The following is a 56674-nucleotide window of genomic DNA, read 5'->3' on the forward strand; positions in this document are numbered from 1 at the left end:
CGGCCAGGCCGGTGTGAGATGTCCCTTTCTGGGGCCTTAGCTCAGCTGGGAGAGCACCTGCTTTGCAAGCAGGGGGTCGTCGGTTCGATCCCGACAGGCTCCACCAGGGAGATTAAGAAACAAGCTCCGGGTCTGTAGCTCAGGTGGTTAGAGCGCACCCCTGATAAGGGTGAGGTCGGTGGTTCGAGTCCTCCCAGACCCACCATTCTCTGAATGACGCATACATTCGATCTTTATACGCATCAGCACTGTGGCTGGTACGTGTTCTTTTAAAACTTGTGACGTAGCGAGCGTTTGAGATGTTCTATCAGACGTGTCGTGAGGCTAAGGCGAGAGACGCAAGTCTCTTTATTGATTGAGTCGTTATATTCGTATCCGGGCTTTGTACCCCCGGGTCATATGTAACCCAAGGCAACTTGCGGTTATATGGTCAAGCGAATAAGCGCACACGGTGGATGCCTTGGCGGTCAGAGGCGATGAAGGACGTGGCAGCCTGCGAAAAGTATCGGGGAGCTGGCAACAAGCTTTGATCCGGTAATGTCCGAATGGGGAAACCCACCCGCTTGCGGGTATCCTGCAGTGAATACATAGCTGCTGGAAGCGAACCTGGTGAACTGAAATATCTAAGTAACCAGAGGAAAAGAAATCAACCGAGATTCCGTAAGTAGCGACGAGCGAACGCGGACTAGCCCTTAAGCTGATTTGGTTCTAGGAAAACGCTCTGGAAAGAGCGGCCATAGAAGGTGATAGCCCTGTATCTGAAAGGGCCATTTCAGTGAAGACGAGTAGGGCGGGGCACGTGAAACCCTGTCTGAACATGGGGGGACCATCCTCCAAGGCTAAATACTACTGACCGACCGATAGTGAACCAGTACCGTGAGGGAAAGGCGAAAAGAACCCCGGAGAGGGGAGTGAAATAGAACCTGAAACCGTGTGCGTACAAGCAGTAGGAGCTCCGCAAGGAGTGACTGCGTACCTTTTGTATAATGGGTCAGCGACTTACTGTTCGTGGCAAGCTTAACCGTATAGGGGAGGCGAAGGGAAACCGAGTCTGATAAGGGCGCATAGTCGCGGGCAGTAGACCCGAAACCGGGTGATCTAGTCATGCCCAGGGTGAAGGTGCGGTAACACGCACTGGAGGCCCGAACCCACTCCCGTTGCAAAGGTAGGGGATGAGGTGTGATTAGGAGTGAAAAGCTAATCGAACCCGGAGATAGCTGGTTCTCCTCGAAAGCTATTTAGGTAGCGCCTCATATGTATCCTCTCGGGGGTAGAGCACTGTTATGGCTAGGGGGTCATCGCGACTTACCAAACCATTGCAAACTCCGAATACCGAGACGGACTGTATGGGAGACACACGGCGGGTGCTAACGTCCGTCGTGAAAAGGGAAACAACCCAGACCCACAGCTAAGGTCCCAAATTTTGTGCTAAGTGGAAAACCATGTGGAAAGGCACAGACAGCCAGGAGGTTGGCTTAGAAGCAGCCACCCTTTAAAGAAAGCGTAATAGCTCACTGGTCGAGTCGGTCTGCGGGGAAGATTTAACGGGGCTAAGCACAGAACCGAAGCTTGGGGTGCATACTTCGTATGCGCGGTAGAGGAGCGTTCCGTAAGCCGTTGAAGGTGGATTGAGAAGTCTGCTGGAGGTATCGGAAGTGCGAATGCTGACATGAGTAACGATAATGCGGGTGAAAAACCCGCACGCCGAAAGCCCAAGGTTTCCTTGCGCAACGTTAATCGGCGCAGGGTGAGTCGGCCCCTAAGGCGAGGACGAAAGTCGTAGTCGATGGGAAGCAGGTTAATATTCCTGCACCTCGCGTAAGTGCGATGGAGGGACGGAGAAGGTTAGGTGTACCAGGCGTTGGTTGTCCTGGGGAAAGGCGGTAGGTTTGGATCTTTGGCAAATCCGGGATCCTCTAAGACCGAGCACCGAGACGAGCCTTTATGGCAAAGTCACTGATACCACGCTTCCAGGAAAAGCTCCTAAGCTTCAGCTTACGCAGACCGTACCGTAAACCGACACAGGTGGGTAGGATGAGAATTCTCAGGCGCTTGAGAGAACTCGGGTGAAGGAACTAGGCAACATGGCACCGTAACTTCGGGAGAAGGTGCACCCTTTTTGGTGGCTCGTGCGAGCTATAGCTGAAGAGGGTCGCAGTAACCAGGCCGCTGCGACTGTTTATCAAAAACACAGCACTCTGCAAACACGAAAGTGGACGTATAGGGTGTGACGCCTGCCCGGTGCTGGAAGGTTAATTGATGGGGTCAGCCGCAAGGCGAAGCTCTTGATCGAAGCCCCAGTAAACGGCGGCCGTAACTATAACGGTCCTAAGGTAGCGAAATTCCTTGTCGGGTAAGTTCCGACCTGCACGAATGGCGTAACGACAGCGGCGCTGTCTCCACCCGAGACTCAGTGAAATTGAAATCGCTGTGAAGATGCAGCGTTCCCGTGGCAAGACGGAAAGACCCCGTGAACCTTTACTATAGCTTTACACTGAACGTTGAGTTCGTCTGTGTAGGATAGGTGGGAGGCTATGAAACCATGGCGCTAGCTGTGGTGGAGCCATCCTTGAAATACCACCCTGTCGTGCTTGACGTTCTAACCTGGGCCCATTATCTGGGTCGGGGACCGTGTATGGTGGGTAGTTTGACTGGGGCGGTCTCCTCCTAAAGAGTAACGGAGGAGCTCGAAGGTACGCTCAGCGCGGTCGGACATCGCGCACTGTGTGCAAAGGCATAAGCGTGCTTGACTGCAAGATCGACGGATCAAGCAGGTAGGAAACTAGGACTTAGTGATCCGGTGGTTCTGTATGGAAGGGCCATCGCTCAACGGATAAAAGGTACTCCGGGGATAACAGGCTGATACCGCCCAAGAGTTCATATCGACGGCGGTGTTTGGCACCTCGATGTCGGCTCATCACATCCTGGGGCTGTAGTCGGTCCCAAGGGTATGGCTGTTCGCCATTTAAAGTGGTACGCGAGCTGGGTTCAGAACGTCGTGAGACAGTTCGGTCCCTATCTGCCATGGGCGTTGGAGATTTGAGAGGGGCTGCTCCTAGTACGAGAGGACCGGAGTGGACGAACCTCTGGTGTTCCGGTTGTCACGCCAGTGGCATTGCCGGGTAGCTATGTTCGGAAGCGATAACCGCTGAAAGCATCTAAGCGGGAAGCGCGCCTCAAGATGAGATCTCCCGGGGCACAAGCCCCCTGAAGGAACCATGTAGACTACGTGGTTGATAGGTCAGGTGTGTAAGTACAGCAATGTATTGAGCTAACTGATACTAATGATCCGTGCGGCTTGACCATATAACCTCAAGTTGCCTTGGCTTTACGACAACGTCGTAAGAGCATCCAAGTGCACGCTACGTCACAAGAACTATGCGAGGCTGGCGCCTTGTCCCACAGGGACGAGTGCGACGCTCCAAAAGCCTCCCTGGTGAAATTAGCGCTGTGGAACCACCCGATCCCATCCCGAACTCGGAAGTGAAACGCAGCTGCGCCGATGGTAGTGTGGCTCAAGCCATGCGAGAGTAGGTCATCGCCAGGGTTTACACCCAAAACCCCGCTGCTGACGCAGCGGGGTTTTTCTTATTAAGTGAAGGCATTGCTTTTCTGGATACCTTCCGCCCATGGGCAAGATCGCGAAGCTGGCGCTGCAAGCGCTGCTGCAACCGTCTCCCTGGTGAAATTAGCGCTGTGGAACCACCCGATCCCATCCCGAACTCGGAAGTGAAACGCAGCTGCGCCGATGGTAGTGTGGCTCAAGCCATGCGAGAGTAGGTCATCGCCAGGGTTTACACCCAAAACCCCGCTGCTGACGCAGCGGGGTTTTTCTTTGGGCGCAGGAAACGTGGGTAGTGCCGGCCGCTGGCCGGCAACCCGATGGCGTTACATCGCCCGCTAGATCCACGCCCTGCGTGGATGCCGTCCACGAGGAAGCATGGCGCCAACCAAGGTTGGCCGCTACGAATCGATTGCCGGCCAGCGGCCGGCACTACCGGCAGATCCACACCAGCCGTGGATCTGCCGCCGACGGTACGCAAAAGAAAAGCGGCGCCCCGTGGGGCGCCGCTCTGCTCTCAAGAGTGCTCAGTCGAGCATGGCCCGACTTTACTTGGCCGAAGCCTTGTCCTTCATCATCGCGTCGCGGGCCGCCTTGAACGGGTTGCCTGCATACCAGTTCGGCCAACGATCACCACCGGCCAGTTCCTTGCCCACGCCGTACATCAGCTGCAGGTCTTCGACGGTGCCATCCAGCTTCCAGGTGGCGGCGTCGAACTCGTCCTTCGGGCCATGGTAGCGGTTGGCGCCGTAGTCCGCCGCGGCCTTGCGGCCCGCTTCCACGCCACCCTCGCGCAGGTCCTCGCCGCCATCGGCGTACAGGGCTGGCACACCGGCCTTGGCGAAGTTGAAGTGATCCGAGCGGAAGTAGAAGCCGCTTTGCACCGAGGTCTCACCGTGCAGCGTACGGTCCTGGGCGGCGGCCAACGGCTTGAGGATGTCCTCCAGCTCCGAGCTGCCGAACCCGGTGACGGTCACGTCCTTGGCACGGCCAGCCACCGACATGGCATCGATGTTGATCACGCCGGCGATCTTGTCCAGCGGGAAGGTCGGGTGGGCGACGTAGTACTTCGAACCCAGCAGGCCGGATTCTTCCAGGGTCACGGCCAGGAACACCACCGAACGCTCCGGCTTCGGGTCCTGGTGGGCCATGGCTTCGGCCACTTCGAGAATACCGGCGACGCCGGTCGCATTATCGACGGCGCCGTTGTAGATGTTGTCGCCGGTCTCGCCCTCATGCTTGCCCAGGTGATCCCAGTGCGCCATGTACAGCACCGCCTCGTCAGCGCGCTTGCTACCCGGCAGCACACCCACCACGTTGCGCGACTGCTTCTGTGCGATCTGGCTCTTCAGGTCGACCGCAGCGGTGGCCTTCAGCGGCACCGGCTTGAAACCGCGCTTGCTGGCGTCCTTGTAGGCCTGCGCCAGGTCCAGGCCGGCACCGGCGAACAGTGCCTTGGCCGCGTCGGCGCTCAGCCAGCCCTGCACCGGAATGCGCGCTTCCGGGTCATCCTTGGCCGGCAGGTCGTACTGCGGGCCCGCCCAGGAGTTCTTCACCACGTCCCAGCCGTAGGAGGCGCCGGCGGTGTCGTGCACGATCAGTGCAGCAGCGGCGCCCTTGCGCGCGGCTTCCTCGAACTTGTAGGTCCAGCGGCCGTAGTAGGTCATGCGCTTGCCGTCGAACAGCTTCTCGTCCTCGACGTGGAAGCCCGGGTCGTTGACGAACATGACGACCGTCTTGCCTTTCCAGTCCTGGCCGGCGTAATCGTTCCACTTCTGCTCCGGCGCATCGACGCCATAGCCGACGAACACCAGGTCGCTGGCATCGACCTTTACCTCGGCCTGGCCGGTGCGGGTACCCACCACCATGTCGGTGCCGAACTTCAGCTCGGTGGTCTTGCCGCCCTGGGTGATCTTCAGCACGGTCGATTCGTCGGCCGTGGTCTCGGTCATCGGCACATCCTGGAACCAGCTGTCGCCGTTGCCGGGCTGCAGGCCGATGCGCTGCATCTGGTCGCGGATGTAGTTGACCGTCAGCTCTTCGCCCTTGCTGCCCGGCGCGCGGCCTTCGAACTCATCCGAGGCCAGCGTCTTGACCATCTCGGCGAAGTCGCCGGCATTGATCTCCGGGGAGAACGAATGGGCGGCCGGCTTCGCCGCAGCGGTGTCGGTGGCCGGCGCGGCGGCGGGCGTGTTTTCGCCTTTGCAGGCACTGAGCGCGGCCGCGGCGGCCAGGCACAGGAGGAGTTTGCGGGGCATCGTCGATTCCTGGAGAACAAAGGGCGGCCGCACCTGATGCGCGACCGGTAACAGTGAGTATTACCGAACCGGCAGGTCCGGCGGGTTCAGTCCGCCGGGGCGGTATCGGTGTCGAACGGGATTGGCTCGGCACCGGTCACCGGGCCGATGCGAGCGGAGCGATGCACGTACAGCACCACTTCGCGTTCGAACTGCAGGGGGCCGGTGACCACCGCATTCGGGCCGATGATCACGCGCGGCTTGCGGCTGGCGGTCAGCGAGACACTGAAGTTCGGCTTGCGCACATGCACACCGCCGCTGACCTGCGAACCGATACCGACGGTGATGTCACCATTGACGGTCTCCACGTCCTTGCCGACGCGGCTCTCGACCAGGCCGATGCCGCCGTTGACGGTCTCGACGCCGCCTTCGATCTGGCTGCCGCGATCGGTGAAGATGCTGCCGTTGACGGTGCTGACGCCGCCACTGGCGATCACTTCACGACCCAGGCGCACACCACCGTTGACCGTTTCGATCTTGCCGGTGCGCGCGCGGTCGGCGACCTTCACCCCGCCGTTGACGGTGTCGATGCTGCCGGTCTCGACGCCCTCGCCGACGCGGATGCCGCCGTTGACGGTGTCCAGCTTGCCGTAGCGTTGCCCGGGTTCGGCGCTGATGCTGCCGTTGACCTTGCTGATGTTCTCCTGCGCACAGACCGGCCCGGTGGCCAGCAGTACGCCCAACAGCAGCGGAATGGAAAGAGTTTTCATGGCGACCTCGATGGATGTGCGGCTGGCAGGCCGCGTGCGGAGATGTCACCATTCCCCGGTAGCCCCCGCAACTGCCTGAAGTCACTGGAAAGCCCTTGCGCGACAACGCCTTCCCATCACGCCGACATCACATCGCCGCTGCCCGCGGCGGTCGCTGCCTGCTGCTGGGGCTGGCGTTTGCGCTGGCCCTGCCGCTGCCCAGCGGTGCGCAGACCACCCGCGAGACCGAGCGCAAGCTGCAGAAACTGCGTACCGAACTGAAGGGCGTGGCGCAGGAGCGACGGCAGATCGAGGGCCAGCGCGGGCAGGCGTCGCGGCAGCTGCGCGAGGCCGACGAGAAGGTAGCCCGCACCGGTCGTGCACTTGCGCAGACGGAAGCCGCGCTGCGCGAGCAGGGCCGCGCCCTCGCCGAAGCCGAGCAGCGCCGCAGCACGCTGCAGGGCAACCTGGCCCAGCAGCACCGCGAACTGGCCGGGCTGTTGCGCGCGGCGTATCAGCTGGGCAACCACGCACCGCTGAAGCTGCTGCTGTCGCAGGACACGGTGGCCGATGCCAACCGCGCCCTGGCCTACCATCGCTACCTGCAGCGCGAGCGTGCGCAGCGGATCACCACGCTGACCGCCGACCTGAAGGAACTGGAAGCGCTGCAGGCGCAGATCGCCGAGCGCAAGCAGAAGCTGCAGGGGACGCAGCAGGACCAGAAACAGCAGGCAGCCGCCCTGGAAGCGGACCGCCGCGATCGCGCAAAGACCGTTGCCTCGCTGGAAGAGCGCTTCAAGGACCAGCGCGAGAAGGAACAGGCATTGGGCCAGGACGCCAAAGCACTGGAAACGCTGCTGGCCAACCTGCGTGCCGCTGCCGCGCGGGCCGAAGCCGAGCGGCGCGCCGCTGCACGCCGGGCCGCCGCCGAGAAAGCCGCTGCCGAGCGCGCCGCACGCCAGGCCGCCGCGCAGGGCCGTCCACCGCCGCCCACCAAGGTTCCACCTGCGGTGGCGTCGGCACCGGCGCCGAAGGTCGGCGGTCTGGGGTGGCCGTTGTCCGGCAACCTGCTGGCCCGCTATGGCGGCAAGCTGCCCGATGGGCGCACCAGCAGCGGTGTGCTGATCGGCGCGCCAGCCGGCAGCACGGTCACGGCCGTGGCCGATGGCACCGTGGTGTTCTCCGACTGGATGACCGGCTACGGCATGATCCTGATCGTCGACCACGGCAACGGCTACATGAGCCTTTACGCGCATAACGACACCCTGCTGAAGGATGCTGGCGCGCGGGTCAGCCGCGGCGATGCCGTGGCCAAGGTCGGCAATTCCGGCGGCCAGGGCGTCACCGCGCTGTACTTCGAGCTGCGCCGTGGCGGGCAGCCGGTCAACCCGGACAGCTGGCTGCAGCGGCGCTGAATCCTGGCCCGCCGGATGCGGGCCGGATTCAACGGGAATTTAGCTGTGCTTCGCGCATAATCGGTGCATGTGCCTTGGGCACCATGCCACCGTCGACAGGAGTGATCCATGCGCGCAGCCCGTACCGCCACCCTCTTGCTGGCCCTGTTGCCAGCGCTGTCCTGGGCACAGCAGACCGCGCCCGCCCCAAGCCAGGAAACCAGCGGGCAGGCAGCGAACAGCGAGGAGGCGGTGACCTCGAAGGTGCCGCTGGAGGAAATCCGCCGTTTCGTGGCCGTGTACAACGCGGTGCGCGCCGCCTATGTCGACCCGGTCGATGACAAGAAGCTGATGCAGTCAGCCGTGCGTGGCCTGCTGCTCGACCTTGATCCGCACAGCACCTACTTCAACAAGGAAGACGCGCAGGCCTTCGACGAGCAGGCCAACGGTGCCTACGAGGGCATCGGCGTGGAGCTGCAGCAGCAGCCGGACAACGCCAGCATGAAGGTGATCGCGCCGATCGACGACACGCCGGCAGCCAAGGCCGGCATCCTTGCCGGCGATTTGATCATCGCCATCGACGGCAAGCCGATCAGCGCGATCGATGCGAGTGAACCGCTGCGCGGCCCGGCCGGCAGCAAGGTGGTGCTGACCATCGTGCGTGACGGCAAGCCGAAGCCGTTCGATGTCAGCCTGACCCGCCAGACCATCCGCGTGACCAGCGTGCGCAGCCGCCTGCTCGAGCCGGGCTATGGCTATATCCGCCTGAGCACCTTCCAGGCCGATACCGGCTCGGACTTCCAGAAGCACGTGCAGCAGCTGCAGAAGCAGTCCGGTGGCCAGCTCAAGGGCCTGGTGCTGGATCTGCGCAGCAACCCGGGTGGCCTGCTGACGGCCGCCGTGCAGGTCGCCGACGATCTGCTCGACAAGGGCAACATCGTCAGCACCCGTGGCCGCATCAGCATCAGCGATGCCCGGTTCGACGCGACCCCGGGCGACCTGCTGAAGGGCGCACCGGTGGTGGTACTGGCCGATGCCGGTTCGGCCAGCGCCTCGGAAGTGCTGGCCGGCGCGCTGCGCGACAACAGGCGCGCCCGCGTGGTGGGCAGCCGCACCTTCGGCAAGGGCTCGGTGCAGACCGTGCTGCCGCTGGACAACGGCGATTCGGTGAAGCTGACCACCGCGCGCTACTACACGCCCAGCGGCAAGTCGATCCAGGCCACCGGCATCGTGCCGGATGTTGAGTTGAAGCCCGCCGCCACTCCGGCGGAGGATGCCCTGCCGGCCAGTCTGAGCGATTACAGCGAAGCGACACTGCCGGGCCATCTGCGCGGCGATGACGAAGGCACCGAGGGCTACCACGCCGGTGCGGTGCTGCCGGGCGACGGCCCGATCAACGACGCGCTGGCCGAGCTGAAGAACCCCGGTTCGGTGGCCGCACGGTTGAAGGCCGAGGCCGCGAAGGCGGATGCCGCCAAGGCCGCGAAGGCCGCTGCGGTGAAGCCCGAAGCCAAGCCGGAGGCGAAGGTCGAACCGAAGGCAGACAGCACGCCGGAAGCCAAGCCCGCTCCTGTGCCGGCCAAGCCTTGATTCCTGGTCTACGAACGAGCGGGTGAGCGTGGAGCCGGCCAGCGGCCGGCTCTACCTGGATCAGAAGCCGTGCCGCTTGCGCAGGCGGCGCGCGATCGCGGCGCGTACATAGACCCCGTACACGACGCCGAACACGAAGCCGCCGATGTGCGCCCACCAGGCCACCATGCCGAAGCTTGGGCCGATGTGGGCGAACACCACTTGCAGCGCCGCCCAGACGCCGATCAGCAGGTACGCCGGGGCGCGCACGAACTCCAGGAACAGGCCGAGCGGGATCACCACGCCCAGCCGCGCGCCCGGGAACAGGGCCAGATAGGCGCCGATCAGGGCCGACACCGCGCCGCTGGCGCCGATGATGATCTGGTCCGGGCTGCCCATGGTGTAGATCGCGACCAGGTTCGACACTGCGCCGCCGACCAGGAACAGCAGCAGCAGCCGCCACGGCCCCAGCACCCGCTCGGCGGGCAGGCCGAAGATCAGCAGGAACACCAGGTTGCCCAGCAGATGTGACCAGTCGGCGTGCAGGAACAGGGCGGTGAACAGGCGCAGCACGCTGCCGTCCTGCAGGGTCGCCCACCAGTCCAGCGGGTGGGTCAGACCGGTGGACAGGGCGCCCCAGTCCAGCCAGAGGCTGCCGCGGGCATCGTCCGGACGCGAGATCGACCACAGGAATGCCAGCCACAATGACGCGAACAGCACGGGCGTGGCCCAGCGCAGGGCCGCCTTCTTGCGGGACGGGAGCGAGACGAACATGCCAATAGCCTAGCGTGCGGCCACTTTCGGTGGGGATGGTCCTGTTCAGCTTTTGAGACGAAAAAACCGCCTGCGCTGTTATTGTTTCATTAACAGGTCTGGGTAATACTCGCATACGGCGTCGTATGTCGGGAGGGGAATCCGGCGCGCTCCGATGGGTCCCAGGACCCGGCGGGCGCAGGCGCACTCAGAGCACCATCACCGCTTACCGGAGAGAGAGAACTACGATGCAAACCGCTTCCACCATTGCCCGACTGACCCTGCTGGCCGTCGGCGTTGCCGGTGCGCTGGCCGCCGCCGATGCCAATGCTGCCGCCTTCCAGCTGAAGGAAAACAGCGCCAAGGGCCTGGGCCGCGCGTTCGCCGGCTCCACCTCGACCGAAGGTGACGCCTCGGTCATCGCCACCAACCCGGCCTCCATGCGCCTGCTCGACGGCACCCTGGTCCAGGGCGACGTCAGCGCCATCAGCTTCGGCGCCAAGTTCCGCGGCCAGGGCCAGTACGGCAACGGCGCGCCGATTTCCGGTGGCAACGGCGGCGACGCCGGCATGATCGCCCCGGTTCCGGCCGCGTACTTCCACGTGCCGTTCGGCGAGAACGACAACATGCACTTCGGTGCTTCGCTGACCGTGCCGTTCGGTTTCAAGACCGAATACGACCGCGACTGGGTCGGCCGCTACAACGGCGTCAAGACCGAGCTGCAGGCCATCGACCTGGGCGTGGCGTTCTCCTATGACGTCAACCCGTACCTGTCGTTCGGTGCTTCGGTGTTCGCCGAGCGCCTGAACGTCGACCTGACCAGCGCTGTCGATACCGGCACCGCGATCAACGCCACGGCCCAGCGCACCGCTGCGGCGCGTGTGCTGGCTGCAGGCGGCACCGCAGCCCAGGCTGCGGCGGCGTCGCAGGCCGCTGCACGCCAGGCCGCCCAGCTCGGCTTCTCGCCGGGCACCGCCGATGGCTACCTGCGCATCAAGGGCGACGAAGTGTCGGTCGGCTACACCCTGGGCATGACGGTCACCCCGGTGGAAGGCACCAACATCGCCTTCAGCTACCGCTCGAAGGTCGAGCACAAGATCACCGACGGCAAGGCCGACTTCACCATCCCGCAGAACGCTGCCGCCTTCCTGGCCACTGCCGCCCCGGGTACCTTCATCGACAGCAACGGCCGCGCCACCATCACCCTGCCGGCCAGCGCCACCGTGGGCTTCACCCACCGCGTGAACGACCAGTGGCAGATCATGGCCGAGGTCACGCGCACGGCGTGGAGCAAGTTCGACCAGGTCACCGTCGACTATGACTCCAACCAGCCGGACAGCGTGCTGCCGTTCCACTACCGCGACACCACCTTCGCGTCGATCGGTACCGATTTCCGCGTGAACGACAAGCTGACCCTGCGTGGCGGCCTGGCGTACGACCAGACCCCGACCACCGACGCCCACCGTGACGTGCGCGTGCCGGACACCACCCGCAAGTGGCTGTCGCTGGGCCTGACCTACGCCGCTTCGGACAAGATGGAATATAGCGTGGGTTACACCCACCTGTTCACCAAGGATCCGAACATCACCTCGACCTCGGCCACTGCCAACACCGTGACCGGCAAGTACAAGGTGAGCGGCGACGTGCTGGCGGCGTCGATGCAGTACAAGTTCTGATTCGGGCGATTGCCTGAAGCAGTACGAGGAGAGCCCCGCGCAAGCGGGGCTTTCTTTTTGCGGAGGGTATCCACGCATGGCATGGATCTACGGGTCCGACGACGCAGGACGTGGATCTACGCGACAATGGTGCGATGAACCTGTCCGACCCGAACTTCCAGCTGGAGCTGGCCGCCAATATCGCCGTCGCCGGCTCGATCCTGCTGGCTGGTCGCAACAACGTGCACACCTGGTGGCTGGGCATCGTCGGCTGCGCATTGTTTGCGGCCGTGTTCGAGCGCTCGCACCTGTATGCGGACATGGTGCTGCAGTTCTTCTTCATCGCCATCAGCGTGCTGGGCTGGTGGCAGTGGCTGCGCGGCGACCATGGCGCGCCGCTGCCGATCACTGCGCTGCGGCCGCGTGCGTGGGCCTGGCTGGCGCCGCTGGCGATGGTGGCCACGTTCGGCTACGGCTGGATGCTGACCCGACTGACCAACGCCTATGCGCCTTACATCGATTCGGCGGTGCTGGTGCTGAGCGTGATCGCGCAGATCCTGATGATGCGGCGCAAGCTGGAATCGTGGTGGGTGTGGCTGCTGGTGAACACCGTGGCAGTGCCGCTGTACTACAGCCGTGGCCTGCATCTGACCTCGATCCTCTACATCGGTTTCTGGATAAACGCGCTGGTCGCCCTGCGCCATTGGCGCCATCTGATGCGGACCGAGGCCAAGGCAGCCGATGCCGCCGCCTGAGCGCGTCGCGCGGGGGTTGGTGGTGGGCAAGTTCTGCCCGCTGCACCTCGGCCACGAACGCCTGATCGACTTCGCCGCCACGCGCTGCCGGCAGTTGCTGGTGATCGGCTGGTCGCAGCCGGGTTTTGCCGGTTACAGCGCTGCTCGCCGCGAACGCTGGTTGCGTGCGCGCTTCCCCCGGGCAACGGTGGCGGTGCTGGATGATGCGCGGTTGGCAGCGCTGTGTGCCGAACATGGCGTGCCGCCACGCGTGTTGCCGCACGACAGCGACAGCGAGCACGTGCAGCGCGAGTTCACCGCCTGGCTGTGCCAGCACCTGTTTGGTGGCCCGGTGCAGGCGGTATTCACCGGCGAGGACTACGGTGACGGCTTCGCGCAGGCGCTGGCCACGCACTTCGGTGCGCCGGTACGCCATGAGCGGCTCGAACGCGCATTGGACGTCGGGCAGGCGTGTGGCACCCAGCTGCGCGCCGATCCGCATGCGCACCGCCATGGTCTCGCACCGGAGGTGTACGCCGGATACGTGCAGCGCGTGGCCTTCATTGGTGGCGAGTCCAGTGGCAAGACCACGCTGGCGCGGGTGATGGCCGAGCGCCTGCAGACCGCCTGGGTGCCGGAGTATGGCCGCACGCTCTGGGAGCAGCAGGGCGGCGACCTGATGCCGGATGATCTGCTTCGCATCGCAATGACCCAGCCGCAGCATGAAGACGAGGGCGCGCGGCGGGCGCATCGCTGGCTGTTCTGCGATACCACGCCGCTGGTGACGCTGGGCTACAGCGGCTGGATGTCTGGTACGGCGCCGGAGGCACTGCGGCAGGCTGCATTGCGGCCATATGACCTGCTGTTCGTGTGCGCGCCGGATATTCCGTTCGATCAGGACGGCACACGGGTGGGCGAAGCATTCCGGGCGCAGCAGCATGCGTGGTACGTGCGCGAGCTGCAGGCGCGGGGCGTCGAATACGTGCTGCTGGAAGGCGATCTGGAGACGCGCATCGCGCGCGTACAGCGTGAGCTGGCGAAGCGGGCGGACAACCGGTTCAGTGTGACCCTGCCTCTGTAGCGCCGAGCCCACGCTCGGCTGTGCCGGAAAAGCCGAGCGTGGGCTCGGCTCTACAGGAAGCAAAGCACAAAAAACCCCGCATTCGCGGGGTTTCTTGTTTGCCGCACCAAGCAGGCGATCAGTCGCCCAGGGTCAGCAGCGAGGCGTTGCCGCCGGCGGCGGTGGTGTTCACCGTCACCGTCTTTTCGGTGGCAAAGCGCAGCAGGTAGTGCGGGCCGCCGGCCTTCGGGCCGGTGCCGGACAGGCCCTGGCCGCCGAACGGCTGCACGCCGACCACCGCGCCGATCTGGTTGCGGTTGACGTACACGTTGCCGACATGGACGCCGTTGCTGATGCGGTCAACGGTCTCGTCGATGCGCGAATGCACGCCCAGGGTCAGGCCGTAGCCGGTGGCGTTGATCTGGTCGATCACCGCGTCGAGCTGGTCGCCCTTCCAGCGGATCACGTGCAGAACCGGACCGAAGACTTCCTTCTGCAGCTGGCCCAGGTCCTTCAGTTCATACGCGCGCGGTGCGAAGAAGGTGCCATTGGCGGCTTCGGCGGACAGCTCGGCGGCGGCGATCAGGCGCGCTTCGCGGTCCATGCGCTCGGCGTGGTCCTGCAGGATCTTCAGCGCGTCGGCATCGATCACCGGGCCGACGTCGGTAGACAGCAGGCCCGGGTTGCCAACCTTCAGCTCCTTCATCGCGCCGGCCAGCATGGTCATCACCTTGTCGGCGATGTCGTCCTGCACGAACAGCACGCGCGCGGCCGAGCAACGCTGGCCGGCGGAGGTGAAGGCCGAACCGATCGCGTCCTTGACCAGCTGTTCCGGCAGCGCCGAGGAGTCGGCGATGAAGGCGTTCTGGCCACCGGTCTCGGCGATCAGCACGCCGATGGCGGCGTCACGCGCGGCCATCGCACGGTTGATCGCACGGGCGGTCTCGGTGGAGCCGGTGAAGGCCACGCCGGCCACGCGCGGGTCGGCGGTCAGCGCCGCACCCACGGTGGCGCCGTCGCCCGGCAGGAACTGCACCACCTCGGCCGGTACGCCGGCATCGTGCAGCAGCTTCACCGCGTAGTAGCCGATCAGGTTTGTCTGCTCGGCCGGCTTGGCGATGACGCTGTTGCCGGCGGCCAGAGCAGCGGCGACCTGGCCCAGGAAGATCGCCAGCGGGAAGTTCCACGGGCTGATGCAGACGAACACGCCGCGGCCGTGCAGCTGCAGCTCGTTGGATTCACCGGTCGGGCTGGGCAGCTTCTCGGCGTGGCTGAACTGCTCGCGCGCCTGCTTGGCGTAGTAGCGCAGGAAATCCACGGCTTCGCGCACTTCGGCGATGCTGTCGGGCAGGCTCTTGCCGGCTTCCTTCACGCACAGCGCCATGAACTCCGGCATGCGCGCTTCCAGCTGGTCGGCAGCGTGCTCGAGGATGGCGGCGCGGCTGGCGGCCGGGGTGCGGTTCCAGGCCGGCTGCGCAGCCACGGCGTTGGCCAGGGCCTTCTGCACGGTGGCGGCATCGGCGGCCAGCCACTGGCCGACCACCTCGCGGGTGTCGGCCGGGTTGGTCACCGGCAGCGCGGCGCCGGCCGGGTTGGCACCCGGTACCAGCGGCGAGGCCTGCCACGGCTTCACGGCGGCGTTGAGCTGCTCGGCCAGGGCGCGCAGTTCGTTGTCGTTGGCGAGGTTGGCGCCCATGGAGTTCTTCCTGTCGTGGTTCTGGCTGCGCAGCAGGTCAACCGGCAGCGGGATCTTGGGATGCGGAATCGATTCGAACGAGGCGACCATCTCGACCGGATCGCGGATCAGGTCGGCGATCGGCACGCGCTCGTCGGTGATGCGGTTGACGAAGCTGGAGTTGGCGCCGTTTTCCAGCAGGCGGCGCACCAGGTACGGCAGCAGGTCTTCGTGCGAACCGACCGGGGCGTACACGCGGCAGGGCAGGTTCAAGCGGTCGGCCGGCACCACTTCGGCGTACAGGTCGTCGCCCATGCCGTGCAGCTTCTGGTGCTCGTACACGCCGCCGTTGGCGATGCTGCGCACGGCCGCGATCGTGTGCGCGTTGTGCGTGGCGAACATCGGGTAGATCGCGTCCGCATGGGTGAACAGCCGCTTGGCGCAGGCCAGGTAGGACACGTCGGTGTTCTGCTTGCGGGTGAACACCGGGTAGCCCGGGTAGCCTTCGATCTGCGCACGCTTGATCTCGGCATCCCAGTAGGCGCCCTTGACCAGGCGCACCTGAAGGCGGCGACCGGCACGGCGTGCCATGTCGGCCAGGTGGTCGATCGTGTACGGCGTGCGCTTCTGGTAGGCCTGTACGACCACACCGAAGCCATCCCAGCCAGCCAGCGAGGCGTCGGAGAACACCTGCTCGATGATGTCCAGCGACAGTTCCAGGCGGTCGGACTCTTCGGCGTCGACGGTGCAGCCGATGCCGTAGCTCTTGGCCAGCTGTGCCAGTTCCAGCACGCCCGGCACCAGGTCCTTCAGCACGCGCTCGCGCTTGGCGTGCTCGTAGCGGGGGTACAGCGCCGACAGCTTGATCGAGATGCCCGGAGCGTTGTTGACGTCGCCGTCCGGACGGCCACCGCGGGCCTTGTGATCGCCGCCGATGGCGTGGATCGCACGACGGTAGTCTTCCAGATAGCGCAGCGCGTCCTTCATGGTCAGCGCGCCTTCGCCGAGCATGTCGAACGAGTAGCGGTAGCTGGCGTTGTCGCCCTTGTGCGAGCGCGCCAGCGCTTCGCTGATGGTGCGGCCCATGACGAACTGGTGGCCCATGATCTTCATCGCCTGGCGCACGGCCAGGCGCACCACCGGCTCACCGACGCGGCCGACCAGGCGCTTGAATGCGCTGGGCGCATCGGCGCGCGTGGCGTCGTTCATCTGCACCAGCTTGCCGGTCAGCATCAGGCCCCAGGTGGAGGCATTGACCAGCACCGAGTCGCTGCCACCCAGGTGCTTTTCCCAGTCGGCATCGGCCAGCTTGTCGCGGATCAGCTTGTCGGCAGTGTCCTGGTCCGGAATGCGCAGCAGGGCCTCGGCCACGCACATCAGCAGCACGCCTTCTTCGCTGCCCAGGTCGTACTGGCGCATGAAGGCTTCGATCGCGCCCTGGTCCTTGGCACGCACGCGCACGCGGCCGACCAGGTCGGCGGCCAGCGCCTGCACCCTGGCCTGTTCCTCGGCGGGCAGGCGCGCCTGCGCCAGCAGCTCGCGGACGTGGTTGGCCTCGTCCTTCAACCAGGCATCGGTGATGGCCTGGCGGAACGGGTTGGGGGGCGCCGGCAGTTCCGGCGACAGCAGCGCGCCCGGACGCGGGGCGTCGTGGGCGGCAGGGAGGGAGGAAGGTGCGTTCATGCCGGTCCGGCCAGTGGAAAACTTGGCGATTTTAATCATTTTTGCGGGTTCCGGAAGTGCCCCGCAGACACCTTCATGAAGGGCTGATAGCTATTAACCGTGGTGGATTCGGCGTGTTCAGCAAACCCGGAAAAATTTGTGCTGAATTCGTCATTCGTGCCGCCGACCTCATGCTGTGTTGCAGCATCGGAAAATGTGTGAATGCACCCTTGCTACCTGCGAGAGGGCGGGGCTACCATCGAGACGTTTCCCGCGGCAGGAACGCGGTTGCGACATGATCGAGGTGCTTCCAGCTCCGGATGGGTCAGGTACGCAGCTGCGGCTGCGTCCCCCACGGGCGCTCGATGCCCGGCAGTTCGTCCTGTTGTTCACCGTGTTGTCGGGTGCGATGTGGCTGGTGTCCGCCCTCGGGTGGTGGGCCGGCAATGCATTCGCCCCCCTGTTCGCGCTGCTGTACAGCCTGGTGCTGGCAGCGGCGCTGCGTGCCTTGTGGCGCAGCGGTGAACGGCAGGAGGAGATCCGGGTAGTGACGGCGTACGTGGAGGTCATCCCCGTACCCGGTGGATCGCCGGTGTTCCGGGCCCACCCGCACTGGGTGCGCCTGCTCACCGACGATGAGAGGGTCCGGCTGGCATCCAGCGGCCGGCAGGTGGAGGTGGGGAGTTTCCTCGCGCCGGCCGAACGCCAGACGCTCGCAGAGACACTTGAAAGCTTGCTCGCCGCCAGCGATGGCGGCAACCGACGACGCTAAGGGTCTAGGCAATGAAGCAAAGCAGCAGGTGGGGCACGAAGTGCGTGAACGCGGTCGCCGCGATGCTGGCGACCGGGGGACTGATTCCGGCGTCGGCCTGGGCCCAGGCGGCCGATCCCAAGCCGTGGCAGCTGAACATGGGCAAGGGGGTGACCCAGACCTCGCGCCTGGCTTGGGAATCGAACAACCTGTCGTTGATCATCTGCACGGTGATCGGCGTCATCGTGTTCGGGGCGATGGCCTACGCCATCTTCAAGTTCCGCAAATCCAAGGGCGCAGTCGCCGCCACCTTCAGCCATAACACCAAGGCCGAGATCATCTGGACGGTGATCCCGGTGATCATCCTGATCGTGATGGCGTGGCCGGCCACGGCCAACCTGATCAAGATGTACGACACCCGCGATGCCGAGATGACGGTCAAGGTCACCGGCTACCAGTGGATGTGGAAGTACGAATACCTCGGCGAGAACGTCACCTTCACCAGCCGCCTGGACCGCGAGTCCGACCGCGTGCGGCAAAGTGGCATCGTGCCGACCCGCGAAAGCCATCCGCACTACCTGCTGGACGTCGACAACCGGCTGGTGTTGCCGGTCGATACCAAGGTGCGTTTCGTCATCACCTCCGACGACGTGATCCACGCCTGGTGGGTACCGGCGCTGGGCTGGAAGCAGGACGCCATCCCCGGCTTCATCAACGAAGCCTGGACCAGCATCGAGCAGCCCGGGGTGTATCGCGGGCAGTGCGCCGAGCTGTGCGGCAAGGACCACGGCTTCATGCCGATCGTGGTCGAGGCGGTGTCCAAGGAGGACTTCAAACAGTGGCTGGCGCAGCGCAAGCCGGCGCCGGCTGCCGAACCCGCCCCCCCTGCGGCACCTGCAGAACCGGCTGCCCCTGCGATCGAAGCACCGGCGGCACCTGCTGCTGCCGAAGCCGGCAGCGCACCTGCGGTTGCGGCCAGCGGCGCGTGATGTAAAGCCCGCGGCCGCTCGCGGCCGCGGTGACAACCGATTCTGAGAGGTGTTTTGCAATGGCGCACTCGGCAGTTGGGCACGACGATCACCATCACCACCAGAGCTTCTTCGAGCGTTGGTTCTTCTCGACCAACCACAAGGACATCGGCACGCTGTACCTGGGTTTCAGCTTCATCATGTTCATCATCGGTGCGGCGATGAGCGTGGTGATCCGCGCCGAGCTGGCGCAGCCGGGCCTGCAGTTCGTCAAGCCCGAGTTCTTCAACCAGATGACCACCGTGCATGCGCTGGTGATGATCTTCGGCGGCGTGATGCCGGCGTTCGTCGGCCTGGCCAACTGGATGATCCCGCTGCAGATCGGTGCGCCGGACATGGCGCTGCCGCGCATGAACAACTGGTCGTTCTGGCTGCTGCCGGTGGCCTTCAGCCTGCTGCTGCTGACGCTGTTCCTGCCGGGTGGTGCACCGGCCGGTGGCTGGACGCTGTATCCGCCGCTGTCGCTGCAGGGCGGCTACAACGTGGCCTTCAGCGTGTTCGCAATCCACGTGGCCGGCATCAGCTCGATCATGGGTGCGATCAACATCATCGCCACCGTGCTGAACATGCGCGCGCCGGGCATCGACCTGCTGAAGATGCCGATCTTCTGCTGGGCCTGGCTGATCACCGCCTTCCTGCTGATCGCGGTGATGCCGGTGCTGGCCGGTGCGGTGACCATGCTGCTGACCGACAAGTTCTTCGGCACCAGTTTCTTCAACGCCGCCGGTGGCGGTGACCCGGTGATGTACCAGCACATCTTCTGGTTCTTCGGCCATCCCGAGGTCTACATCATGATCCTGCCCGCCTTCGGCGTGGTCAGCGAGATCATCCCGACCTTCAGCCGCAAGCCGCTGTTCGGCTACCAGGCGATGGTGTACGCCACCGCCGCGATCGCGTTCCTGTCGTTCATCGTCTGGGCCCACCACATGTTCACCGTGGGCATGCCGCTGGGCGGCGAGATCTACTTCATGTTCGCCACCATGCTGATCTCGATCCCGACCGGCGTGAAGGTGTTCAACTGGGTCAGCACCATGTGGCGGGGCTCGCTCACCTTCGAGGCGCCGATGCTGTGGTCGGTGGCCTTCGTCATCCTGTTCACCATCGGTGGCTTCTCCGGCCTGATGCTGGCGATCGTGGCGGCCGACTTCCAGTACCACGACACCTACTTCGTGGTTGCGCATTTCCACTACGTGCTGGTGACCGGCGCGGTGTTCGCGCTGATCGCGGCGGTGTATTACTGGTGGCCGAAGTGGACCGGGCGCATGTACAGCGAGAAGTGGGCCAAGGTGCACTTCTGGTGGTCGATCGTGTTCGTCAACCTGCTGTTCTTCCCGCAGCACTTCCTCGGCCTGGCCGGCATGCCGCGTCGCATTCCGGACTACAGCGTAGCGTTTGCCGACTGGAACCTGATCAGCTCGATCGGTGCGTTCGGCATGTTCGTCACGCCGTTCATGATGGCCGCGATCCTGCTGTCCTCGCTGCGCAACGGCGAGAAGGCCGAAGCACGCAGCTGGGAAGGTGCACGCGGGCTGGAGTGGACGCTGCCATCGCCGGCACCGGCGCACACCTTCACCACGCCGCCGACCATCCGTCCGGGGGATCTGGCGCATGACGACATCACGCATTGAGGTGGGGCATGCATAACGAGAGCCCACTGCAGACCTGTAGAGCCGAGCCATGCCCGGCTGACGAAAAGCAGCCGAGCATGGCTCGGCTCTACAACTACGAAGAGCAGCCGACCAGCGGTCGGCCCTACCAGGGCGGAAGCATCGAACAGCAGCGCCAGCGTGCCCGGCGCACGGCGATGTGGGTCGGCGCCATCGCGGTGGTGGTCTACGTCGGCTTCATCCTCAGCGGGGTGATCGGCCGATGAGCGAGGCACCGGCCAGCACGCGGTCACCCAGTGCCGGGCTGCCGCGCCTGATCGGCGTGGCAGTGGCGGTGTTCCTGCTGACCTTCTCGCTGGTGCCGCTGTACCGCATTGCCTGCGAGAAGGTATTCGGCGTGCGCCTGGAACGCGGCCCGGGTGGTGAAGCCAGTACGGGTGCTGCAGCTGGCAAGCGTACCGTGCGGGTGGAGTTCGATGGCGGCGTCAATTCGCGCCTGCCGTGGTCGTTCCATCCCGAGCAGCTGACCATGGATGTGGTGCCCGGCGAACTCAACGAGGCGCTGTACTTCGCCCGCAACGACAGCCAGCAGGCAGTCGTTGGCAGCGCGGTGCCTTCGGTGGCGCCGGCGCGCGCGTCGGGCTTCTTCAGCAAGACCGAGTGCTTCTGTTTCACCGCGCAGACGCTGCAGGCCGGCGAGAAGCGCGACATGCCGGTGCGCTTCATCGTCGATCCGGACCTGCCGCCGGAAATCAAGACGATCACCTTGTCCTACACCTTCTACCGCAACGACGCGTTGTCCGATCGGCTGGCCCCGGCCGCCACCTCGGACGGCGCGCACGCCGCACCCTGACCCGGATACCGACATGGCCCAGACACCGACCGACGCCAACGTGTACTTCGTCCCGGCCCAGAGCAAATGGCCCTTCGTGGGCTCCATCGCGATGATGGTGACCATGGTGGGTGTGGCCAGCTGGCTCAACGACGCCAGCTGGGGGCGCTGGACGTTCTACATCGGCATCGCGATGCTGGTGTTGACCCTGTTCTGGTGGTTCAGCGACGTGGTGCGCGAATCGCAGGCCGGCAACTACAACCACCAGGTCGATGGCTCGTTCCGGATGGGGATGATCTGGTTCATCTTCTCCGAGGTGATGTTTTTCGGCGCGTTCTTCGGCGCGCTGTTCTACACCCGCAACCTGGGCCTGTCGTGGCTGAGCGGCGAAGGCCGCGGGGTGATGACCAACGAGCTGCTCTGGCAGGGCTACTCCGCCGGATGGCCGACCAATGGCCCGGCGGCGATCGGTGGTGCCTTCCAGACCATCCCGGCGTGGGGCCTGCCGCTGATCAATACGCTGATCCTGCTCACCTCCGGCGTGACCCTGACCATCGCCCACCACGCGTTGAAGGCCGGCAACCGCCGCCAGCTGCTGATCTGGCTGGGCCTGACTGTGGTGCTCGGCCTCGGTTTCCTGACCCTGCAGGCGGAGGAGTACATCCACGCCTACAAGGAACTGAACCTGACGCTCGGTTCGGGTATCTACGGTTCGACATTCTTCATGCTGACCGGCTTCCACGGCGCGCACGTGCTGCTGGGCACGATCATGCTGATCGTGATGTGGCTGCGTTCGGCCAAGGGACACTTCACCCGCGACAACCATTTCGGTTTCGAAGCGGCCGCGTGGTACTGGCACTTCGTCGACGTGGTGTGGCTGATGCTGTTCCTGTTCGTCTACGTGCTTTGACCACGCACGCATCGGTGGCCTCAGCCGCCGACGCCGTGCGGCTTGATCCAGCCCATGTAGATGCTCACGATCACCAGTACGATCAACGCCACCGACACCGTGATGCGACGTGTCAGTGCGTTGACCGTGCGCTTGGTCTGGCCGCGGTCGACCAGCAGGTAATACAGGCCGGCGCCCAGGTTCCAGACGATGACGATCAGAAACGCGATTACCAGCAGGGTCTTCAGCGAATCACTCATGCGCGGCTCGAGGGCAGGGTGGGTGCGCCTATCTGACCGCGTTTGCGCGGACTTGTCATGATGCGCCAGCACACACGCGTGATCGGATGGTTGCTGGCCGTGCTGGCGATGGCCGGTTTCACTGCATTGGGGCTGTGGCAGCTGCAGCGCATGCATGCCAAACAGTCAATGTTGGATGCGCAGGGGCCAGCGGTGGCTCAGGCGCTGCCGCTGGCGCAGGCCCTGGCAGCCCCCGGTGCGTTGCACGGTGTGGCCGACCACGGCCGCTTCCTGCCTGGCGTGGTGCTGCTGGACAACCAGACCCGGCATGGCCGTGCCGGCGTAAAGATCTATCGCCCGTTCCGCAGTGACGAAGGCAGCGTGCTGCTGGTCGATCTTGGCTGGCGCGCGCTGCCGCCGGATCGCACGCTGCCGGACATACCGGCGCCGCCTTCGCCGGTGGCGGTGCGCGGGTTGCTGGCGCCACCGCCTTCGGCGGGGCTGGTACTGGGCCCGGCGTTCTCCGCCACCGGTGAGGCCGGGCGCTGGCTGGCCAGCCGCTTGCCGGCCGAGGGCCTCGCCGCAGCGCTGGGCCTGCCAACGCTGCCCGAGCGGGTCCTGCGACTGGACCCGGCGCTGCCCTTCGGCGACGAGCGCGATCTGGACCTGCTGCCGAACACGCTGCCGCCTCAGCGACACCTGGGCTACGCCGTGCAGTGGTTCGGCCTGGCCCTGACCGTGCTGGTGGTGGCGCTGGTGCTGGAGCGGCGCAGGAGACGGCCCATCGCCCGGTAGTGCCGGCCGCTGGCCGGCAATCCCCGGATTCCCGGATTCGTGGATGCCGGGCAGCGGCCGGCACTACCGGCATCGTTTACCCAACCATGAGAAAATGCCCCGCATGAACACTGCTACGTCCCCGCAGGCGCGCGGCTCCGGCCGCCGGACCCTGGTGCTGCTGTTTGCCGTGTTCTTCGGGGCGATGGCGCTGGCCGCGGTATTGCGCTTCTCCGGCTGGCAGCCCACCGGCCACCGCAATGCGGGACAGCTGCTGAAGCCGCCGGTCGATCTGCGCCAGCAGGCGCCGACCCTGGCCAGTGGCCAGCCCTATCCTTGGAACCCCGAGGCCCGCACCTGGCGCCTGCTGGTGGCACCGGCCGGTGCCTGCGACGCGCAGTGCGTCACTTTGTCGCAGGGGCTGGGCAAGGTGTGGCAGCTGTTCGGCCATAACGCCGATAATGTCGAGATCCTGTGGCTGGGTACGCCACCGGCGTCGATCGCCTCGCTGCCCGCGCTGCGGCCGCTGGCTCCGTCGCCAGCCCTGCGCGCGGCGTTGCCGGGCGTCGATGATCCGGCGGGACTGCCGGTCTACGTGATCGATCCGAACGGCTTCGTGATCATGCGCCATGCCCCCGGCAGTGACCTGGGTGGCCTGCGCAAGGACATGGCCACGTTGCTGAAACTGAAGTGAGTCCCGTTTGATGAGCCTTTCCGCGCGTCCGGCGCTGCACCGCAATTTCCACCGCCTGGCGTGGTTCGCCATGATCATGACCGCGAGCACGATCATGTTCGGCGCGTTCGTACGCCTGTCCGATGCCGGCCTGAGCTGCCCGGACTGGCCGACCTGCTATGGCCAGGCCACCTGGCCGCAGCACGTGGAAGAGACCATCGGCCACCCGGCGGCGGAGATCCGCCCGCTGGAGACCCACAAGGCCTGGCGTGAGCAGGTGCACCGCTTCCTGGCCGGCGCGCTGGGCATCGAGATCCTGACCCTGGCCCTGCTGGCCACGCGCAAGCGCCGCTTTGGGACCACGGCAGTGGTGACCGCCTGCGTACTGGTGGCCGCTGGCATACCGCTGTACATGATGGGCTGGCATGGCACCGCCAGCGCATTGGCTCTGGTCGGCGAGGCGATCCTGCTGATCGCCGCGCTGCGCTGGAGCAACATCGACCTGGCACGCGCTGCACTGCTGACCCTGGCGGTGGTGATCTTCCAGGCCCTGCTGGGCATGTGGACGGTGACCCTGCTGCTCAAACCCATCGTGGTGATGGGCCATCTGCTGGGCGGCATGCTGATGTTCGCGCTGCTGGCCTGGATGGCTTGGCGTGCGACGCACATGCCGATCACCCTGGCCGAGGCACCGAAGCTGAAGTGGCTGCTGCGCATCGGCCTGGCGGTGCTGGTCACCCAGATCGCACTGGGCGGCTGGGTCAGTGCCAACTACGCGGCGCTGGCCTGCGGCGGCGGCAGTGCATCGCTGGACAACTTCCCGCGCTGTGCCAACCAGTGGTGGCCGCAGCACAACTTCGTTGAAGGCTTCACCCTGTGGCGTGGCATCGGCGTGGACTACGAAGGCGGCGTGCTGGATGGCGCCTCGCGTATCGCCATCCAGATGGCGCACCGCCTGTTCGCGGTGGTGGTGGCCATCTACCTGCTGTGGCTGGGCGTGCGCCTGTTCCGGTTGCCGAGCATGCGCGGCTGGGCCAGCGCGCTGATCGCGCTGCTGGTGCTGCAGGTCACCCTCGGCATCCTCAATGTGAAGCTGGCGCTGCCACTGGAAGTGGCCGTGGCCCACAACGGCGTGGCCGTTGCCCTGTTGTTCGTGCTGGTCAGCCTGCTGGCCCGCCTGCGCGCCCCGGACTGATTCCATGTTTTCCAACTACCGCCAGTACTGGGACCTGACCAAGCCCAAGGTCGTCGCCCTCATTGTCTTCACTGCCCTGGTCGGCATGGTCCTGGCTATCCCGGGCGTGCCCAGCTGGGAGCAGGTGCGCGCCGGCCTGCTCGGCTTCCTCGGCATCTGGCTGGCCGCTTCGGCGGCCGCCGCGATCAACCAGTTGCTGGATGCGCACATCGATGCGCAGATGGCACGCACGTCGTGGCGCCCGCTGGTGGTCGGCAAGGTCAAGCCATGGCAGGTGCTGGTGTTCGCCGGCGTGCTGATCGTGCTGTCGATGACCATCCTGGTGCTGTGGGTGAACCTGATCACTGCAGTGCTGACCTTCGCCTCGCTGATCGGCTACGCGGTGATCTACACCGTGTACCTGAAGCGCGCGACCTCGCAGAACATCGTCATCGGGGGCCTGGCCGGCGCGATGCCGCCGATGCTGGGCTGGGCTGCGGTGACCGGCATGCAGGGCTCGTCGGACTGGGCGTACTCGTCGCTGCTGGTGCTGATCATCTTCATCTGGACGCCGCCGCACTTCTGGGCGCTGGCGATCTTCCGCCGCGAGGATTACGCCAAGGCGGAGATCCCGATGCTGCCGGTGACCCACGGCGTGGTGCATACCCGCAAGCAGATCATGGTGTATTCGGTGGTGCTGGCGCTGGTCTGCCTGCTGCCGTACCTGGTGGGCATGAGTGGTGCGTTCTACCTGGGCGGCGCGATCGTGCTCAACGCGGTGTTCCTCTGGTATGCCTGGCGCATGCTCAACCCGCCGGATGAGCTGTTCTCGATGAAGATGTTCTATTACTCCATCGTGTACCTGATGGCGCTGTTCGCCTTCCTGCTGGTCGACCACTGGATCCTGCCCTGGTTGTGAAGCGCCACCTGCAGAGCCGAGCCCATGCTCGGCTGAGGGGGGATTGGAAGAGCAGCCGAGCGTGGGCTCGGCTCTACACTTGATCTCTTCCAGTGGCGTCGCCATTGCTGTTCCTGACCCCAGGGAAAGGAAGCAGCAGGGATGCACTCGTTCTTCCGTTGGACCACCGCGCTGATGCTGGCGCTGGGCATGGCCGTGACCGCGCATGCCGACGACACTACCGCGCAGATCCGCCAATACGCCGCTGACCATCGCCAGCTGGTGCTGGGCGAATTCCATGGAACCCGCGAGACGCCGCTGCTGGTGCGGCAGCTGGTGGACGGCTACAGCCGCACCGGGCCGGTCCTGCTGGCGCTGGAACTGCCACGCGGGGAAACCCCCACGCTGCGCGATTACCTGGCTTCCGATGGCGGGGAGAAGGCACGCCAGCATCTGCGCGGGCGTGCGTTCTGGACCCTGCGCGATGACCAGCATGACGGCCGTCGCAGCCGCGACATGCTGGCAATGATCGAAAGCCTGCGCGTGCTGAAGTCGCAGGGACGTGTGATCGACGTCGTTGGCTATGACGTCAACGCCAGCAAGGGCGGAAACCAGGTACGCGATGACCTCATGGCAGCCGAGTTGCGGCGGCTCTATCGAGGCCTACCGGCCAATGCGCGCATGCTGGTGCTGACTGGTAACGTGCACGCGATGCTGCAAAGGCCGCAAGGTATGCCGCCAGAAATGCAGATGCATCCGATGGCGTCGCAGCTGCGGGACCTGGATATCTACAGCGTACGGTTGGGCGCGCAACGTGGTCAGACGTGGGGATGCGCGGGCGGTTGCATGGCGCGGCCACTTCGAGAGCAGGTTGCCACGGGGCCGTGGGTCGCTGCCGGTGCGGAACGGCCGTACGACCTATGGGTATGGATGCCGGAACTGAGCGTCGGGACGCTGGTGGATCCGTAGCGTCAGGCAAACCATCCACGCATGGCGTGGATCTACTCCGGATCACAGGTGTCAGCCGAGCGCGGGCTCGGCTCTACAGTAGATCCACGCCATGCGTGGATGTCCTCCCGTCGGGTCAGGGCGCGCGCTTCGCGTACCGCTGCGCGATCACGCCGCAGACGATGAGCTGGATCTGGTGGTAGATCATCACCGGCAGCACGATGGCGCCGAGGCTGCCGCCGGCGAACAGCACCTTGGCAATCGGCACGCCGGTGGCCAGGCTCTTCTTCGAGCCGCAGAACACGATGGCGATCTCGTCCTCGCGGTTGAAACGCAGGCGGCGGGCGATGAAGGTGATCAGCGGCATGGCGATGCCCAGCAGCACGGCGGCCACGACCGCCACGGCCAGCAGCGAGAGCAGCGGCGTCTTGCTCCACAGGCCTTCAGTCACCGCTTCACCGAACGCCGAATACACCACCAGCAGGATCGTGCCCTGGTCGGTGTAACGCAGCAGCGCGCGCTGCTTTTCCACCCAACCGGCAATCCACGGCCGCAGCAGGTGGCCGGCCACGAACGGCACCAGCAGCTGCAGCATGATGCCGCCGATCGCATGCAGCGGGTCGTGCACGCCACCGGAGGTGCCCGCAAGCGCGGTCAGCAGCAGCGGCGTCAGGAATACGCCGAGGATGCTCGACAACGAAGCACTGCACACCGCTGCGGGCACATTGCCATGCGCCATCGAGGTGAACGCGATGGACGACTGCACGGTGGAGGGCAGGGTGCACAGGAACAGCACGCCCAGGTACAGCTCCGGGGTCAGCAGCCAGCCCGATAGCGGCTTGAACATCAGCCCCAGCAGCGGGAACAGGAGGAAGGTGCAGGCCAGGATGGTCAGGTGCAGCCGCCAGTGCAGCATGCCGCCAATGATCGACTCGCGCGGCAGGCGCGCGCCGTGCAGGAAGAACAGCGCGGCGATGGCGACGGTGGTGACGTCATCAAGGACGATGGCGGCGGCGCCCTTCATCGGCAGCAGCGAGGCCAGGCCAACCGTGCACAGCAGGGCGAGGGTGAAGTTGTCCGGTCGCAGGCGCGACCACCAGCGGGTCATGGTGGGCAGAGTCCTTGGTGCGGAGAGTTCAGGGCGAGATGACCGGCGTGGCCAGGCGTTGGCGGGTGGCGGCTTCCAGCGAGGTCAGGCCAGCACGCTGGCCCAGCTGAAGGGCCTGTTCGGGGCTGGCATGTTCGTAGCGTGCGTTGACCAGGCCGAGCACGGCGCCAGCGCGGTTGCCGGACGCACAGTGCAGCAGCACCGGCCCCTGGCTCTGCCGCAGGGCCTGGTGCACGGCGCGCACGTTGGCGGCATCGAGCCCCTCGGCACCGGCCACCGGAATGCGCACGTAGCGCAGGCCCAATGATTCGGCAACGCGCGTTTCGTCGAAACCCCGGTCCTCGCCGGGCTGGCGCAGGTCGATCACGGTGCGCACGCCCTGCGCGGCAAGTTCGCGCAGTTGTGCGGCGGAGGGCTGGCCGCCGGCATACAGGCCCGGGCGGACTTCATTGAGCGGGCCATCTGTGGCCAGGGCCGCCAGTGGCAGGCAGAGCGACAACAACAGCAGGCAGGTCAGGCGCAGCAGCATGGTCCTCTCCGTGAAAACGTTCTGCCGCTACAGGCGCAGCCCGGCGCGGGCCTTCAGCAGCTCGCGCAGTTCGTATTTGTCAGTATCGTCCAGGCCCTGCTGGCGCTGCTTTGCCAACAACTCCTCCAGACGTTGCACCAGCAGCTGTTTCTCCAGCTGTGCCACCGCGTCGTGCAGTTCCTGGGTCCAGCTGGCCTCGGTGCCGGGCAGCGTCTGAGCGGCCAGCGTATGCAGCGACGCCTGTTCCTCGCGGCCGTCGAAGTGTTCCAGCAGGGCGCCGGTGCTGATGTCCGGGCGCTGTTCGACCAGCCCCAGCAGTTCCAGCAGCAGCTCCACGCCCGGCAGTCGCAGGCCCTGGAAGTGATGCTTTCCGCCCAGGGTGAGCGCCAGCGACGGCTGCTGCAGCAGCACGGCGATCGCGCCGCGCACCAGGCTGCGCTTGGCCACCGGCTGGATCGTCCGATGTGGCTGGCGTTGCGGCATCGGCGCGCGCGTGGCCTGGGCAGTGCCACCGAGGCCGGTCAGCTGCGCCAGCTGCTGCTTCATCAGGTCGCCGAAGGCACCGTCGGGAATCTGCGCCAGCATCGGCTTTGCGCGTTCGGCCAGGCGCGCCTTGCCGTCCAGCGTGCCCAGGTTGATCTCACGGGTCAGTTCATCGAAGAAGAACTGCGACAGCGGCGTGGCCTGCTTCAGGCGCTCGTTGAAGGCCTCGGCGCCTTCCTTGCGCACGATGGTGTCCGGGTCCTCGCCATCGGGCAGGAACAGGAAGAAGGCCTGGCGGCCATCCTTCATGCGCGGCAGCACCGACTCCAGCGCCTTCCAGCCGGCGCGGCGGCCTGCGGCGTCGCCGTCGAAGCAGAAGAACACGTCCGGTGCGTTGCGGAACAACAGCTCGGCGTGGTCCGGCGTGGTCGCCGTACCCAGCGTGGCCACCGCCTGGGTGACGCCGAACTGGAACAGCGAAACCACGTCCATGTAGCCCTCGACCACGATCAACCGCTCGATCTTCTGGTTGGCCTGGCGCACCTGCCACAGGCCGTACAGTTCGCGGCCCTTGTGGAACAGCGCGGTTTCGGGCGAGTTGAGGTACTTGGGGCCGTCGTCCTTCTCGAACACGCGGCCACCGAAGGCGATCACCCGGCCACGGCGGTCGAAGATCGGGAACATCACCCGGTCGCGGAACTTGTCGTAGACGTGGCCGCGGTCGTTCTTCGAGAAAAGGCCGGCGCGGTCGAGCAGCTTCATGCGCCGCTCGTCCTTGCCGAGCGCGTCGCGCAGGCCGCTGTAGCCGTCCGGCGCGTAGCCGATCTGGAAGCGCGCGCGGTTCTCTTCGTCCACGCCACGGCCATCGAGGTAACTGCGTGCCTTGTCGCTGCTTTCCAGGTTCTTCTGGAAGAACCGGGCGGCGGCATCCAGTGCCGAATACAGCTCGCGGCTGTCGTCCTGCTGCTGCGGGCTGCGCGGATTCTCGTTGCGCGGCACTTCCATGCCGGCGCGCTTGGCTAGTTCATCCACCGCGTCGAGGAACTCGAGGCGGTCGTAGTTCATCAGGAAGCTGATCGCGGTGCCGTGCGCGCCGCAGCCGAAGCAGTGATAGAACTGCTTGGTGGGCGAGACCGTGAACGAGGCCGAGCGCTCGTCATGGAAAGGGCAGCGTGCGGCGTATTCCTTGCCCTGGCGCTTCAACGGCACGCGGCTGCCCACCACCTCGACGATGTCGGTGCGGGCCAGCAGGTCGTCGATGAAAGCGTCGGGGATACGGGCCATGGGCAGCAGGGCAGGGCGCGGTACAGGACCACGCGACGGAACCGGGGGCGGTCGGCCTAGTTTACCCCCTGTCGGGCACCTGGCTGGCGGTGGCCGGATCGATGCCGGCGGCGGCCAGGTGATGGCGCGCGCGCAGGCGCTCATCGATCACCGCGGTCATCAGCGCGCCAACGAAGAAGACCACGGTCGCGTAATAGATCCAGACCAGCGAGATCACCAGGGCGCCCATCGAGCCGTAGGCACTGCCGGGGGCCACGGTGGCGATGTAGACGCCGATGCCATAGCGGCCCAGTGCGAACAGTGCCGAGGTGATGACGCCGCCGATGAAGGCCTGGCGCCACGCCACGCGGCGGTCGGGCAGATAGTGGTACATGAAGGCGAACCCCACCGCGTACAGCAGCAGGCTGGTGACGTACCCCAGCGCGGGGAGGATCGAGGGCAGTTGCGCGAAGGCCACCTGCAGTACCGTGGTGGCCGTCATCGACAGGATCAGCAGGAAGCCCAGGGCCAGCACCACGCCAAACGAGAACACACGCTTGCGCAGCCAGGCCTTGATGCCCTCCAGGCGCTCGCCACTGGTGCGGAAGATCAGGTTGAGCGCGTTCTGCAGCTGCGCGAACACGGCGGTGGCGCCGACGAACAGCAGCAGCGTGCTCCACAGCCCCGCCAACGAGCCGACGTCGGGCTGGTTGTCGGCGTTCTTCAGGACGGTTTCGGCCACCGTAGCGGCGCTGCTGCCAGCCACCGAGCTGATCTGGTCGATCAGCGCCTGCTGTGCCGGCGGGTACAGCGAAGCGGTCAACCACAGCAGCAGCACCAGCAGCGGGGCCATCGACAGCAGGGCGTAGAAGGAAACGGAGGCGGCCTGGGTCAGCACGTCGACGTCGATGAAGCGCTTGGCCACCGCCATCGGAAAGCTGTCCTGCAGGCGCTTGAGGTACTTGTGCAGGGACACGGGAACGTTGGGCTCGGGTTCAACCATGGGTGTGGTTGTAGCAGGCGACCGACGAAGGTGCGGTGAAGCGGGTGCATCAATGGGGTCAGAGCCCTTTCGCGTTGCGAAAGGGATCCGACTCCGTGTACCGGATTACGCCAGCTGCTGCTTGACCAGCTTGGACACCAGGCCCATGTCGGCCTGGCCAGCGAGCTTGGGCTTCAGTGCGCCCATCAGCTTGCCCATGTCGGCCGGGCCGGAGGCGCCGGTCTCGGCGATGGCGGCCTGGATGGCGGCCACGATCTCGGCTTCGCCCATCTTGGCCGGCAGGTAGGCTTCGATGACCACGATCTCGGCGCGCTCGATCTCGGCCAGGTCTTCGCGGTTGGCCGCTTCGTACTGGCTGACCGAGTCCTTGCGCTGCTTGACCATCTTGTCGAGCACGGCGATCACGGCGGTGTCATCCAGCTCGATGCGCTCGTCCACTTCGCGCTGCTTGATGGCGGCATTGATCAGGCGGATCACGCCCAGCTTGTGCTTCTCGCCCGCCTTCATGGCGGCCTTCATGTCTTCGGTGAGCTGCTGCTTCATGCTCATGAGGAACCTCGTGGTGGTAGGTGGGGCGGGGCGGATGCCCGAACCCGGAAACGCAAAAAGCCGGCGACGCTCGCGCGTGCCGGCTTCGGCTCCATCGCGACGGGCAGGCCCGCCGCAATGAAGATGCGTCCGATCAGTACAGGCGCTGACGCTTCGTGACGTCGCGCGACGAGCGGCGCAGCTGACGCTTCACAGCAGCGGCGGCCTTGCGCTTGCGCTCCTGGGTCGGCTTTTCGTAGAACTCGCGCTTGCGGGTTTCGGCCAGCACACCGGCCTTTTCGCAAGTGCGCTTGAAGCGGCGAAGAGCAAACTCGAAGGGCTCGTTCTCGCGGACTTTGACGCTGGGCATGGAATCTCCGGGACACAGTAGAACCGGGTCACGCCCGGCGAGCCGCACATTATAGCGGCGAATCGACAAACTGCAAGCGGCCAACCCTGAATACGGGCCGGCGGTTCGAAAGCAGTGAGATCTGCACGTTCCCCGAGGGGACGGCAGGGGCGTCATAATAGCAGGCATGCGAGTCCTTGGCATCGAATCTTCCTGTGATGAGACCGGCGTGGCGGTGTATGACACCGACCTGGCCGGCAGCGCGGCCCTGCGCGCCCATGCGGTTTACAGCCAGATCGCCCTGCACGCCGAATACGGTGGCGTGGTGCCCGAGCTGGCCAGCCGCGACCACGTCCGCAAGCTGCTGCCGCTGGTGCGCCAGACCCTGGCCGAAGCCGGTCTGGGTGTAGGCGATATCGATGGCGTGGCCTACACGGCCGGTCCTGGCCTGGTTGGCGCGCTGCTGGTCGGCGCCGGCGTGGCCCGATCGCTGGCCTGGGCGCTGGAGGTACCGGCCGTCGGCGTACACCATATGGAAGGCCACCTGCTGGCTCCGCTGATGGAAGACGACCCGCCGGAAGCGCCGTTCGTGGCGCTGCTGGTGTCCGGTGGCCATACCCAGCTGGTGGCGGTGGATGCGATCGGCCAGTACCGCCTGCTGGGCGAAACCCTGGACGATGCGGCCGGCGAGGCCTTCGACAAGACTGCCAAGCTGATGGGCCTGCCGTACCCCGGTGGGCCGCAGCTGGCCAGGCTGGCCGAGCAGGGCACGCCGGGCGCGTACCGCTTCGCGCGGCCGATGACCGACCGCCCGGGGCTGGATTTCAGCTTCTCCGGCCTGAAGACCCAGGTCCTGATGGCCTGGCGCGACAGCGACCAGAGCGAGCAGACCCGCGCCGACATTGCCCGGGGCTTTGAGGACGCGGTGGTCGAGACCCTGTCGATCAAGTGCGAGCGCGCGCTGGAAGCGGCCGGGACCAATGTGATCGTGGTGGCCGGCGGTGTAGGTGCCAACAAGCGCCTGCGCGCCCGCCTGCAGCAGATGGCCGAGCGCCTCGGCGGCCGCGCCTGCTTCCCGCGGCCTGCACTGTGCACCGACAACGGCGCGATGATCGCCTTCGCTGGCGCGCTGCGGCTGCAGGCTGGCCAGCACAGCCCGCCGAAGGTGGATGTGACCCCGCGCTGGGACATGGCGACCCTGCCGGCGGTGTGAACCGGTAGCGTCGGGCCACGGCCGGCGGACGCATTACCGATGCACTACCAACGGCGACGCCTCCAGCACGGTTGTCGCCCGCTCATGGCGCTGCAGCCAGCCCAGCGTGTGTGGGCAGCGGGCATGGATCAGCCGCCCGATCGCGGCCAGGTCGGCGCCGATGTCGCGCTCGAGGATCGGTTCGTGGTGGGCGATGCGGTTGCGCAGGTGGCGGATGCGTCCGATATCCGCATGGATGGCTTTCCTGACGGCACTGGGATGAGCAGAGGGAGCATGCTGCAGAACCCTGCTGAGTGCGGGTATCCAAAGCGTGGAGTCGAAGCGACAGGTGAAGAGCTGCTGCCAGAACACCATCGGCAGGTTGGCGACGATCCCAGGTGTATCGGTTACGCGGCTGGCAAGTTGTTCCAGTGCCGTGCGCGGAGAAGTACTGGATGAGGTTGGCAGCCTCCGTCGGAAGGCACCATTCCAGGGCCAACGCGGGCCATGCTGCCTGGCGAGCACCGCTGCAGCGGCGTTGCGGGTGACCACTTCGCACAGATGGACCGGCATCATCAGAGCACTGCACATCCGCATGTTCCACAGGTACAGGGATTCGGCTGTGACGTCGCGGCTGCAGGTCGATGCGATTCTCTCGTAAGTAGACAGACGCTCCGCTGACAACGCGCGCCGCAGTACATCGTATGGAGCCATCGTCATGTGCGGTGGTGAAGGAGGGATCGATGTCTGCGAGAGTGGGCCGCGGCGACCATCAGGGAACGTCGTTGTCCGCGCGGCTGAACTTCTGCGTTTTGCCTCGGACGAATACCTGACCTGCCCTGTCGGAATTGGCCTTGACCGGCGATCTGGTCCTTGCCTAATCTGCGTGCCTGCGCCACCGGGACTCGCGGCTGGATTTCAGCTCCCCCCGGGGACAAACGGTAGTACCAAAGGGCCCCGCTAGCAGGGCCCTTTGTCTTTTCTGGAGCCGCGTCCCTGCCGGCCGCCCACCGCCCGTTCCGGGCAGGCTCACCGCCGTGCCGTTACCATGGCTTCCTGTATTCGTGCCGGTAAGCGCAATGGACAAGGTTTTCATCGAAGGGCTGACGATCGACGCCCTGATCGGTATCTACGATTGGGAACGACGGATCCGCCAGGACCTGGTGTTCGACCTGGAAATGGGCTTCGACAACCGTCGCCCCGCGGCCACCGATGACATCGCCCACACCCTGAACTACAAGGCGGTGAGCAAGCGCCTGGAGCAGTTCGTGCGCGAGTCGGAGTTCGGCCTGGTCGAGACGCTGGCCGAGCGCTGCGCGCAGATCGTGCTGGACGAATTCGACGTGAAGTGGCTGCGGCTGAAGCTGAGCAAGCCCGGCGCAGTGCGCGGCGCGCGCGCGGTGGGCGTGATCATCGAACGCTCGCGGGACTGACCCGGTAAATCCGGCCGCCGGCCGGAAACCCCGGTAGTGCCGGCCGCTGGCCGGCAACCTTGGCAACAACGAAACAGACAGGAGACAACTGATGGTGGATGCGGTGGTGGCGGTACAGTGGCTGGAACGGCTGCAGAACACACTGGAACCCTATCCCGGCGCCTACCTGGCGTTGATGATCTCGGCGCTGCTGATCGCCGCCGGCCTGGCCAACTGGGTGACCAAGCGCATCCTGCTGCGTGGCCTGCGGCGCCTGTTGCAGCGCCTGCCAGGGGCCGAGTCCGGCCGTGGCAGCCATTTGATGCGGGTGATTTCGCGCCTGTCCAACGTGGTACCCAGCCAGGTGATCGCCTCGGGCATCACCCTCATCCCCGACCTGCCGCCCAGCCTGGTCAACGTCATCATCAAGCTGTGCATCGTGTGGGCCGTACTGACGGTGTCGATGGCGTTCTCGCATGCGCTGGACGCGGCCAACAGCCTGTACGAGCGCAAGCCCGATGCGCGCAACAAGCCGATCAAGGGCTACCTGCAGGTGGTCAAGATCGTGGTGTTCGTGGCCGCCGGCCTGTCCATCGTCGCCACCCTGCTTGGGGTGAAGCTGGGCCCGCTGGTGACTGGCCTGGGCGCGGCCACGGCGGTGCTGATGCTGATCTTCCAGGACACCATCCTGTCACTGGTGGCCAGCGTGCAGATCAGTGGCGATGGCCGCGTGCGCATCGGCGACTGGATCGAGATGCCCAGCCAGAACGCCGACGGTGACGTCATCGACATCGCCCTGCACACCATCACCGTGCAGAACTTCGACAAGACCATCACCACCATCCCGACCAAGAAGCTGGTGACCGAGTCGTTCAAGAACTGGCGCGGCATGCAGGAGGCCGGTGGCCGCCGGATCAAGCGCGCGCTGTACCTGGACCAGCACAGCGTCGGTTTCCTCGACGACGGCGACCTGGCCTTCCTCGGCGAATTCGCGCTGCTGCGTGACTACCTGCGTGAAAAGGAGCAGGAACTGGGGCAGTGGAACGGGCGCCTGCGCGAGCAGGGCGTGGCCGAGGTCAACAGCCGCCGGGTGACCAACCTGGGTACCTTCCGTGCCTATGTGGAGCGTTACCTGCGCAGCCATCCGGGCATCCACACCGACATGACCCTGCTGGTGCGGCAGCTGCAGCCCACCACCGAAGGCCTGCCGCTGGAGCTGTACTGCTTCACCCGCAGCACCGCCTGGAGCGAGTACGAGGCCGTGCAGTCGGACATCTTCGACCACCTGCTGGCGATTCTGCCGGCGTTTGGCTTGCGGGTGTTCCAGGCCTCCAGCGACGCCATGTTGATGGCCGGGCAGCGCCAGTTGGCCGGCTCGGAGTAAGCTGCGGTGCCCCTGGCGGGACCATACGGGCCCCGCTGTTGGCTGAAACTGAACGAAGAAACCTCTCGCCAAATGGCTCGGGATCGCTAGAATGCCGGGCTTGTAAACGTTTTCATCAAGGACTGCCGGTGGCCTCCGATCGCATCGAATCCCTCATTGCCCAGATGACCGTCGAGGAAAAAGTCGGCCAGCTGGGTGTCTTCGCGGACATGGTCCGCCCGTTCGCCCCGGACGTGAACCCGGAAGCCAACGTGCGCAATGCCGACCAGGTGCTGCAGCAGGTGCGCGAGGGCAAGGTCGGCTCGCTGTTCAATGGCGTGGGCGCCGAGTTGGGCCGCCGCATCCAGCAGGTCGCCACCGAGGAGAGCCGCCTGGGCATCCCGGTGATCCTGGCCGCCGACGTCATCCACGGCATGCGTACCGTGTTCCCGATCCCGCTGGGCGAGGCCGCCAGCTTCGAGCCGGACCTGGCCGAGCGCACCGCGCGCGCCACCGCCATCGAAGCCACCGCTGCCGGCCTGCACTGGACCTATGCCCCGGCCGTGGACATCGCCCGCGACCAGCGCTGGGGCCGTGGCGCCGAAGGTGCCGGTGAGGACGTGGTGCTGGGTTGTGCGTTCGCTGCCGCCCGCGTGCGTGGCTTCCAGGGCAGCGACCTGCGCGCCGCCGATTCGCTGCTGGCCACGCCGAAGCACTTCGCCGCCTACGGCGCGGTGATGGCCGGCATGGAATACAACATGGTGGACATCTCGCCGCAGACCCTGCGCGATGTGCACCTGCCGCCGTTCAAGGCCGCCTTCGAGGCCGGCGCGATCACCGTGATGTCCTCGTTCAACGACATCAACGGCGTGCCGGCCAGCGCCAATGCCGAACTGCTGACCGACATCCTGCGCGGCGAATGGAAGTTCCCGGGCGTGGTGATCTCCGACTACACCGCCGACATGGAGCTGGTCGCGCACGGCTATGCCGCCGACGACCGCGATGCCACCGCCAAGGCGTTCACCGCCGGCCTGGACCTGAGCATGCAGAGCGGCTTCTACGCCGAGCACCTGCCGGGCCTGGTCGAGAGCGGCGAAGTGCCGATGGCGGTGCTGGATGAAGGCGTGCGCCGCATCCTCTGGCTGAAGGAGACCATCGGCCTGTTCGACGACCCGTACCGTTCGCTGGACCCGGCGCGCGAAGCGGATACCTCGCATATCGCCGCGCATGATGAACTGTCGCGCGATGCCGCGCGGCGTTCGATCGTGCTGCTGAACAACCGCGACAACGTGCTGCCGTTGCAGAAGACCGGGCAGAAGATCGCGCTGATCGGCCCGTTCGTGCAGGACCGCGAGAACATCGAAGGCTGCTGGACGCTGTTCGGCGACAAGCAGCGTTACGTCGACCTGGAAACCGGCGTGCGTGCCGCCATCGGCGACGAAGCGCTGCTGGAAATCGTGCCGGGCTGTGAACTGGAAGCGGCCATTCCGGGCGGTACCGAAGCGGCGGTGGCTGCCGCGCTGCGCGCCGATGTGGTGGTGCTGGCGCTGGGCGAACCGCAGCGTTACAGCGGTGAAGCGCAGTCGCGCGTGGAGATCACCCTGCCGCCGGCACAGCAGGCACTGGCCGAGGCCGTGGCGATGACCGGCAAGCCGCTGGTGGTGCTGCTGCGCAATGGCCGCGCGCTGGCGCTGCAGGGCGCGGTGCGCAATGCGCAGGCCGTGGCGGTGACCTGGTACCTGGGTACGCAGACCGGCCACGCCGTGGCCGATGTGCTGTTCGGCGACTACAGCCCGTCCGGCCGCCTGCCGGTCAGCTTCCCGCAGGTGTCCGGCCAGCAGCCGTACTTCTACAACCACCCGCGCACCGGCCGTCCGGAGCTGCCGACGATGTCGGAGTTCAAGGCCCGCTGGCGCGAGATTCCGAACGAGCCGCTGTACCCGTTCGGCCACGGCATCGGCTACACCACCTTCGCCTACGGCGTGCCGCAGCTGAGTGCTGTGCAGCTCGGCTGGGACGACACCCTGACCATCACCACCACGCTGACCAACAGCGGTGATGTGGCCGGGGAGGAAGTCGTGCAGCTGTACATCCACGACCGCGTGGCCAGCCGCGTGCGTCCGGTGCGCGAACTGAAGGACTTCCGCAAGGTGGCACTGCAGCCGGGCGAGTCGACCGACGTGGTGTTCACCCTGACCCGCGAGCAGTTGGCGTTCACCGGCCGCGATGGCGTGCTGCGTGCCGAGCCGGGCCAGTTCGACCTGTGGGTCTGCGCCTCGTCGGCCGCCGGCGAAGCCGTGCAGTTCGAACTGCTGAAGGCCTGATCAGAAAAAGGGGACGGAGGGGATCAAGTCGTTTGTGCCACTAACGACTTAATCCCCTCCGTCCCCTTTTTGTTGCCGTCACTGCGGCGGCGCTACCATCGGGCTTCCTGTTTCGATGGAGTGCGCGTATGTGCCGGATGGCCTACCTGATTCCCGCTCTGCTGCTGGCGGCCTGTTCGCAGCCTGAGCCCCCGGCGCAGCCTGCGGCGGATGCGCCGCCGCCGATGGAAGCGAAAGCGGCAGCGACGCCTGCCGCTGAGCCGGCGGCGCCGGCCGCCGAACCTGCCGCCGCCGCACCGGCGGCACCGGCCGCGGAGGCGCCCGCCGAGGACGCGCGTGCGCGCATCGAATCGCTGCTCGGCGATGCCGCGCAGTTCGAGAAGGTCTTCAACGCGTTCAAGACCGCCGTGGTCGGCGGTGATCGTGCTGCGGTGGTCGAGCAAGTGCGCTTCCCGTTGAACATCAGCGGCGGAAAGAAGATCTCCGGCCCCGGTGAGTTCCAGCGCAACTACGAGAAGATCATCACCCCGGCGGTGGTCAAGGCGGTGTCCGGGCAGGACTTCGGCAAGGTGTTCGTCAACCAGCAGGGCGTGATGATTGGCGATGGACAGGTGTGGTTGAACGGAACGTGCCTGGACAAGGCCTGCACGCAGACCGAGGTGAAGGTCATCACCATCCAGTGAACGCAGACGGCCCCGCACGCGGGGCCGTCGCGGAAAAGCGTGCCGGCCAGCGGCCGGCGGCACCTCATGCCTTCGGCGTCAGCTTCAACAGGCGCGCCTTGCTGCCGTCTTCCAGCAGCCACAGGGCGCCATCCGGGCCCTGTTCCACTTCGCGGATGCGCTCGCCCATGTTGAAGCGTTCGGCTTCGCGCGCGCTGTCGCCATCAAAGGCCACGCGCACCAGCGAGGTCGACGACAGGCCGCCGATGAAGCCGCTGCCCTTCCACTGCGGGAACAGGCTGCCGCTGTAGATCACGAAGCCGGCCGGCGAGATCACCGGCGTCCAGCTCACCTTCGGGGCGGCGAATTCCGGCCGGGTATCGTGGTCGGGAATCGGGCGGCCGTCGTAGTGGTCACCGTTGGAAACGATCGGGTAGCCGTAGTTGGCGCCGCGCACGATCAGGTTCAGTTCGTCGCCGCCGGCCGGGCCCATCTCGTGCGCCCACAGCTTGCCGTTGGCATCGAAGGCCATGCCCAGGATGTTGCGGTGGCCCAGCGACCACACCTGTGCGGCAACCCCGCCCTGCGAGGCGAACGGGTTGTCGGCGGGCAGGCTGCCATCGTCGTTGAGGCGGATGATCTTGCCGAGGTTGCCGCCCATGTCCTGGGCCGGATCGAACTTCTGGCGCTCGCTGGAACTGATCCACAGCTTGCCGTCCGGGCCGAACGCGAGGCGATGCCCGTAGTGGCCCTCGCCGCTGACCTTGGGGCTCTGCCGCCAGATCACTTTCAGGTTCTTCAGCTGGCCACCCCCGTTCGCATCCAGCGCCAGCGTGGCCCGGGCCACGGCCGCACCGCGGGTATCCAGCGTGCCTTCCTCGGCATAGCTGAGGTAAACGACGTGATTCCGGGCAAAGTCGGGGTGCAGGATGATGTCGCCGAAGCCACCCTGGCCACCGTAGGCGACCTTCGGAACGCCGGTGATCTCATGCTTCTGGCCGCTGGCCAGATCCAGGTGCTGCAGCTTGCCGCGCTTCTCGGTGACCAGCAGGCTGCCGTCCGGCAGGAAGGTCATCGCCCAAGGCTGGTCAAAACGGCTGACTTCGGTGGCGGTGAACGGACGCTGGTCGGCGGCGGAGGAGGCTGCGGGCGCTGCGGTCTGGGCGCCGTTGGCGCCAGGATCGGCGGCGTTGCAGGCGGAGGTGGCGAGGATCGGCACGAGGCCGAGGGCGAGCAGCAGGGGCGTACGGGTCATGGGTATCTCCAGGGCGGGGATGCGGATGGCCGGGCTGCCCCTTGTATACCACCGCAGCCGTGACCGTCGTGGCCCGAAGGTCCTGCGCCCCCCTGTGCGACAGCGGCGGGATCGTCTAGGGTGGGCACGCCCGGGCAAAGCATGCCCGTCTGCCTGCCAAGGACCTGCAATGAATACTGCCATGCCCCACAAGCCCTCCACCGCCTTCATCGCTGCCTCGTGGGTGGCCCTGCTGCTGGGTGCGGCGGCGTACCTGATCGGCCTGTTCAATGCCACGATGGCGCTCAACGAGAAGGGCTACTACCTGACCCTGCTGCTGTTCGGCCTGTTCGCGGCGGTGTCGCTGCAGAAGAGCGTGCGCGACCGCGTCGAAGGCATTCCGGTGAGTGGCCTGTACTACGCGCTGTGCTGGTTCGCGTTGCTGTCGGCGCTGATGCTGCTGCTGATTGGCCTGTGGAATGCCACGCTGGCACCGAGCGAGAAGGGCTTCTACGGCATGGCATATGCGCTGTCGCTGTTCGGTGCAGTGGCTGTGCAGAAGAACACCCGCGACCTGATCGCCGCCGGTGGTGGCGAGCGCAAGCTCAGCGCGATCGTGCCGCCGCTGCCGGAACAGGAATGATCGAGCCGGTGTAGAGCCGAGCCATGCTCGGCTCAGTCGAGCATGGCTCGACGTTACAGACGTGGTGCGGGAGCCGAGCGTAGGCTCGGCTCTACAGCAGCCTGGCGCTATCGCTTCAAGCGCGGATCTGCCAGCTGCGCTTCGTCCCAGCCGCGGCGCACGGCGTTACGTGCCTGCGCCCATTCCAGCCGGCTGCGGCCACGCTCGCTGGCCCAGCGCGACTCCAGTTCAGCTTCGACCTGTTCGTAGGCGCGGATCATGTCCTGCGCACGCGCGGCATGGCCGATGCGGTAGGCCGGTTCATAGTCCTCGAAGAACAGCTGGTCGTCGTAGTACGGTTCGGCGGTGTAGCGTTCGCGCCAGTAGTTGCTGACCGCGTCGCGCGGCGTGCTGTCGTCCGGTACGCGGCCGGGAATCTGATACTCGGTCATGGAAGGCTCCGTTGTGGACGAAGCCTGATCGTGCCTGCGTGGCGGTTAACGGCCCGGTCCGGCAGCGTGATCGCCAGATCAATCCGCCGGGCATGGCCCGGCGCTACCGGTCATCCGGCGTCGGCGTCCTTGCGCGGCAGCTTGTAGATCACCGCGCCGATGGCAAACGCCACCAGTGCCGCGGCGATGTTGTGCCAGCTGGCACTGGCGAACAGGGCCAGGCACAGCAGCAGCGCGAGCACCGGAATCAGCGGGCCACCCGGCAGTTTCAGTGCGCCCGGCCGGTCCGCATAGCGCTTGGCCAGCACCAGTACCGCAGCGGCCGTTCCGATGTAGGCGAACAGGCGCGTGGTCATCGACAGCAGGGCCAGCTGCACGAACGAACCGGACAGGGCCAGGCCCAGCGCGATCAGGCCTTGGCACAGGATCGACGCGGCCGGCGTGTGGAAGCGCGGATGCACCTGCGCCAGGATCTTCGGCCCATAGCCATCGCGGGCAAGTGCGAACAGGAAACGCGGGCCCATCATCATCGTGTTGCTGTTGGTACCCAGGATGGAGATGGTCGCGCCGATGGTGAGGATCAGTGCCAGGGCCTCGCCGCCGAAACCGGCTGCGGCGTCGGCCAGCGGCGTGGCCGAGCTGGCCAGGCCGGCCAGCGTACCCTGCGCCACCACCTGCACCGCGCCATAGATGACGGTGACGGTGATGATCATGGTGATCAGCGCGAACGGAATATCGCGGCGTGGATTGCGGTACTCGCCGGCGGCGGCCGGGATGTTCTCGAAGCCGGCGTAGGCGTACAGCAGCAGCAAGGCGGCCTCGCCCATCCGTTGCAGGTCATGCGGGTCCGGGCGCTGGCCGGAGAAGGCCAGCTGTGGATCGATATAGAACGCACCGACAGCCACGAACAGCAGCAGCGGCAGCATCTTGCCGATCACCAGTACCACGCCGGTGCGCGCGGCCGAGCGCACGCCGATGATGTTGACGCCGGTCAGGAAGCCCAGCGACACCACGATCACCGCGATGCGGCCCATGCCGGCGCCGGCCCATGGCCAGAAGCGCGCGACCGCATCGGCCAGCGCGTTGCTGAGTGCGGCCGCCGAGCTGATGCGGGTCAGCCAGATCATCCAGCCGATCTCGAACCCGGCGAAGCGCCCGAACGCCTCGCGTGCATACAGGTAGCTGCCACCGGGCTCGTCGAAATAGCTGGCGGCCTGCGCGTAGCACAGCACCAGCAGCGCCACGACGATACCGGCGGCGACCACGCCCCACAGGCTGAAGGGGCCGAGCAGGGCGACGGTGGCGGCCGGCAGCAGGTAGATGCCGCTGCCGATCACATCGTTGATCGACAGGCCGACGATCTGCCAGCGGCTGACCGCGCGCTGCAGCTGCGGTTCGTCCTGCGCGCTCAACGGGCGTCTCCGCGCAGTGCGGGCAGTTGCCACTGGGCCTGCAGGCGCGTGTACTCGGCGCGCGGCAGCAGCACGAAGCGCGGCGCATCCTGCGGCCGCAACCAGTCCAGCAGCGCCTGCATGCGGGCCTGCGGCATGGCGGTGCAGCCGGCCGTGGCCTCACCGGGTTGGCGCCACAGATGGGCGAAGATGCAGCTGCCCTTGCCGGGCTGGTTGTCCGGGTTGTGGGCGATGACGAAGCCTTCCTGGTAACGCACGTCGCCCTTGTTGTGCAGATCCAGCCGCATCGGCTCGGTGGAGCCCTTGACCGCTGCGCTGCCGACTTTCTTCTCATCGACGATGCGGTTGTAGAACGGCGAGCTGGGCACGTCCATGCAGTAGCTGCTGTTCAGCATCGGCTGGTAAGGCATCGCGGTGCCGGGGCGTGTGACGGCATAGCCGAACGCGCTGCCGAGCGCGAACACGCCCGCCGGGCTGCGGCCATCGCCTTCCTGCTTCTGCGGGCCGTCGGCCTGCGCCGGATGCAGGCCCAGGCCCCAGGCGCTGCCGGTACGGCCGAGCGCCACAGGGAACGCCTGTCCATGTGCGTGCCAGCCCTTGCCATCGCGCACATAGGCCTGCAGCTGCCCCTGGGTGCTGTCCCAGCCTTCGCTGGTGACCACGATCAGCTGGCGCGCGCCATCCAGCGGCGCCGCGTGAACGGACACCGTCGCAGCAAGCAGCAGCGCAGCGGTAGCGAGGCGAACCAGCGATTTCATCAACAGGTGCTCCGGTCAGGAATCCAGCAAGTGGTCGATCCGCTCCAGGTTCACCGCCAGCTGCTGCTGGCGGTCCGGATTGGTGTGGCAGAGCAGCACGAACAGGAAATCGAGCAGGGCGTGCATGGCGCTACGGTACAGCAGCTGCGCGACCTGCGGCGTGCGGTCGTGCGCGCAGACCACCAGTGCCGCATCAGCATGCGCGCGCAGCGGATTGGCAGTGTGGCGGGTAATGGAAATCACCTTGCCACCCATGTCCTGGAACTGCCGCGACAGCTGCGAAAGCTGCGGCAGGTTGCCGAATTCGGAGAACACCAGCAGCGCATCGCCGGGGCGTGCGGCCGACAGGTTGGCCAGCATCAGGATCGGGTCGGTGTGCGGCACCACCAGCAGCCCGAGCAGCGACAGCCGCATGGCGAACTCGCGGGCATACAGGCCATCGTCACCCAGGCCATGGACGAACAGCTTCGGTGCGCCGTCGAGCAGCTGTACGATGCGCTCGATCTCCTCGCGCGGATTGGCCTGGCGTGTTTCCTCCTCGGCCTGCGCCTTGCTGCGGCGCAGGGCCTCGCCCAGGCGCAGGTAGTCATCGCCGCTGTCGGGTTCGCTGGGCAGCTGTTGTGGATCGGCACCGGCGCGGGCCACGTCCTGGCCGATCGAGTACTTCAGGTCCGGGTAGCCCTTGAAGCCGAGTTTCTGGCTGAACTTCACCACGCTGGACTGGCTGATGCCCAGCGCACTGGCCAGCTGCTGCGACGAGTAGTCGCGCAGCAGGTGGGCGTTGTCGAGGATGAAGTCGGCGATGCGGCGCTCGATGGCCGACATCTGCCCGCGCTCGGTGCGGATCTTCAGCAGGGGCGGCATGAGGGGGGTCCGGGCATGTGTGGGCGTGTTGCGGCTGGCAGCGTAGAGCGTGTCATGGAATGGGTCGAGCGGGTTCCAGGCTCGAAGAGGTTACGGAGCGCAGTTGTTGCTTTTGACGTTGAGTCCGCCTTCAAGCGAGCCGAGCACCGCAGGTCCGGCGAGGGCGAAGAGGCGCGGGTGTCTGAGCGTAGCGAGTTCCCGCGCCGTCCCTCGACGGGCCGAGGAGCGCAGGGAACCGGTGCGTAGCACCGGCTCGCGGCCGGCGGAGCTTTTCTTTTGGTTACTTTTCTTTTCGCGAAAAGAAAAGTAACGCGCGACCCAACGTCAGTGGCACGCAACGTCAGCCGCAAGGCAGAAATCAACCCAGCATCTCCAGCCCGCGCACTTCAGTAATACCCAGCCCCGGCACGTCGCTGATGCTGATCTCCGATTCGTTGAAATGCACACCACCGCTGACCGGGTCGAACTGGCCCAGCGAGGGGCCGTCCAGATCAACCTTGGTGATCACATCGCTCTTGGCCACGGCCAGGTGCACAGCCGCAGCCACGCTGATGCTCGATTCGATCATGCAGCCGATCATGCACGGCACGCCGTAGATGCCGGCGATGTCGGCGATGCGGATCGCATTGGACAGGCCGCCGGTCTTCATCAGCTTGATGTTGATGATGTCGGCCGCGCGCTGCTGGATCAGGTCCATCACCTGGCTGGGGCTGAACACGCTTTCGTCGGCCATCACCGGCGTGTTGACGCGGTCGGTGACGTACTTCAGGCCACTGATGTCCGCGGCCTTCACCGGCTGCTCCAGCAGCTCCAGTACCACGCCGGCTTCCTCCAGCGTGCGCATCGCATGCACCGCCTGCTTGGCAGTCCAGCCCTGGTTGGCATCCAGGCGCAGCAGGGCACGGCCTTCCACGGCGGCGTGGATGGCCTTGACCCGTTCGATGTCCAGTCCGATGTCCTTGCCGACCTTGATCTTCAGCGACTCGAAGCCGCGCTCGATCGCCGACAGCGAATCGGCCACCATCTTGTCGATGTAGTCCACGCTGATGGTGATGTCAGTGGTGATCACCGGGTCGCCGCCACCGAGCATCTGGTACAGCGGGGCACCGTGCAGCTGCGCCCACAGGTCGTACAGCGCGATCTCCACCGCGGCCTTGGCGCTGGTGTTGCGCTCCATCGCGGTCTGCACCAGCGTGCACAGGTGGTTGAGGTTGACCACGTCCTGGCCGATCAGGCGCGGTGCGATGAAGTGGCGGATCGCTTCGATGATCGAGCCGTGGGTATCACCGGTGATCACTGCTGTAGCCGGTGCCTCGCCGTAACCGGTGTGACCGGTGTCGGTGCGGATCAGCACCACCACGTCCTCCACGGTCTCCACCGTGCGCAGCGCGGTCTTGAACGGTGTCTTCAACGGCACGCGCAGCATGCCCAGTTCGATGGCGGTGATCTTCATTCAGGAGTCTTGGCCCGCAGGCGCTGGATGTTGGTGATGCGGTCGATGTAGCGGACGGTGTCGCTGGCCATCATCGGCTCCAGCGGCGTGACCGAAACACCATTGAGATGGGCCTGCACACGTCTGCCGTCGGCACCGAACCAGCTGCCGCCCGCCGTATCGTGGATCACCCAGGTGCGGCCGTCGACGTGGCCGATGGCCATCATCACATGACCGGGAATGTAGACCAGGTCGCCCACCTGCAGGCGGGTGACGGCACGGTCGCGCACCGCCTTGCCGTCCTTGCCGGTGAACGGCAGGCGATCCAGCGCCGGACTGACCGCCTGCGCGCTGGTATTGCGTGGCAGCAGCACGCCGAAGCTGCGGTAGATCTCGGAGACGAAACCGCTGCAGTCGCGGGTGTCGTAGTCGTGACCCCAGCCGTAGCGCTCGCCCAGGAACTTGAAGGCCTGCTGCAGCAGCAGGCGCGGGGTCAGCGGCAGGTAATCGGCGGCGGTGTCCTGCGAGCGCGGCAGCAGCGCAGGCACCAGCTTCAATCGACCATCGGCTTCGCGTACCGGCAACTGCACCACCCACGAAGCGTGGGCCTGCTGGCCGTTCACCGGTTCGGCGGCGGGCCAGTCGGCCAGCACCGGCAGGCGCACGCCCATGTCCAGCTGCAGGCGCGAGACGCGCGGCTCCTCCGGGGTATAGGCGGTCTGCGCGGTGGCACCGGTGACGATCCGGTACGGTCCCCTCGCGCCGTAGCCGAGCACCGTGGCCTTGTCGCCGCGGGCAATGGCGTCGGCTTCGATCCACGCGCTGTAGCGCTCGCTGTGCACGAACAGCCAGCGGCCGTCGGCACTGCGATGGACCACGGCGACCTTGTCACCGGGGAACAGTGCCGATTCCTGGAAGCGGTCGATGTCGGTGTCACCGACGCTGCTGAAGACGCGCTCGCGGGTGGGGAAGGTGCGCAGCGCGGCACGCTTCACCACCAGCCCATACTGCGCTGCCACCTGTGTGGGAATCGCATCGAGGCCGAGGTTGGCTTCGATCGCGCTGCGCAGCGCGGGTGCGATCGCCTGGCCCTTGTCGTTGTAGAGAGCGCGGGTGGGCCAGCTCGACAGCGCGGTGATGCTGGCACGCACCGCCGCCGCATCAAGCTGGGCGGGCAGTGCGGCGATGTCCTGGATGTGGCTGTCCTGCGCCCGCATGCGCGCGTTCTGTGCTTCGATCTGCGCGCGATCCAGAATCGGCGCATCGGCGTTGTCCAGGCGCGCGGCCCAGTACTGCGGGGTCAGATAGGCCTCGTGCAGGCCGATCACATAGGGCAGCGGCGCACCCGGGTCGGGCGGTGGGGCTGCCTGTGCAAAGGCCGGAGCGGCCAGCAGGCACAGGGCCAGGGTCAAGCGGCGCGGCCAATGCCGGTGCCGTTCGCGGAAAGCCAGGCTCATGCGGTGCACACCCTCCTCGAATGCCTGTTGGAATATTTATTCCTTTTGGCTACGAAAGCAAGAATAAATTATTGACCGACATCCCGGCCCGTGTTACACAGCCGTTACCACCCGCGCTGGGGAAGTGTCGCTGTGGATCCTGCCGTTCGCAAACCACGTCTGCCTGCTGCTGCCGGCCTGTGTGCCGCGCTGCTGCTGTGGGTGTCGGCCACGCAGGCGGCAGACGGGCGCAGCAGCCAGCAGCGCGCGCGAGGAGTGCAGGTGATCGACCTGATCGACAGCGGCCGTTTCCGCGACGCCGACGCGCTGCTGGCCACTGCACCCGCCGCCACTGACGAAGCGTTCCAGCGCGAGCGCATGCGCCGCATCCGCCTGGATTTCGCCCTCGACGAAAGCGCCGCCAAGGACGCCGTACGGCGCGGCATTCCCGATCTGACCGACGAGGAATTTGCGCGCTGGGACCAACTCGGCCTGATCGAGCATCTCGATATCGATGGCGAGCGTTGGTACTTCAAGCGCGCACCCTCGAACCTGTTCCTGCTCAGCGACGAAGCACGCGCGCGTCGCCGCGCGGATGCACCGATGCCGCCTCCGGGCCCCAACGAAGTGCTCAATGCCCACCACGCAGGCGTGGTTGCTGCGGCCGAACAGAGTGGCCAGGCGTCGGTTCTGCCGCAGCGCTATGAATTCACCCAGTCGCTGACGGTGAAGGCCGATGCGGTGCCGGCCGGCGAGACCGTGCGTGCCTGGATTCCGTACCCGCGCGAGATCCCCGGCCAGCAGGAGCAGGTGCAGTGGCTGGGCAGCACCCCGGGCAAGGCGCGCGTGGCTCCGGCCCATACCCAGCAACGCACCGCCTACCTCGAAGCCAAAGCGGTTGCCGGGCAGCCGACCCGTTTCGAGATCCGTTACGCGGTCACGATCTTCGCCCGGCATACCGCGATCGATCCGGCCAAGGTGCAGGCGACACCGAACGATCCCGCATTGAAGCCCTACCTGGCCGAACAGCTGCCGCATGTGCGTTTCACCCCGGCATTGAAGCTGTTCTCCGACCAGGTGCTGCAGGGCGAGACGCGCCCGTATGAAGTGTTGCGCAAGCTGTTTGCCGCGGTCGACCGCATTCCATGGGCCGGTGCGCGCGAATATTCCACGCTCAGCAACATCAGCGACTACGCACTGCGTGCCGGCCATGCCGACTGCGGGCAGCAGACCCTGTTGCTGATCGCGCTGCTGCGCCTGAACGGCATTCCCGCGCGCTGGCAGTCGGGCATGGTGTTCTCCGGCGACGGCAGCGGCTACAACAACCTGCATGACTGGGGGCAGGTCTACCTGGCGCCGTATGGCTGGCTGCCGATGGACGTGACCACCGGCGCACTGGCCAGTGATGTGCCGGCCCTCCGTGACTTCTACCTGGGTGGCCTCGACGGCTACCGCATCGCATTCAACGACGATTTCGGCCAGCCCTTCGTGCCGGCCAAGCAGCACTTCCGCTCGGAAACGGTCGACTCGCAGCGCGGCGAGGCCGAGTGGGCAGGCGGCAACCTGTACTTCGACCAATGGAGCTACGACTTCCAGTGGCGGGTACTGCCAGCCAGGCAACGCTAGCGCGACACATCGCATTCCACACCATTCAATTCTTGCAGGAGAGAGCAGGGGATGAAGGCTTACAGCATCAAGCGGGCGGCATTGTGCGTCGCCCTTGGGGCGTGTCTGGGCGTGATCGCGCCCAGCGCATTCGCACAGGATGGTTCGGTGGTCGGCCGGCTGGTCAGCGATGCTGGCCAGGTACCGGCCGGTGCCACGGTGACCGTACGCAATCCGGCAACGGGCTTCGTGCGCTCCGTGCAGGCCGAAGCCAACGGCAGCTACCGCATTCCGTTGCTGCCGGTCGGCACCTATGAGATGGAGGTGAGCCTGCCCGGCGGAGGGGCCAGCCGCGTCGGCCAGGTGACGGTCAGTCTGGGCAGCGCGACCACGGTGAACGTGCCGCTCGGCGCGGTCAGCACGCTGGGCACGGTTGAAGTACGGGCACCGCAGGTAGTGTCGATGGTGGATGTGAAGTCCACCGAGTCGGCCACCAACATCACCCGCGAAGAGCTTTCGCGGCTGCCGGTGGACCGTGACATCACCGCGGTGGCGCTGCTGGCGCCGGGTGCGGTGAAGGGCAAGGGCTCGCTGGGTGGCCAAGGCATTTCCTTCGGGGGTTCGTCGGTGGCCGAGAACACCGTCTACATCAATGGCCTGAACGTCACCGACTTCTACAACCGGGTCGGCTTCTCGTCGGTACCGTTTTCGTTCTACCAGGAATTCCAGGTCAAGACTGGCGGCTACTCGGTGGAGTTCGGGCGCAGCACCGGCGGTGTCATCAACGCGGTGACCCGCTCGGGCAGCAATGATTTCAAGGCCGGCGCCGAGCTGGTGTTCGAGCCGCGCGCGTGGCAGTCGCAGGCCCGCGACCGCTACGACGGCAACGGCAGCCGCTACATCACCGCCAGCCGCGACGACTACAGCCGCAGCGCGCTGAATGTGTTCGCTTCCGGTGCGCTGGTGCAGGATCGACTGTTCTTCTTCGGAATGTACGAGGCGCGCGACTACCGCCCGACCTCGACCAACGACGCCGGTACGCGCCTGAGCCAGGGCGAGGCCGATGATCCGTTCTGGGGCGGCAAGATCGACTGGCAGATCACCGACAACCAGATGCTGTCGCTGTTCGGTTTCTCGGACAAGAGCAAGACGCTCACCGATGTCTACGCCTACGACTACGCCACGGGGCAGACCGTGGGCGAGCGCAGCAACCAGATCTACAACACGGTGGGCGGCAAGAACTGGTCCGGCACCTACAGCTGGCAGGTGAACAACGACCTGACCATGAAACTGATGTATGGCGAGAACAAGCGCAACCGTGTGCAGAGCTCGTTGATGGACCAGAACTGCAACCGCGTGTTCGACAACCGAACCGCCAGCCAGGGCGTGCCGCCCTCGCTGCAGGGTGACCGCAGCTGCACCAGCAGTTCGCAGCTCGAATCCGCATTGGACACCCGCAAGGCCGCGCGCGCCGATTTCGAATGGACGCTGGGCAACCACCTGCTGCGGTTCGGCCTGGATCGGGAGGAGAACACGTCCGACTACAGTCGCGCCTATCCCGGTCCGGGCGGCCTGCGCTACGACATCTACGCTCGCACGCCCGGCAGTTCGCTCAACGGCGGCGTCGTGCCGGCCAGTGGCCTGGTGGCGCGCACCCGTCGCTATGAAGTGGAAGGCGCCTTCGAGACGATCAACTCGGCCTACTACCTGGAAGACAACTGGCAGGTGACGCCGAACCTCCTGCTGAACATGGGTCTGCGCCTGGAAGCCTTCGACAACAAGGGTGGCGACGGCAGCAGCTACATCAAGATCGACGACATGCTGGCCCCGCGCCTGGGCTTCTCCTGGGACGTGCGCGGCGATGGCACGACCAAGGTCTTCGGCAACCTGGGCCGCTACTTCCTGCCGGTGGCCAACGTCATCAACATCAAGCAGGCCGGTGGCTTCCTCGACGAGCGGACCTGGTATGAGTTCCTCGGCTACAGCGGCGCAGCCAACAACATCCCGAACCTGGGCGCGCAGATCGGCCCGGTGGACAACTCGCAGGGCGACGGCAGCGTGCCGGACCTGCGTGCCGAAGTTAACCGGGACATGGACCCGGTGTACCAGGACGAGGCGATCCTCGGCTTCCAGCAGATGATCAACGAAGCCTGGTCGGTCGGTGCCAGCGTGACCTATCGCCGGCTGCACAACGCCATCGATGACATGAACATTACCGCCACCGGGCAATGCGGTGCCATCGACGGCGTATGGATCATGGGCAATCCGGGCCGCACCAACACCGTGTGGGGAGACACCAACTGTGACGGCAGCAACGATGGCTGGATCAGCATCGATACGTCGAAGGAAGGCTGGGCGCTGTACGACGACAACGGCAACTACGTCGGCCAGCGCGGCTGGGTGAAGCCCAAGCGTGACTACAAGGCACTGGAGCTGCAAGTCGACCGGGCCTGGGACGGCAAGTGGGGCTTTAACGCGTCCTACACCCTCGCATACGGCCGCGGCAATGCAGAAGGCCCGGTCAACTCCGATACCGACTTCGCCGATGCCGGGCGTACCGAGAACTTTGACAATCCGTGGGTGAACTACCGCGGCTACGGCTATCTGGCCAACGACCGCCGACACCAGTTCAAGTTCCGTGGTAGTTATGCGTTGACCGAGAACCTGAGCGTAGCCGCTACGCTGGGCGTGCAGTCGGGCAGCCCGATCACGCGTTTCGGCGCCGGTAATCCATTCGACGCCACTGATTTCCACAGCTACTACGTGTGCGTGTCCAACTGCCAGGCCACGGTGCCCTCCGAACGCGTGTTCGTGCATTCCCCGCGCGGTGGCGATGGCCGCACGCCGTGGACCTACGACCTGGACGTGAGCGTGTCGTACAAGGTGCCGATCCCCACCGACCTGCGCCTCAAGCTGGCGGTGTACAACGTGCTCAACCAGCAGCGCGTGGTGACCGTGGATCAGGACTACGAACCGCAGGACAGCATCGGTACGCCGAATCCGCTGTACCGCTACGGTACCGGGTTCCAGTCGCCGCGTTATGCGCAGCTGACCGTCACATGGGCGTACTGAGACCCGCCCAGCACGCTCGACGCTGCATCTGCGTGGCCGTGTTGGCGGTGTTTCCGGTTGCGGCGGCGCAGACCAGCGCGACCGCATCGATCGAGGCCGACGTCGCCGCCGTGGTCCAGCACGAGCACCTGCCCGGGCTGGCCATCGCGGTGGTCGACAACGGGCAGGTGGTCTATCGCCACGCCGAAGGCGCGCGTGGCGACGGCGGCCGCATCGACCAGGACACGCTGTTCAAGATCGCCTCCAACAGCAAGGCGATGACCGCCGCGCTGCTGGCGCGGCTGGTGCAGCAGGGCAAGCTGCGCTGGGAGGATCCGGTGCAGCAACATCTGCCGGGCTTCCGCATGCACGATGCGTGGGTGGGCGAGCAGATGCAGGTGCGCGACCTGCTGATCCACAACAGCGGCCTGGGCCTGGGCGCCGGTGACCTGATGCTGTGGCCGGAGCCGAACGCGTTCACCCGCGCCGACATCATCGCCGGGCTGGCGCACCTGAAGCCGGTCAGCAGTTTCCGCAGCCGCTATGCGTACGACAACCTGATGTACGTGGTGGCCGGCGAACTGGCCGCTGCGGCGGGTGGCAAGCCGTATGACCAGCTGATGCGCGAGCAGGTGTTCGAGCCGCTGGGCATGACCCGCTGCCAGGTGGGGGCGTGGTCGGTGAAGCGGGTGGGCAACGTGGCGCAGCCACACGCTTGGCATGGCGACCACAATGCGGTGGTGAACGCCGATGGTGCGATCAGCCCGGATCTACCGTCGATGGCCGCCGGCGGCATCCGCTGTTCGCTGCGCGACATGACGCGCTGGATGCAGGTGCTGCTCGATCCTGCCCTGGCACCTGGCTGGTTGGATGCTGAGCAGCGCCGTACGCTGTGGACCCTGCACATGCCGATGGCGCTGGGTGAACGCCAGCGGCGCTGGGACAACGCGCATTTCTATGGCTACGGCTATGGCTGGCGGGTGTCGGACATGGACGGGCAGTGGAAGGTGGCGCACACCGGCACCCTGTCGGGCATGTACTCGTCGCTGGCGCTGCTGCCTGACCGCAAGGTGGGCGTGGTGATGCTGATCAACGGTGAAGGCGAGGATGCGCGCACCGCATTGATGCAGGCCGCGCTGAAGCGCTTCACCGCCCCCGATGAGGCGCGTCCGGCACTGGCGTACCTGGCCGAACTGAAGGCAGACCAGGCTAGGGCAAGCGGCCATCAGCGGCCGGCGACGTCGGAGGCACGGCCGGCATCGGACGCCGATCTGCCGCGCTGGCACGGCCGCTACACCGATCCGTGGCTGGGGCCGGCCTCGCTGTGCCCGGGCAAGGACGGCCTGCGCTTCAGCGTGGACAAGTCGCCCCGGCTGCAGGGGGCTGTGCTGCAGCTGCAGGGGCGCTGGCTGCTGCGCTGGGATACGCTGGGCGAAGACGCGCAGGCGTGGCTGCAGCCGGGTGAGGGCCTGGCACCGACACTGGACCTGCGCGCCATCGATCCGGACATCGACTTCAGCTATGACTTCCAGGACCTGCATTTCACTCGTACTGGCGATTGCCCTGGCAGCGACCACCAGCGCCGCTGAGCCACCGCGCGTTTCACCGGCCACCGACGCGGCCAGCGCTGGTTTGGTGGAGATCCGCACGTTGTCGCCAGGCATCGACATGGACATCCGCTACGCCGGCGCCAACAACTTCACCGGCGTGCGCGTGCCCGGCTACGAGGCGCCTTCGTGCTACCTGCTGGCGCCGGTGGCGAAGGCGCTGGCCGAGGTGGAGCAAGACCTGCGCGCCGATGGCTTCGGCCTGCGCCTCTACGACTGCTACCGGCCGGTGCGTTCGGTGCAGGCCTTCATGGCCTGGGTGAACGATCCGCGCGAGCTCTCGCGCAAGGCACAGCAGTATCCTGACCTGGACAAGCCGCGCCTGCTGGCCGACGGCTACATCGCCGAGCGCTCCGGCCACAGCCGCGGTGGCACGGTGGATCTGGGCCTGCTGGATTGCCGCAGCGGTGCATGTACGCCGTTGGACATGGGCACTGACTTCGACTTCTTCGGGCCGCGTGCGCATACGCAGACGAGCGGGCTGAGTGAGACGCAGCAGGCGAACCGGCGGCAACTGGTGCAGGCAATGGCACGGCGTGGTTTCGTGAACTACCCGCAGGAGTGGTGGCACTACACGTTCCAGCCGGAACCGGATCCCGGTACCGCGTACGACGTCCCGGTACGGTAGGGGTAACGGCAGGGCACCGCCCAGCCTCTGACAGTTTCCCGCGCGGTCCGTTGTAGGGCCGAGCCCATGCTCGGCTGCTCTTTGTTCAATCGTCGAATTATTCGATCTCGATGGAGACTCATCCACGCATGGCGTGGATCTACTGTGGCTGCCGGTTGGGTCCGAAGCAGATCCCTTACACTGGCCGCCTCTTCATCCCTGCCCACCCGATGAACCTTCCCCTGCACTTCGGCCTGCTCGGCACCCTGGAAGCGGGCGCCATTGCCCTGCTGGTCGGCCTGCTCGTGTACCTCCTGTGGTCGCAGCTGTGCCGCCTGCTGCGGTGGTCGATGGGGCACGCGATCGGCTGGTCCTGCGTCATCGCCGTGATCATCGCCGCCGGCATCGATGCGTGGAAGCTGTTCTACATGGGCATCGTGCGGCTGGAATCGCCGCTGTACGCGCGCATCTTCCTGGCCACCATCCACGATCCGAACGAACTTGGCAGCCGTGTGGTGCTGGAAATCGCCGGTGCGCTCGCCGGTGTTGCTCTTGCATGGGTGTTGTTCAGTTCGCGGTCATCGGAAAAAACCGTCGACTGACGCAGGTTTTTCGTTGCCTGCCGGTTAAATGCAGAGGCGCTGAATGCGCATCTTATGAGCCACTCACTTCACCCTAACCACCGCGCTAAAGCATGCGTGGAGGCCAGTGGTTAATCGCGCGTGTGGGCGCCGCTCGCGACGCAAAATCGATTCAGAAACGCGGTGGCAGGGTAGGTGCCGTGCGGAATCAACACGCCGCGCAACACCACCCAATCGGTAGGAGACACCCCTGATGACTATTCGCAACCGCAAGCCCCTGATCGCCCTGATCGTCGCCGCCGGCAGCGTGCTGGCCATCCCGGCGATGGCCCAGTCGGCCAAGCAGCAGGCCGCGCAGGCGCAGAACGAAGCCGCTCAGGCCCAGCAGGCGGCTGCACAGGCCGGCCAGGCCGCCGACCAGGCGACCAATGCGGCCGCAGCGGCATCGGCGCAGGCCAATGGCGGTGGCCAGACCTGGGCCAGCATCGATACCGATGGCAACGGCACCATCAGCAAGACCGAGGCGCAGGTGAACGCCGGCCTGGCCCAGGTGTTCGACCAGGCTGATACCAACAAGGACGGCGAACTGAGCGCCGATGAGTACAAGGCCTACGTGGCCGCCCAGCAGGCTGGTGCGGGTGGCGCAGCGCAGGGTGCGCAGGGCAGGTAAGTCCTGCATCGGGGCGTATGGGAACCCGGGCGGCTTCGGCCGCCCGGGTTTTTTTCGTCACCATGGCCCCTGTATCCTTGGGCGATGAACACCCCCACGCCTGCGCCGTCGCGCGCCATCGGCCTGGTCGGTTTTGACGGTGACGATACGCTGTGGAAGAGCGAGGACTACTACCGCAAGGCCGAGCAGGATTACCTTGACCTGCTGTCGCGCTATGTCGACGTGCATGACACCCAGACCGCCCGCCACCTGCTGGAAGTGCAGCAGCGCCACCTGGGCACCTTCGGCTACGGCGTCAAGAGCATGACCCTGTCGATGATCGAAGCGGCCATCGACATCACCGGCCAGCGCATCGACGCGAAGGACATCCAGCGCATTCTGGAGATCGGCCACGACACCCTGCGCCACCCGGTCGAGCTGATCGACGGCGTGCGTGAAGCGGTGGCGGCCATCGCCGAGCACTACCCGGTGGTGCTGATCACCAAGGGCGACCTGTTCCACCAGGAAGCCAAGATCAAGGTCGCCAACCTGGCCGAGCTGTTCCCGCGCATCGAGATCGTCTCGGAGAAGGATCCGGAAACCTACGCCCGCGTGCTGGCCGAATTCGACCTGCCGATGCAGCGCTTCGTGATGGTCGGCAACTCGCTGCGCTCGGACATCGAGCCGGTGGTGACGCTGGGTGGCTGGGGCGTGCATACCCCGTACGCAGTGACCTGGGCCCACGAGACCCAGCATGGCGTGGCCGACGACGAACCGCGCATGGTCACTGCCGATACCGCCCACGACTGGCCGGCCGCACTGGCGGCGATCGAGGCCAAGGCTGCTGCGGCCTGACAGGGCCGGTCGGCTGCGGCAGAATCGGGGCATGAACCACCGACTGCGCGCGCTGATGTTGTTCCTGCTGCTGGCGCCGGCCACCGTGCTGGCCCAGCAGACCGCCGAGCGTTCGGCCACCTATGAAGTGGACACCGGCGACAGCTGGGTCGACGCCCAGCTGCAGGACATCAACCACTACGCCGAACGCTACCCCGACGCCTTCCTCGACGAAGTGTCGCGCTATGCCGACGTGCCGCGCGGCTACATCAGCGCGCTGTTCACCACCCACGGCTGGCAGGCAGGAGACATTTATTTCGCCTGCTTCTGGGCCAAGGCCAGTGGCCAGACCTGCCGCGACAGCGTGCGTGCCTTCAGCCAGGACCCGGAGGGCGGCTGGGAGGCGGTGGTCAAGCGCATGCCCACCAAGCCGGACAATCTGCACTACCGG

Annotated in this window: 49 protein-coding genes, 2 tRNA genes and 3 rRNA genes (1 of these 54 cut by a window edge); 35 read left to right on the forward strand and 19 right to left on the reverse strand. The window is 66.0% G+C overall.

Features of this window, described 5'->3' with window-relative positions:
• The first annotated feature begins 30 nt into the window (after window positions 1-30).
• From ACSDHM_RS00035 to rrf (ACSDHM_RS00055), 5 genes are all read left to right on the forward strand, one after another.
• A tRNA-Ala gene (locus ACSDHM_RS00035) sits at window positions 31-106 on the forward strand.
• 22 nt (window positions 107-128) lie between these two features.
• A tRNA-Ile gene (locus ACSDHM_RS00040) sits at window positions 129-205 on the forward strand.
• Window positions 206-428: 223 nt separating this feature from the next.
• Window positions 429-3306 (forward strand): 23S ribosomal RNA (locus ACSDHM_RS00045).
• A 126-nt stretch (window positions 3307-3432) separates the two neighbouring features.
• A 5S ribosomal RNA gene (rrf, locus tag ACSDHM_RS00050) occupies window positions 3433-3547 on the forward strand.
• Window positions 3548-3678: 131 nt separating this feature from the next.
• A 5S ribosomal RNA gene (gene rrf / locus ACSDHM_RS00055) occupies window positions 3679-3793 on the forward strand.
• Window positions 3794-4110: 317 nt separating this feature from the next.
• Here the strand turns inward: rrf (ACSDHM_RS00055) and ACSDHM_RS00060 are convergent.
• Together ACSDHM_RS00060 and ACSDHM_RS00065 are read right to left on the reverse strand one after the other, a co-directional pair.
• Window positions 4111-5820 (reverse strand): M28 family metallopeptidase, encoded by a 1710-nt coding sequence (locus ACSDHM_RS00060; protein WP_072169011.1) that lies wholly within the window; start codon window positions 5818-5820, stop codon window positions 4111-4113.
• 86 nt (window positions 5821-5906) lie between these two features.
• Window positions 5907-6569: a hypothetical protein gene (locus ACSDHM_RS00065; protein WP_072169012.1), complete on the reverse strand. Its 663-nt coding sequence runs from the start codon at window positions 6567-6569 to the stop codon at window positions 5907-5909.
• Window positions 6570-6664: 95 nt separating this feature from the next.
• On the opposite strand from ACSDHM_RS00065, the gene ACSDHM_RS00070 reads away from it, so the two are divergent.
• Both ACSDHM_RS00070 and ACSDHM_RS00075 read left to right on the forward strand, forming a co-directional pair.
• Window positions 6665-7963: a murein hydrolase activator EnvC family protein gene (locus ACSDHM_RS00070; RefSeq protein ID WP_188241546.1), complete on the forward strand. Its 1299-nt coding sequence runs from the start codon at window positions 6665-6667 to the stop codon at window positions 7961-7963.
• Window positions 7964-8071: 108 nt separating this feature from the next.
• Window positions 8072-9532 (forward strand): S41 family peptidase, encoded by a 1461-nt coding sequence (locus tag ACSDHM_RS00075; RefSeq protein ID WP_188241547.1) that lies wholly within the window; start codon window positions 8072-8074, stop codon window positions 9530-9532.
• A gap of 60 nt (window positions 9533-9592) precedes the next feature.
• Here ACSDHM_RS00075 and ACSDHM_RS00080 read toward each other — a convergent pair whose 3' ends face one another.
• A complete protein-coding gene (locus ACSDHM_RS00080) occupies window positions 9593-10285 on the reverse strand; it encodes a rhomboid family intramembrane serine protease (protein WP_053498727.1) in 693 nt (230 codons plus the stop codon).
• A gap of 227 nt (window positions 10286-10512) precedes the next feature.
• On the opposite strand from ACSDHM_RS00080, the gene ACSDHM_RS00085 reads away from it, so the two are divergent.
• The 3 genes from ACSDHM_RS00085 (at window position 10513) to ACSDHM_RS00095 (ending at window position 13734) form a co-directional block, all read left to right on the forward strand.
• Complete coding sequence (locus ACSDHM_RS00085; RefSeq protein WP_005414995.1) at window positions 10513-11940, forward strand: outer membrane protein transport protein; 1428 nt, start codon at window positions 10513-10515, stop codon at window positions 11938-11940.
• A gap of 134 nt (window positions 11941-12074) precedes the next feature.
• Window positions 12075-12674 carry a nicotinamide riboside transporter PnuC gene (gene pnuC, locus ACSDHM_RS00090; protein ID WP_072169014.1) on the forward strand — a complete coding sequence of 200 codons (600 nt, stop codon included), beginning with the start codon at window positions 12075-12077 and terminating at the stop codon, window positions 12672-12674.
• Window positions 12661-13734: an AAA family ATPase gene (locus tag ACSDHM_RS00095; protein WP_072169015.1), complete on the forward strand. Its 1074-nt coding sequence runs from the start codon at window positions 12661-12663 to the stop codon at window positions 13732-13734. Before pnuC ends, ACSDHM_RS00095 begins: the two co-directional genes overlap by 14 nt.
• 118 nt (window positions 13735-13852) lie before the next feature.
• On the opposite strand, the gene putA is transcribed toward ACSDHM_RS00095, so the two are convergent.
• Window positions 13853-17071: a bifunctional proline dehydrogenase/L-glutamate gamma-semialdehyde dehydrogenase PutA gene (gene putA / locus ACSDHM_RS00100; protein ID WP_072169016.1), complete on the reverse strand. Its 3219-nt coding sequence runs from the start codon at window positions 17069-17071 to the stop codon at window positions 13853-13855.
• A 274-nt stretch (window positions 17072-17345) separates the two neighbouring features.
• On the opposite strand from putA, the gene ACSDHM_RS00105 reads away from it, so the two are divergent.
• Genes ACSDHM_RS00105 through ACSDHM_RS00130 form a run of 6 tightly spaced genes read left to right on the forward strand, consistent with a single transcriptional unit; the run spans window position 17346 to window position 22178 of the window.
• Window positions 17346-17822, forward strand: coding sequence for a DUF2244 domain-containing protein (locus ACSDHM_RS00105; RefSeq protein ID WP_072169017.1), 477 nt, complete (start codon window positions 17346-17348; stop codon window positions 17820-17822).
• Between the two features lie 11 nt (window positions 17823-17833).
• Window positions 17834-18790 carry a cytochrome c oxidase subunit II gene (coxB, locus tag ACSDHM_RS00110; protein WP_111008235.1) on the forward strand — a complete coding sequence of 319 codons (957 nt, stop codon included), beginning with the start codon at window positions 17834-17836 and terminating at the stop codon, window positions 18788-18790.
• A gap of 59 nt (window positions 18791-18849) precedes the next feature.
• Window positions 18850-20457 carry a cytochrome c oxidase subunit I gene (gene ctaD / locus ACSDHM_RS00115; protein ID WP_005407790.1) on the forward strand — a complete coding sequence of 536 codons (1608 nt, stop codon included), beginning with the start codon at window positions 18850-18852 and terminating at the stop codon, window positions 20455-20457.
• Window positions 20458-20465: 8 nt separating this feature from the next.
• Window positions 20466-20702, forward strand: coding sequence for a hypothetical protein (locus ACSDHM_RS00120; protein ID WP_072169020.1), 237 nt, complete (start codon window positions 20466-20468; stop codon window positions 20700-20702).
• The gene (locus ACSDHM_RS00125; RefSeq protein ID WP_053498717.1) at window positions 20699-21289 is read left to right on the forward strand and encodes a cytochrome c oxidase assembly protein; all 591 of its coding nucleotides are present in this window, start codon (window positions 20699-20701) and stop codon (window positions 21287-21289) included. The genes ACSDHM_RS00120 and ACSDHM_RS00125 overlap by 4 nt, the downstream gene beginning before the upstream one ends.
• A 13-nt stretch (window positions 21290-21302) precedes the next feature.
• On the forward strand, window positions 21303-22178 hold the full coding sequence (locus ACSDHM_RS00130; protein ID WP_005407793.1) for a cytochrome c oxidase subunit 3: 876 nt from the start codon (window positions 21303-21305) through the stop codon (window positions 22176-22178).
• A 20-nt stretch (window positions 22179-22198) separates the two neighbouring features.
• On the opposite strand, the gene ACSDHM_RS00135 is transcribed toward ACSDHM_RS00130, so the two are convergent.
• On the reverse strand, window positions 22199-22417 hold the full coding sequence (locus tag ACSDHM_RS00135) for a twin transmembrane helix small protein (RefSeq protein WP_188241552.1): 219 nt from the start codon (window positions 22415-22417) through the stop codon (window positions 22199-22201).
• Window positions 22418-22474: 57 nt separating this feature from the next.
• Between ACSDHM_RS00135 and ACSDHM_RS00140 the strand changes: the two genes are divergently transcribed.
• The 5 genes from ACSDHM_RS00140 (at window position 22475) to ACSDHM_RS00160 (ending at window position 26884) form a co-directional block, all read left to right on the forward strand.
• Window positions 22475-23191 (forward strand): SURF1 family protein, encoded by a 717-nt coding sequence (locus tag ACSDHM_RS00140; protein WP_072169022.1) that lies wholly within the window; start codon window positions 22475-22477, stop codon window positions 23189-23191.
• A 103-nt stretch (window positions 23192-23294) separates the two neighbouring features.
• On the forward strand, window positions 23295-23864 hold the full coding sequence (locus ACSDHM_RS00145) for a hypothetical protein (protein WP_069140018.1): 570 nt from the start codon (window positions 23295-23297) through the stop codon (window positions 23862-23864).
• A 10-nt stretch (window positions 23865-23874) separates the two neighbouring features.
• Entirely contained in the window at window positions 23875-25038 is a 1164-nt protein-coding gene (locus ACSDHM_RS00150) for a COX15/CtaA family protein (protein WP_111201297.1), read from the forward strand.
• 4 nt (window positions 25039-25042) lie between these two features.
• Window positions 25043-25936 (forward strand): heme o synthase, encoded by an 894-nt coding sequence (gene cyoE / locus ACSDHM_RS00155; protein WP_061480359.1) that lies wholly within the window; start codon window positions 25043-25045, stop codon window positions 25934-25936.
• 141 nt (window positions 25937-26077) lie between these two features.
• Window positions 26078-26884 (forward strand): calcium-binding protein, encoded by an 807-nt coding sequence (locus ACSDHM_RS00160; protein ID WP_439426534.1) that lies wholly within the window; start codon window positions 26078-26080, stop codon window positions 26882-26884.
• A 115-nt stretch (window positions 26885-26999) separates the two neighbouring features.
• Here the strand turns inward: ACSDHM_RS00160 and ACSDHM_RS00165 are convergent, their stop codons facing one another.
• From ACSDHM_RS00165 to rpsU, 6 genes are all read right to left on the reverse strand, one after another.
• On the reverse strand, window positions 27000-27971 hold the full coding sequence (locus tag ACSDHM_RS00165; RefSeq protein WP_065179432.1) for a bile acid:sodium symporter family protein: 972 nt from the start codon (window positions 27969-27971) through the stop codon (window positions 27000-27002).
• Window positions 27972-27999: 28 nt separating this feature from the next.
• Window positions 28000-28500, reverse strand: coding sequence for a fused DSP-PTPase phosphatase/NAD kinase-like protein (locus ACSDHM_RS00170; protein ID WP_088496631.1), 501 nt, complete (start codon window positions 28498-28500; stop codon window positions 28000-28002).
• A gap of 27 nt (window positions 28501-28527) precedes the next feature.
• Window positions 28528-30267, reverse strand: coding sequence for a DNA primase (gene dnaG / locus ACSDHM_RS00175; RefSeq protein ID WP_134968965.1), 1740 nt, complete (start codon window positions 30265-30267; stop codon window positions 28528-28530).
• Between the two features lie 61 nt (window positions 30268-30328).
• Window positions 30329-31249, reverse strand: a complete 921-nt coding sequence (locus tag ACSDHM_RS00180; protein WP_005415012.1) for a YihY/virulence factor BrkB family protein — start codon at window positions 31247-31249, stop codon at window positions 30329-30331.
• A 105-nt stretch (window positions 31250-31354) separates the two neighbouring features.
• Window positions 31355-31798: a GatB/YqeY domain-containing protein gene (locus tag ACSDHM_RS00185; protein ID WP_005415013.1), complete on the reverse strand. Its 444-nt coding sequence runs from the start codon at window positions 31796-31798 to the stop codon at window positions 31355-31357.
• A 133-nt stretch (window positions 31799-31931) separates the two neighbouring features.
• Window positions 31932-32147 carry a 30S ribosomal protein S21 gene (gene rpsU, locus ACSDHM_RS00190; protein WP_002808376.1) on the reverse strand — a complete coding sequence of 72 codons (216 nt, stop codon included), beginning with the start codon at window positions 32145-32147 and terminating at the stop codon, window positions 31932-31934.
• Window positions 32148-32313: 166 nt separating this feature from the next.
• Between rpsU and tsaD the strand changes: the two genes are divergently transcribed.
• Window positions 32314-33339: a tRNA (adenosine(37)-N6)-threonylcarbamoyltransferase complex transferase subunit TsaD gene (gene tsaD, locus ACSDHM_RS00195; protein WP_049426946.1), complete on the forward strand. Its 1026-nt coding sequence runs from the start codon at window positions 32314-32316 to the stop codon at window positions 33337-33339.
• A 33-nt stretch (window positions 33340-33372) separates the two neighbouring features.
• Here the strand turns inward: tsaD and ACSDHM_RS00200 are convergent, their stop codons facing one another.
• Window positions 33373-34038: a hypothetical protein gene (locus ACSDHM_RS00200; protein ID WP_439426535.1), complete on the reverse strand. Its 666-nt coding sequence runs from the start codon at window positions 34036-34038 to the stop codon at window positions 33373-33375.
• Between the two features lie 359 nt (window positions 34039-34397).
• Here ACSDHM_RS00200 and folB point away from each other — a divergent pair, with 359 nt between their 5' ends.
• The 4 genes from folB (at window position 34398) to ACSDHM_RS00220 (ending at window position 39100) form a co-directional block, all read left to right on the forward strand.
• Window positions 34398-34751, forward strand: coding sequence for a dihydroneopterin aldolase (folB, locus tag ACSDHM_RS00205; protein WP_005415016.1), 354 nt, complete (start codon window positions 34398-34400; stop codon window positions 34749-34751).
• Window positions 34752-34842: 91 nt separating this feature from the next.
• Complete coding sequence (locus ACSDHM_RS00210) at window positions 34843-36114, forward strand: mechanosensitive ion channel family protein (RefSeq protein ID WP_072169029.1); 1272 nt, start codon at window positions 34843-34845, stop codon at window positions 36112-36114.
• Between the two features lie 128 nt (window positions 36115-36242).
• Window positions 36243-38417, forward strand: coding sequence for a glycoside hydrolase family 3 N-terminal domain-containing protein (locus ACSDHM_RS00215; RefSeq protein ID WP_053498698.1), 2175 nt, complete (start codon window positions 36243-36245; stop codon window positions 38415-38417).
• Between the two features lie 128 nt (window positions 38418-38545).
• Window positions 38546-39100 carry a hypothetical protein gene (locus tag ACSDHM_RS00220; protein WP_227838027.1) on the forward strand — a complete coding sequence of 185 codons (555 nt, stop codon included), beginning with the start codon at window positions 38546-38548 and terminating at the stop codon, window positions 39098-39100.
• Window positions 39101-39164: 64 nt separating this feature from the next.
• Here the strand turns inward: ACSDHM_RS00220 and ACSDHM_RS00225 are convergent, their stop codons facing one another.
• The gene (locus ACSDHM_RS00225) at window positions 39165-40334 is read right to left on the reverse strand and encodes a PQQ-dependent sugar dehydrogenase (RefSeq protein WP_439426536.1); all 1170 of its coding nucleotides are present in this window, start codon (window positions 40332-40334) and stop codon (window positions 39165-39167) included.
• 169 nt (window positions 40335-40503) lie between these two features.
• Here ACSDHM_RS00225 and yiaA point away from each other — a divergent pair, with 169 nt between their 5' ends.
• Window positions 40504-40956 (forward strand): inner membrane protein YiaA, encoded by a 453-nt coding sequence (gene yiaA, locus ACSDHM_RS00230; RefSeq protein ID WP_111201288.1) that lies wholly within the window; start codon window positions 40504-40506, stop codon window positions 40954-40956.
• Between the two features lie 107 nt (window positions 40957-41063).
• Here the strand turns inward: yiaA and ACSDHM_RS00235 are convergent, their stop codons facing one another.
• The 6 genes from ACSDHM_RS00235 to ACSDHM_RS00260 form a co-directional block, all read right to left on the reverse strand.
• Window positions 41064-41387: a hypothetical protein gene (locus tag ACSDHM_RS00235; RefSeq protein WP_057498696.1), complete on the reverse strand. Its 324-nt coding sequence runs from the start codon at window positions 41385-41387 to the stop codon at window positions 41064-41066.
• A 110-nt stretch (window positions 41388-41497) separates the two neighbouring features.
• A complete protein-coding gene (locus ACSDHM_RS00240; protein WP_439426537.1) occupies window positions 41498-42799 on the reverse strand; it encodes an APC family permease in 1302 nt (433 codons plus the stop codon).
• The gene (locus ACSDHM_RS00245; RefSeq protein WP_353761237.1) at window positions 42796-43557 is read right to left on the reverse strand and encodes a L,D-transpeptidase family protein; all 762 of its coding nucleotides are present in this window, start codon (window positions 43555-43557) and stop codon (window positions 42796-42798) included. Before ACSDHM_RS00245 ends, ACSDHM_RS00240 begins: the two co-directional genes overlap by 4 nt.
• Window positions 43558-43572: 15 nt before the next feature.
• On the reverse strand, window positions 43573-44421 hold the full coding sequence (locus tag ACSDHM_RS00250; RefSeq protein ID WP_188241559.1) for a MurR/RpiR family transcriptional regulator: 849 nt from the start codon (window positions 44419-44421) through the stop codon (window positions 43573-43575).
• A 358-nt stretch (window positions 44422-44779) separates the two neighbouring features.
• Window positions 44780-45874 carry a dipeptide epimerase gene (locus ACSDHM_RS00255; RefSeq protein ID WP_012478950.1) on the reverse strand — a complete coding sequence of 365 codons (1095 nt, stop codon included), beginning with the start codon at window positions 45872-45874 and terminating at the stop codon, window positions 44780-44782.
• A complete protein-coding gene (locus ACSDHM_RS00260; protein ID WP_334272195.1) occupies window positions 45871-47310 on the reverse strand; it encodes a C40 family peptidase in 1440 nt (479 codons plus the stop codon). The genes ACSDHM_RS00255 and ACSDHM_RS00260 overlap by 4 nt, the downstream gene beginning before the upstream one ends.
• A gap of 132 nt (window positions 47311-47442) precedes the next feature.
• On the opposite strand from ACSDHM_RS00260, the gene ACSDHM_RS00265 reads away from it, so the two are divergent.
• The 8 genes from ACSDHM_RS00265 to ACSDHM_RS00300 form a co-directional block, all read left to right on the forward strand.
• Entirely contained in the window at window positions 47443-48915 is a 1473-nt protein-coding gene (locus tag ACSDHM_RS00265) for a transglutaminase-like domain-containing protein (RefSeq protein ID WP_151354759.1), read from the forward strand.
• A gap of 51 nt (window positions 48916-48966) precedes the next feature.
• Entirely contained in the window at window positions 48967-51966 is a 3000-nt protein-coding gene (locus ACSDHM_RS00270) for a TonB-dependent receptor (RefSeq protein ID WP_188241561.1), read from the forward strand.
• Window positions 51954-53534: a serine hydrolase domain-containing protein gene (locus ACSDHM_RS00275; protein ID WP_255299217.1), complete on the forward strand. Its 1581-nt coding sequence runs from the start codon at window positions 51954-51956 to the stop codon at window positions 53532-53534. The genes ACSDHM_RS00270 and ACSDHM_RS00275 overlap by 13 nt, the downstream gene beginning before the upstream one ends.
• A complete protein-coding gene (locus ACSDHM_RS00280) occupies window positions 53467-54180 on the forward strand; it encodes a M15 family metallopeptidase (RefSeq protein WP_227838037.1) in 714 nt (237 codons plus the stop codon). Before ACSDHM_RS00275 ends, ACSDHM_RS00280 begins: the two co-directional genes overlap by 68 nt.
• 209 nt (window positions 54181-54389) lie before the next feature.
• Complete coding sequence (locus ACSDHM_RS00285) at window positions 54390-54761, forward strand: hypothetical protein (RefSeq protein ID WP_049413267.1); 372 nt, start codon at window positions 54390-54392, stop codon at window positions 54759-54761.
• 232 nt (window positions 54762-54993) lie between these two features.
• Window positions 54994-55410, forward strand: coding sequence for an EF-hand domain-containing protein (locus ACSDHM_RS00290; protein WP_019662197.1), 417 nt, complete (start codon window positions 54994-54996; stop codon window positions 55408-55410).
• A gap of 84 nt (window positions 55411-55494) precedes the next feature.
• Window positions 55495-56244 (forward strand): HAD family hydrolase, encoded by a 750-nt coding sequence (locus ACSDHM_RS00295; protein WP_072169044.1) that lies wholly within the window; start codon window positions 55495-55497, stop codon window positions 56242-56244.
• 31 nt (window positions 56245-56275) lie between these two features.
• A protein-coding gene (locus ACSDHM_RS00300; protein WP_072169045.1) for a hypothetical protein crosses the window boundary here: on the forward strand, window positions 56276-56674 show its 5' portion. Its footprint extends 90 nt past the window's final position; only the first 399 of its 489 coding nucleotides appear in the window; the start codon lies at window positions 56276-56278; its stop codon lies beyond the right edge, outside the window.

It is taken from the genome of Stenotrophomonas sp. T8 (assembly GCF_051853085.1).
Lineage (GTDB): Bacteria > Pseudomonadota > Gammaproteobacteria > Xanthomonadales > Xanthomonadaceae > Stenotrophomonas > Stenotrophomonas sepilia.

Coding starts and splice junctions, on each gene's coding strand:
- ACSDHM_RS00060 (WP_072169011.1), bottom strand. CDS start 5,820: ATGCCCCGCAAACTCCTCCTGTGCCTGGCCGCCGCGGCCGCGCTCAGT.
- ACSDHM_RS00065 (WP_072169012.1), bottom strand. CDS start 6,569: ATGAAAACTCTTTCCATTCCGCTGCTGTTGGGCGTACTGCTGGCCACC.
- ACSDHM_RS00075 (WP_188241547.1), top strand. CDS start 8,072: ATGCGCGCAGCCCGTACCGCCACCCTCTTGCTGGCCCTGTTGCCAGCG.
- ACSDHM_RS00080 (WP_053498727.1), bottom strand. CDS start 10,285: ATGTTCGTCTCGCTCCCGTCCCGCAAGAAGGCGGCCCTGCGCTGGGCC.
- ACSDHM_RS00085 (WP_005414995.1), top strand. CDS start 10,513: ATGCAAACCGCTTCCACCATTGCCCGACTGACCCTGCTGGCCGTCGGC.
- pnuC (WP_072169014.1), top strand. CDS start 12,075: ATGAACCTGTCCGACCCGAACTTCCAGCTGGAGCTGGCCGCCAATATC.
- ACSDHM_RS00095 (WP_072169015.1), top strand. CDS start 12,661: ATGCCGCCGCCTGAGCGCGTCGCGCGGGGGTTGGTGGTGGGCAAGTTC.
- putA (WP_072169016.1), bottom strand. CDS start 17,071: ATGAACGCACCTTCCTCCCTCCCTGCCGCCCACGACGCCCCGCGTCCG.
- ACSDHM_RS00105 (WP_072169017.1), top strand. CDS start 17,346: ATGATCGAGGTGCTTCCAGCTCCGGATGGGTCAGGTACGCAGCTGCGG.
- coxB (WP_111008235.1), top strand. CDS start 17,834: ATGAAGCAAAGCAGCAGGTGGGGCACGAAGTGCGTGAACGCGGTCGCC.
- ctaD (WP_005407790.1), top strand. CDS start 18,850: ATGGCGCACTCGGCAGTTGGGCACGACGATCACCATCACCACCAGAGC.
- ACSDHM_RS00120 (WP_072169020.1), top strand. CDS start 20,466: ATGCATAACGAGAGCCCACTGCAGACCTGTAGAGCCGAGCCATGCCCG.
- ACSDHM_RS00125 (WP_053498717.1), top strand. CDS start 20,699: ATGAGCGAGGCACCGGCCAGCACGCGGTCACCCAGTGCCGGGCTGCCG.
- ACSDHM_RS00130 (WP_005407793.1), top strand. CDS start 21,303: ATGGCCCAGACACCGACCGACGCCAACGTGTACTTCGTCCCGGCCCAG.
- ACSDHM_RS00135 (WP_188241552.1), bottom strand. CDS start 22,417: ATGAGTGATTCGCTGAAGACCCTGCTGGTAATCGCGTTTCTGATCGTC.
- ACSDHM_RS00140 (WP_072169022.1), top strand. CDS start 22,475: ATGATGCGCCAGCACACACGCGTGATCGGATGGTTGCTGGCCGTGCTG.
- ACSDHM_RS00145 (WP_069140018.1), top strand. CDS start 23,295: ATGAACACTGCTACGTCCCCGCAGGCGCGCGGCTCCGGCCGCCGGACC.
- ACSDHM_RS00150 (WP_111201297.1), top strand. CDS start 23,875: ATGAGCCTTTCCGCGCGTCCGGCGCTGCACCGCAATTTCCACCGCCTG.
- cyoE (WP_061480359.1), top strand. CDS start 25,043: ATGTTTTCCAACTACCGCCAGTACTGGGACCTGACCAAGCCCAAGGTC.
- ACSDHM_RS00160 (WP_439426534.1), top strand. CDS start 26,078: ATGCACTCGTTCTTCCGTTGGACCACCGCGCTGATGCTGGCGCTGGGC.
- ACSDHM_RS00165 (WP_065179432.1), bottom strand. CDS start 27,971: ATGACCCGCTGGTGGTCGCGCCTGCGACCGGACAACTTCACCCTCGCC.
- ACSDHM_RS00170 (WP_088496631.1), bottom strand. CDS start 28,500: ATGCTGCTGCGCCTGACCTGCCTGCTGTTGTTGTCGCTCTGCCTGCCA.
- dnaG (WP_134968965.1), bottom strand. CDS start 30,267: ATGGCCCGTATCCCCGACGCTTTCATCGACGACCTGCTGGCCCGCACC.
- ACSDHM_RS00180 (WP_005415012.1), bottom strand. CDS start 31,249: ATGGTTGAACCCGAGCCCAACGTTCCCGTGTCCCTGCACAAGTACCTC.
- ACSDHM_RS00185 (WP_005415013.1), bottom strand. CDS start 31,798: ATGAGCATGAAGCAGCAGCTCACCGAAGACATGAAGGCCGCCATGAAG.
- rpsU (WP_002808376.1), bottom strand. CDS start 32,147: ATGCCCAGCGTCAAAGTCCGCGAGAACGAGCCCTTCGAGTTTGCTCTT.
- tsaD (WP_049426946.1), top strand. CDS start 32,314: ATGCGAGTCCTTGGCATCGAATCTTCCTGTGATGAGACCGGCGTGGCG.
- ACSDHM_RS00200 (WP_439426535.1), bottom strand. CDS start 34,038: ATGACGATGGCTCCATACGATGTACTGCGGCGCGCGTTGTCAGCGGAG.
- folB (WP_005415016.1), top strand. CDS start 34,398: ATGGACAAGGTTTTCATCGAAGGGCTGACGATCGACGCCCTGATCGGT.
- ACSDHM_RS00210 (WP_072169029.1), top strand. CDS start 34,843: ATGGTGGATGCGGTGGTGGCGGTACAGTGGCTGGAACGGCTGCAGAAC.
- ACSDHM_RS00220 (WP_227838027.1), top strand. CDS start 38,546: ATGTGCCGGATGGCCTACCTGATTCCCGCTCTGCTGCTGGCGGCCTGT.
- ACSDHM_RS00225 (WP_439426536.1), bottom strand. CDS start 40,334: ATGACCCGTACGCCCCTGCTGCTCGCCCTCGGCCTCGTGCCGATCCTC.
- yiaA (WP_111201288.1), top strand. CDS start 40,504: ATGAATACTGCCATGCCCCACAAGCCCTCCACCGCCTTCATCGCTGCC.
- ACSDHM_RS00235 (WP_057498696.1), bottom strand. CDS start 41,387: ATGACCGAGTATCAGATTCCCGGCCGCGTACCGGACGACAGCACGCCG.
- ACSDHM_RS00245 (WP_353761237.1), bottom strand. CDS start 43,557: ATGAAATCGCTGGTTCGCCTCGCTACCGCTGCGCTGCTGCTTGCTGCG.
- ACSDHM_RS00250 (WP_188241559.1), bottom strand. CDS start 44,421: ATGCCGCCCCTGCTGAAGATCCGCACCGAGCGCGGGCAGATGTCGGCC.
- ACSDHM_RS00255 (WP_012478950.1), bottom strand. CDS start 45,874: ATGAAGATCACCGCCATCGAACTGGGCATGCTGCGCGTGCCGTTGAAG.
- ACSDHM_RS00260 (WP_334272195.1), bottom strand. CDS start 47,310: ATGAGCCTGGCTTTCCGCGAACGGCACCGGCATTGGCCGCGCCGCTTG.
- ACSDHM_RS00270 (WP_188241561.1), top strand. CDS start 48,967: ATGAAGGCTTACAGCATCAAGCGGGCGGCATTGTGCGTCGCCCTTGGG.
- ACSDHM_RS00275 (WP_255299217.1), top strand. CDS start 51,954: ATGGGCGTACTGAGACCCGCCCAGCACGCTCGACGCTGCATCTGCGTG.
- ACSDHM_RS00280 (WP_227838037.1), top strand. CDS start 53,467: ATGACTTCCAGGACCTGCATTTCACTCGTACTGGCGATTGCCCTGGCA.
- ACSDHM_RS00285 (WP_049413267.1), top strand. CDS start 54,390: ATGAACCTTCCCCTGCACTTCGGCCTGCTCGGCACCCTGGAAGCGGGC.
- ACSDHM_RS00290 (WP_019662197.1), top strand. CDS start 54,994: ATGACTATTCGCAACCGCAAGCCCCTGATCGCCCTGATCGTCGCCGCC.
- ACSDHM_RS00295 (WP_072169044.1), top strand. CDS start 55,495: ATGAACACCCCCACGCCTGCGCCGTCGCGCGCCATCGGCCTGGTCGGT.